The sequence below is a fragment of the Micromonospora sp. C28ISP2-4 genome, from assembly GCF_030519385.1.
GTDB classification, from domain to species: Bacteria; Actinomycetota; Actinomycetes; order Mycobacteriales; family Micromonosporaceae; genus Micromonospora; species Micromonospora tulbaghiae.
The window spans coordinates 55497-110005 of the sequence record NZ_JAUMKG010000002.1 but is presented as its reverse complement, the minus strand read 5'-3'; the positions used below and the strand labels follow the sequence as shown (position 1 = coordinate 110005).

Here is a 54509-nt window from a genome sequence, read left to right as displayed (position 1 = left end):
GTCGCCGGGCGCGTTCGCGACCCGGCGACACCGGCCCGGGGCCGTCCGGGTGGACGGCTGTCGACCGGGCCGACCTGGACAACCTAACCCGTGATCGCAGTGGCCGGGAGTTCAAGCAGGGGCGAAAGTTGGCAAAGTGGCGGAAAGTAATGAGGGGGAGCCGGTGGGTGGATGAGGCGACTCGTCCGATTCGTCGTTCTGGGCGCATGTCGCCAGGTACCGCCAGGCAAAGTCACGACAAAGACGGAAATGGTTCTCTGTTTCGGGCGAGCGCGGCCGGGCCGGTGACCCCCGCGACCGCCCGAACCCCGAGGTCAGGTGGCGCGAGGCCAACACAATGGAGCCCGGACGGGAAATCCCACCACGGGATCCCTGCTCCCGGGAGGCCGCCGTGCAGACCGACCGCTCCGCCACCCAGCCGCCCCGCTCGCCGCGACCGGCCGCACCCAGGCTGCTCTACGCCCGGCCCGGCATCGTCGTCACCGCCGAGCGCTTCACCGTCGGCCGGAACAGCTGGCCGGTGGCCGAGATCACCCAGCTCCGGACCGACCGCGGTCCGCACGACCGGCTCGCGGTCCGGGCGGTCGCCGTGTCCGCCGCGATGATCGCCGCGGTCGGCCTGCTGCTCGGCTTCACCGGCGGCCTGCACCGGCTCACCGCCGGGGCGTACCTCATGCTCGGCGCGGTCGGGCTGGTGCCGCTGCTGCTCGTGCTGATCGGCGACCGCGTGCGGCCACCGGCGCACGAGCTGTGGGGACGGGTGCGCGGCACCGAGGTGCTGCTGTTCAGCAGCGACGACGAGCGGCAGTTCGGCCAGGTCGCCCGCGCGCTGGCGCGGGCCCGGGAGGCGGCCCGGCTGGGCGGCTGGGCCGACCCGCCGGCGGCCGAGCCGTGGCGGCCGGCCCGGTGAGCTGCGGTCAGCCCGCGACCGGCTCCGGCGTACGCGGGCGGCTCTCGGCGGCCACCCAGTGGCTCACCCGCCGCTCGGCGTAGAACGAGACGAACGGCACGGTGCCGGCCAGCATCACCAGCAGCATCCGCTTCAGCGGCCAGTTCGCCCGGCGCGACAGGTCGAACGTGAGCGCCAGATAGAGCATGTACAGCCAGCCGTGCGCCACGCCGACCACGCCCACCACGCTCGGGTTGTCGAAGCCGTACTTCAGCGGCATGCCGATCAGGACCAGCACCACGAGCGCCACGCCCACGATCCAGGCGATCACGCGGTACCGGGTAAAGGCTCCGCCCACCGTCGTCCGTCCTTCCGCACCGGCCTCAGCCGGGATAGTCGCCGGGCCGGGCGCCCGGATTGGCGTTCAACCAGGATAGGTAGCGGTTGTACGCGGCCAGCTCGGCGTCGTCCGCCCCGTCGGCCGGTGCGGCCGGCACCCGCACGACGCGTACCGGCCGGCGTACCGCAGGGGTGGCGGCGACCGGCGCGGCGCCGGCGGTCACCGACGGCGCGGTGTCCTCGGACGGCGCGGGGTCGGCGGCGCGCAGCGTCTGGCGGACCTCACGCCACCAGACGAAGATCACGAAACCGGCGAAGACCGGCCACTCGATCGCGTAACCGAAGCTGATCGCGTTCCCCCCGGCGGCGCGGGTGACCTGCCACCAGCCCATGCCGAGGCAACCTGCCACCAGTACGACCATGGCCACGTGGCGGATGATCCACGCCGGTGTCCAGAGCCGTTCCATGCAACGAGAGTACCGGGGACGCCGGGCGTCTCCGACACGGCGTCGTAGTCCGGGCGGTGGTTTGGTGGCACGCCCGCTGGGCATCCGAACAGGTGCAACCCGAACGAGACGAGGGGGCGACGATGACCGAATCGGTACGCCGGGACGCGAGCCCGGAACAGCGGGTCGCGGAGTGGGACGGCGACCACGCCCGCACCGTCGACGCAGACGGCGAGCAGCTCGGGGTGGACCCCGCGGAGCTGGGCGACGAGGACCTGGTCCGGGAGATGCAGAGCCTGCACCGCACCCGGCTGGACACGCTGCGGCACGCCACCGACTCGGCGCTCGCCAACCACCTGCGGCGCACCGCCGAACTGGAGACGGAGTACCTGGCCCGGCACCCGGGCCGGGAGGTCGACTCGAGCCGGCTGCGGGACGCCTGATGGCCAGCCACGCCGAGCGCGGCATGTCCGCGCCGCCGGAGGTGGTGTTCAACACCGCCACCGATCCGGACCGCTCCTCGGCCTGGCTGCCCGAGCGGCTGCGCAGCTCCGGCGCCTGCCGGGTGGAGGTCGTCGACGCCGACGACATGCGGGCCCGGTGGAGCGCCGCGGACTGGTCCGCCGAGATCGACGTGGAGCCGGCCGACGCGGGCGGCGCCCGGGTGCGGCTGGACCTCGCCGGGCCGGACCACGACCTGGCCGACGAGATCCTGGCCAACCTCGACCGCGAGGTGGCCGACAACCTGACCGCCGGATGAGCCCGGCCCGCACGACGAGCACGAGGAGGCCGGGTTGACCGGGAGTGGCCTGAAGCAGAAGGTGGCGCGCCTGCGCCAGGCGTACGCGCCGCACGAGCATCGGCCGCTGGAGGGCTACCTGAAGGCGATGGGCACGTACGCCGGTGTGACAGCCGGGCTCGTCGGCCTGGTGCGGGCGACCGGCCGGCCGGTGCCCGAGCGGCCCACGCCGGCGGACGTGGTGCTGCTCTCGATCGCCACGCACAAGCTCAGCCGGCTGCTGTCCAAGGACGCGATCACCAGCCCGCTGCGGGCGCCGTTCACCCGCTACGACCACCCGATCGGCAGCGGCGAGGTGATGGAGCAGGTCCGCGACGAGGGCAGCCCGACCCGGCACGCGCTCGGCGAGCTGGTGAGCTGCCCGTTCTGCCTGGCGGTCTGGGTGGCCACCGGGCTCACCGGCGGCCTGGTGCTGGCGCCCCGGCTGACCCGGCTGGTAGCCACCGCGCTGACCGCTGTGGCCGCCTCCGACTTCCTCCAGATGGGGTACGCGGTCGCCCAGCAGGCGGCCGAGGGCGGTCGCCACGAGGGGTGACCCACCGACACGAAAGGGGGCCGGCGCGAGCCGGCCCCCTTTCCCGTGTCTCCCAACCCGTCAGGTGGGTGTGGTGCCGTGGTCCTCGCCGGCCCAGCCGCGCGACGCCTCCGGCTCCCGCTCGTCCTCGTCCTCCCCGGTGATCACTTCCCGGTCCACAGCGGTGCGGTCGTGCTCGTTGGCGAAGTCGGGCTCCGGCAGCGTGTCGACGCCCTCCGGGGGCTGGCCGAGCGCCGCCAGGTGCTCGTGATCGGGGTTGCTGTCGGTCATGTCGCGTCCTCTCGGTCTTCCGGGGGCTCAGGCGACCGTGCCGCCCAGCAGATCGGCCGCCTCGTCCGCCGCGTACTCGCCCTGGGGGAGCGCGGCGATCCGGGTGAGCAGTTCAGCGGGGAGTTCGGCGGCCACCGCCCGGCGGTAGATGTCCGCCTGGGTGATCCGCTCCTGGCCGTGGTAGATGTCGTCCAGCAGGTCGTCGATCGGCCTGGTGTCGGGCTGCTCGGTCACGGGCGCGTCATCGGTCACGCCGACCACCTACCCGGCACCGAACCGGTCAAACTCGCCCCAACCCCGCTCAGGCCGGTGCCGGGAGCGTGGCCCGGCGGGCCCGGACGGCCTGCGCCAGGTGCTCCAGCACCTCGGCCGTGGCGTCCCAGCCGATGCAGGCGTCGGTGACCGACTGGCCGTACGCCAACTCCCGGGTCGGGTCCAGGTCCTGCCGGCCGGGCACCAGGAAGCTCTCCAGCATGATGCCGACGATCCCGCGCTGGCCGGCGGCGAGCTGCGCGGCCACGTCGGCGGCGACCAAGGGCTGGTTGCGGTGGTCCTTGCCGCTGTTGGCGTGGCTGGCGTCGACCACCACCCGCTCCGGCAGGCCCGCCGCCCGCAGCAGCTCCAGCGCCCCGGCCACCGACTCCGCGTCGTAGTTCGGCCGGCCGCCCCCGCCGCGCAGCACCAGGTGCCCGTCCGCGTTGCCCCGGGTGTGCATGATCGCCGGGGTGCCGGAGACGTCGATGCCGGGGAAGACGTGCGGCACCCCGGCCGCCCGGATCGCGTCCACCGCGGTGGCGATGCTGCCGTCCGGGCGGTTCTTCATGCCGATCGGCATGGACAGCCCGGAGGCGAGCTGCCGGTGCACCTGGCTCTCCACCGTCCGCGCGCCGATCGCGCCCCAGGCCACCGTGTCCGCGATGTACTGCGGGGTGATCGGGTCGAGGAACTCGCAGCCCACCGGCAGGCCCAGGCGCAGCACGTCGAGCAGGAGCGCCCGCGCGGTACGCAGGCCGGTGTTCACGTCGCCGGAGCCGTCCAGCGCCGGGTCGTTGATCAGGCCCTTCCAGCCCACAGTCGAGCGCGGCTTCTCGAAGTAGACGCGCATCACCACGAGCAGGTCGTCGGCGACCCGGGCGGCGGCCTCGCGCAGCCGGCCCGCGTACTCCAGGGCGGCGGCCGGGTCGTGCACGGAGCAGGGGCCGACGACGACGAGCAACCGGTCGTCGGCGCGGTCCAGCACCCGGCCGACGGCACGCCGGCCCGCCACGACGGCCTCGGCCAGCGGGGTGTCGAGCGGCAGGTGGTGGTGCAGCAGGGCCGGGGTGGTCAGCGGCACCACACGGTCGATGCGCTGGTCGATGACCCGATGGGCGTCCTGGGACGTGGTCACGGTGGGGATTCCTTCCGCCGACCGTGCCCCCGTGCCGGGTCCGGGGGATCGAGCCGGCTGCTCGCATACGAAAGGGCAGGGAAAGGAATCCCTGCCCGCCGGCTCGAAGAGGTGGTGACGTCAGCTCATGGTCGAGTCACCGGCTCCTCCAGCCGGCTGCCTAAACCATCGATACGACCGCGTCACGTCGGCCAGCGTACCCGACGCGCGCCGGAAGTCCCGCTGTCGTTCCGAAGTGCGGAACGCGGGGTATGTGATCGGCATGACCACGAGCCACGACCCGAGTGACCAGGAACGGATCGAATCCCGAGCGCACCTGCTGCCGGAGGAGGCGGCGGCGGGCAGCGACGACGCGGAGGCCCAGGCCGACGCGATCCTCACCGAGTCCGACATCCGCGAGGCGGACCAGAACGCCGCCCCCGACACGGTGCTGGAGCACCGCACCTCCGAGCAGACAGTCACCCCTGTCGAGCCGCCCGACTGAGCGCGGCGCCCCGGGCCCGGCGGGAACCCCGGTAACTGTCGTCCCGCAGCCGGGCCAGCGGGCCGGTCAGGCGCAACCCCGGCGGCGCGTTGCCGATCGGGTCGAACGCGAGCGCGGCGTCCTCGGCGGCGCCGCGCTCGTCGTCGAGGCGTACCTCGCCGAACGGCCGCCACCGGCCCACCGCCGAGGCCACCGCCAGCACCAGCCGGGGCTCGTCGGCCGCGACCGCCGCGCCCGCCTCGGCCAGGCCGCGACCCAGGTCGGGTGACTCCGGGTCGGCCAGCACGGCCAGGAACAGCCGCCGCCCGCCGGCCCGGAACGGCATGATCGACGTGTACGTCCCGGTGAAGCGCCGCCGGGGCAGCGGCAGGTTCCGCAGCACCGGCGCGGCGCCGCTGGAACTCCACAGCAGGTCCACCGGCGGTTCCGGGTCGCGGTGCAGCCGTACCGCCACGCCCAGCACGTCCGGCCAGCCGCCCGGCGTCGGCACGCCCTTGGACAGGCGGATCGTGGCCGGCCACCGGCCCGGCACGTCGAGCAGCGCAACCCCGGTCGGCGGTCCCGGCGTACCCCAGATCCGGGCCTCCCCGGCGAACGTGCGCCCGGCCGGGTGCAGCAGCCGGGCGTGCCGGAGCCGGGTCAGCGCGGCGGCGGCGCGCTCGACGGCGGAGGGTGTGGTGGCGGCCATGCCCGCACGGGTACCCCGGCGCGCACCGACGATGCTCCGGCGCGCGTGTCACCTTTCCGCCTCCGAGATCGGATAGCGTCGTCTCATGCCCGACAGCGGTTTCCCCTGGCCGATCGAGACGACCCGACTGGACAACGGCCTGCGCGTGGTGGTGAGCGAGGACCGCACCGCCCCGGCCGTGGCGGTCAACCTCTGGTACGACGTGGGCTCACGTCACGAGCCGGCGGGACAGACCGGCTTCGCCCACCTCTTCGAGCACCTCATGTTCGAGGGCTCGTTGAACGTGGCGAAGACCGAGCACATGAAGCTGATCCAGGGCGCGGGCGGCTCGCTCAACGCGACCACCAACCCGGACCGGACCAACTACTTCGAGACGGTCCCGGCCGAGCACCTGGAACTGGCGCTCTGGCTGGAGGCCGACCGGATGGGCGGTCTGGTGCCGGCGCTGACCCAGGAGACGCTTGACAACCAGCGCGACGTGGTGAAGAACGAGCGCCGGCAGCGCTACGAGAACGTGCCGTACGGCGACGCGTGGCTGCGGCTGCTGCCGCTGCTCTACCCGCCCGGCCACCCGTACCACCACGCGACGATCGGGTCGATGGCCGACCTGAACGCCGCCGACCTGGCCACCTTCCAGGAGTTCCACAGCACGTACTACGCGCCGAACAACGCGGTCCTCACGGTGGTCGGCGACACGGAGGCGGCGGAGGTGTTCGCGCTCGCCGACAAGTACTTCGGCGGCCTCGCCGCGCGCGCCGACATCCCGGCCGCGCCGGACGGCCGCACGGTGCCCGCCACCGGCCACCCGGCGGTGGAGACGGTCACCGCCGACGTGCCCGCCCCCCGCGTCTACGTCGCGCACCGCACCCACCCGTTCGGCACCCAGGGGTACGACGTGACAACGGTGCTGGCCACAGTGCTCGGCAGCGGCCGGGGCAGCCGCCTCTACCAGCGCCTCGCCGACGGTGAGCGGATCGCCCAGCCGGACCTGGTCGGCGCGTACGGGGTGGACCTGGCGCACGCCCCCGCCCCGCTGATCGCCACCGCCACGGCCCGCCCGGGGGTGAGCGCCGAGCGGCTGCGCGACGGGCTGGCCGAGGTGGTCGACGAGCTGGCCAGCGTGCCGGTGACCGCCGCCGAGCTGGACCGCGCCAAGGCGCTGCTGAGCACCATGTGGTGGCGGCAGATGTCCACTGTCGACGGGCGGGCGGACACGCTCGGCCGCTACGCCACCCAGTTCGGCGACCCGGCCCGCGCGGCCGACCGGTTGCCGGCCTGGCTCGCGGTGACCGCGGAGCAGATCGCCGAGCAGGCCGCCGAGCTGCTCGGCGCCGCCGACCGGGTGATCCTGACCTACCTGCCCGAGGAGAAGTGATGTCGCTGATCGCCACCCGTCCCGGCCCCGGCGCCGCCCGCGCCTACCGGTTCCCGCAGGTGGTCCGGCGTACGGCGGCCGGCGGCCAGGTGGTCGCCGCGCACCTGCCGGGGCAGAACCTCGCCGTCGCGTTGCTGCTGCTCGACGGCGGCGCGGGCCGGGAGCCGGTCGGCAAGGAGGGGCTCGGCGCGGTGCTGGCCAAGGCGCTGGAGGAGGGCACCGCACAGCGGGACGCCACCGCGTACGCGCTGGCCATCGAGGCGCTCGGCACCGAGCTGGCGACCGGGCTCGACTGGGACTCGTTCCAGGTGAGCGTGCAGGTGCCGGTGGACCGGCTGACCGCCGCAGTGGAGCTGCTGGCCGAGGCGGTCCGTACGCCCCGGCTCGCCCCGGCCGACGTGCTGCGCGTACGCGACGACGAGGCCACGGCGCTGCGGATGGACTGGGCCAACCCCGGCCCGCGTGCCGACGCGGTGCTGCGGGCCGAGCTGTTCGGCGCGCAGCACCGGTGGGGCCGCCCGCTCTACGGCGACCCGGACAGCGTGGCCGCGCTGGAGGTGGACGACGTCACCGTCTTCCACTCGGAGTGGTTCATCCGGCCCGGCACGCTCGTCGTCGCCGGTGACCTGGAGCGGATCGACCTGGACGCGCTGGCCGCGACGGCGTTCGCCGGCGCCGGCGGGGGCCCTGTGGAACGCGGCGGCCCGATCGACGTGCCGCTGGCCGGGCAGCGGCGGATCATCCTGGTCGACCGGCCCGGCTCGGTGCAGTCCACGCTGCGGCTCGGCCACCCGTCCCCGCACCGCGCCCACCCCGACCACGTGCCGATGACGCTCGCCGGCACCGTGCTCGGCGGCGCGTTCACGTCCCGGCTCAACCACCTGATCCGTGAGGTACGCGGCTACACGTACGGCATCCGGGGGGACTTCGCCTCGTCCCGGCGGTTCGGCCGGTTCGCGGTCAGCTCCGGCGTGCAGACCGCTGTGACCGCGCCGGCGCTCGTCGAGTCGGTGGGTGAGATCTCGCGTACCCAGCTGACCGGCGTCAGCGAGGAGGAGCTGGAGGTGGCGCGTTCCTGGCGGGCCGGGCAGCTCTCGGTCGAGCTGCAGAGCCCCCGGGCCATCGCCGCGGCCCTGAGCACGCTGGTCGTGCACGACCTGCCGGACGACTACCACGCGCGGCTGCGGGAGCAACTGCTCGCGGCGACGGTCGAGGACGTCTCCGCGGCCGCCGCGACCTACCTGCACCCCGAGTCGCTGACGATGGTGATCGAGGGGGACGCGGCGGTCATCCGGGACGAGCTGGTCGCCAGCGGTCTCGGCGAGGTGGTCGACCACACGTGACCGGGCGGGGCGGCGGGCCTGTGATTCCCGTCGCCCCGCATCCGCGCGGTGGGAAACGTTTCCCACCCGTGCCGCCCGGCTGGGTAGCCTCGCGGGCATGAGGATCGGCATTGTGGGAGCCACCGGTCAGGTCGGTGGCGTCATGCGGCAGGTGCTGGCGGAGCGCGAGTTCCCGGCGGAGCAGGTGCGCCTGTTCGCCTCGGCCCGGTCGGCCGGGCGCACGCTGCCCTGGCGCGACGGCGAGGTCACCGTGGAGGACGCGGCCACCGCGGACTACCGCGGCCTGGACATCGTGCTCTTCTCGGCGGGCAAGGGCACCGCGAAGGAGCTGGCTTCCCGGGTCGCCGAGGCCGGCGCCGTGGTGATCGACAACTCGTCGGCGTTCCGGATGGACCCGCAGGTGCCGCTGGTGGTCGCCGAGGTCAACCCGCACGCGATCGCGGACCGCCCGAAGGGCATCGTGGCCAACCCGAACTGCACCACGATGGCCGCCATGCCGGTGCTGCGCCCGCTGCACGACGAGGCCGGGCTGGTCAGCCTCGTCGTCTCCACCTACCAGGCGGTCTCCGGCGCCGGCCTGGCCGGGGTGGCGGAACTGGACGAGCAGGTCCGCAAGGTGGCCGAGGACGCCGCCGGGCTCGCCTTCGACGGCGGGGCGGTGGAGTTCCCGGCGCCGCGCTCGTTCGCCCGCCCGATCGCCTTCAACGTGCTCCCGCTCGCCGGTTCGATCGTCGACGACGGCTCCGACGAGACCGACGAGGAGCAGAAGCTGCGCAACGAGAGCCGCAAGATCCTGGAGATCCCCGGGCTGAAGGTCTCCGGCACGTGCGTGCGCGTGCCGGTCTTCACCGGTCACTCGTTGCAGATCAACGCCCGGTTCGCCCGGCCGATCGACCCGGCCCGCGCCCGTGAGCTGCTCGACGGCGCGCCCGGCGTGGCGCTGCGGGACGTGCCGACGCCGCTGGAGGCGGCCGGCCAGGACCCGACGTACGTCGGGCGGATCCGGGCCGACGAGACCGTCGAGCACGGGCTCGCGCTGTTCTGCTCGAACGACAACCTGCGCAAGGGCGCGGCGCTGAACGCCGTGCAGCTCGCCGAGCTGGTCGCCGCCGAGCGCTGACCCCGCGGGCGTCCGTGCCGGGCCACCCGGCACGGACGCCCGCACCTTGGCATGCCCTCCGGGTCGCCGGCCGCCCCGCGCCGGCAGGGCGGGGGTGCCGATGACGGCCGGAGGGGACACCGGGGACGCCGGGACGCGCGCGGACACGGCCCGGGCGATCGGGTTCAGCGACGCCGTGTTCGCGATCGTCATCACTCTGCTGGTGCTCGACCTGCGGGTGCCCGAGACGGCACCGGGCGGCATGCTGCGCGCGCTGCTCGACCAGTGGCCGGTCTACCTCGCCTACGTCACGTCCTACCTGTACGTGGCCGTCAACTGGCTGAACCACAAGGGGACGTTCCACCGGGTCCGCAGCGCCGAGCGGGGGCTGCAGTGGGCAAACCTCGGGGTGCTGTTCAGCGTGGCGCTGCTGCCGTTCGTCACCGGGCTGGTCTCCCGCGCCGTGGAGGAGGGCGACGCCGCCGACGAGCGGGTCGCGGTGTCCGCGTACGCGCTGGTCGGCGTGATCCTGTCGCTCACCTGGCTGTGGCTCTACCACTACCTGAGCCGGCACCGGGAACTGCTTGAGCCGCACGTCACGGCCCGGTTCTTCGAGGCCGAACGCGTCCGGGCGCTGCTCGGCGTCCTCGCGTACGCGATCGCCGGTCTGGTGGGCGTGCTGCTGAGCGTGCCGGCGGCGCTGGTGGTGCTCCTGCTGCTGCCGGTCTTCTACGGGCTGTCCAGCAACGGCTCGTACGACCTGCGCCGGCGCCTGCGCCACCGGGGGTGACGCAGGCGTTACCCCGCCTGCGGCGGCGGGTAGACGGCCGTGCCGACACCGAGAGGGGAGCACCATGACAACGGTCGGAGAGTTCATGACGACCCGGTTGGTGACGATGGACGGCAACGACACGCTCATCGCCGCGGCGCAGGAGATGCGCGACAGCGCCATCGGCGACGTGGTGGTGACCGACGGCGACAACGTGGTCGGCATCGTGACGGACCGGGACATCGCGGTACGGGGCGTCGCCGAGAACATGGACCCCACCGCCACCCGGCTCAACCAGATCACCAGCAAGGACGTGGTGACCGTCAGCCAGAACGACGACGCCGTGGCCGCCGCCGACCTGATGCGCACGTACGCGGTCCGCCGCCTCCCGGTGGTCGACGACGGCCGTCTGGTCGGCCTGATCTCCATGGGTGACCTGGCGGTGGAGCGGGAACCCCAGTCGGTGCTCGCGGACATCAGCGCCGACGACCCCAACAACTGAGGACCTGTCTGCCGCGGTGACGCCGGCCCCCGGTTCGGGGGCCGGCGTCGCGCGTCGTGACGGTGCCGCCGCGCTCACCCGGTTCGGGCGAGGTTGGCCCCGGATGGGGTGGGGACACCGAGCCTGGACAGGTAAGACCGCGGATCGCGGGAGGAGTCGCCCGGATGGTGGACATGACCACGAGATTCTTCGAGGACCTGGACCGGCGGGGGTTCGAGCCGTTGCTGGTCAAGACATCCGGAACGCTCCGCTTCGACCTGCACGAGGGCCCGCACACCACGCACTGGCTGCTGGAGATCGACCGGGGCAACCTGCGGGTCCGGCAGGAGGACGGCGAGGCGGACACGGTGGTCGGCACCGAGCCGCGCCTGTTCGCCGAGCTGGTCGGCGGCGAGGAGAACGCGATCGCGGCGCTGCTGCGCGGTGACATGACTGTCGTCGGCGACCTGCGGCTCGTGCTTCAGGTCGAGCGGGTCTTCCCCGGCCCGCCGGACTCCCGTGGGCCGCACCACACGTTCGGCGGGAGGGGTGCCTGATGCCCGGCAGCAACACCGTCCGGATCCTGGACGGCAACACGTTCGTGGTGTGCGAGGACACCGGCGACATCGAGGCCACACCGAGCGAGCCGACCGGCCTGTTCTCGCTCGACACGCGGTACCTGTCGAAGTGGGTGCTCACCGTCAACGGCGAGCGGCTCAACGCGCTCTCCTACGACGACCTCCAGTACTACGAGGCCCGGTTCTTCCTGGTGCCCGGCATGGCCACGCACTACATCGACGCGAAGCTGTCGGTCATCCGGGAGCGGGCCGTCGGCGGCAGCTTCCGCGAGACGCTGACCATCCTCAACCACGACGAGAAGGCGGTCGACCTGGAGATCCGGATGGACGCCGGGTCCGACTTCGCCGACCTGTTCCAGGTCAAGGACGAGATCCTGAACAAGAAGGGCGAACACTACGCCGAGGCCGAGTCGGACCGGCTGCGCCTGGGCTACCGGCGTGGCAACTTCCGGCGCGAGACGCTCGTCTCCGCCGACCAGCCGGCCCGCTACGACCAGCGCGGCTTCGCCTGGAGCATCCGGCTGGAACCCAACGAGCAGTGGGACGCCGTCATCGACGTGCAGACGTTCGCGATCGGCCCCGGCGGCCGGGACCTGCGGATGGGACTGCGCGCGCACGGCACCGAGCGGCTCGTGCTCCAGCGCGACCTGGAGGAGTGGATCAGCCGGGCCCCGAAGCTGAACAGCGAGCACGAGGAACTCGCCGCGACGTACCGGCGGAGCCTGGTCGACCTCGCTGCGCTGCGCTTCTCACCGCTGTCGCTCGGCGGGCAGACGCTGCCCGCGGCCGGCCTGCCCTGGTTCATGACCATGTTCGGCCGGGACAGCATCCTCACCTGCCTCCAGGTGCTGCCGTTCGCGCCGGAGATGTCGAAGACCACGCTGCGCATCCTCGGCGCGCTCCAGGGCACCCGGTTCGACGACTTCCGGGACGAGGACCCGGGCCGGATCCTGCACGAGATGCGGTACGGCGAGACCGCCGCGTTCGAGGAGCAGCCGCACTCGCCGTACTACGGCTCGGTGGACGCGACCCCGCTGTTCGTGGTGCTGCTGGACGAGTACGAGCGGTGGAGCGGCGACGGCGCGCTGGTCAAGGAGCTGGAACGGGAGTGCCGGGCCGCGCTGAAGTGGATCGACGACTACGCCGACCTGCTTGGCAACGGCTACATCTGGTACGAGCGGCGCAACACCGACACCGGCCTGGAGAACCAGTGCTGGAAGGACTCGTGGGACTCCATCTCGTACGCCGACGGCACGCTGCCGCCGTTCCCCCGGGCCACCTGCGAGGTGCAGGGGTACGCCTACGACGCGAAGATGCGGGCCGCCCGGATGGCGCGGGAGTTCTGGGACGACCCCACGTACGCCGATCAGCTGGAACGCGAGGCGGCGGAGCTGAAGCGGCGCTTCAACAACGACTGGTGGGTCGCCGACCGCGGCTTCTACGCGCTCGCGCTGGACCCGGACGGGCGCCAGTGCGACGTGCTCACCTCCAACATCGGCCACCTGCTGTGGAGCGGGATCGTGGACGACGAGCGGGCGCCGAAGATCGCCGAGCATCTGGTCGGCCCCCGGCTCTGGTCCGGCTGGGGGGTGCGGACGCTGGCCGAGGGCGAGGTCCGCTACAACCCGATCGGCTACCACAACGGGACGATCTGGCCGTTCGACAACTCGTTCGTCGCCTGGGGCCTGCGGCGGTACGGCTTCGCCGAGGAGGCCGCCACTGTGGCGAACGGCATCCTCGACGCGGCCACCTACTTCGACGGCCGGCTGCCGGAGGCGTTCGGCGGCTACCAGCGTGAGCTGACCAAGTTCCCGGTGGAGTACCCGACCGCGTGCAGCCCGCAGGCCTGGTCGACCGGGGCGCCGCTGCTGCTGCTGCGCACCATGCTCGGGTTGGAGCCGCACGACAAGCACCTGGCGGTCGACCCGCGGCTGCCGGTGGGCATGGGACGGATCGAGGTGCTGGACATCCCGGGCCGCTGGGGCCGGGTGGACGCGTTCGCCCGGGGCCGGCTCGACCTCGACCAGCTGGCCGACTGAGCGGGTCGGCCGGGGCCGACTGAGCGGGTCGGCCGGGCGGCGGGTCGGTGCCCGTCGTCGGTGCCTGGACGGCGGGTCAGTGCCCGGGTGGCGGCGCGGTGTGTGCCTCGTTCGGCGGGAGCAGGCAGAACTCGTTGCCCTCCGGGTCGGCGAGCACGGTCCAGCGCGGCAGCTCGCGGACGACTGTCGCGCCCGCCTCCAGCACCGCGGCCCGCTCCTCGGCGTCGCCGACCAGGTCGAGGTGGATCCGGCCGGGTTCCGGCAGCACGTCGGCGGGGCTGATCCACAGGTCCGGACGCCGCCCGTGCGGATCGCGCAGCAGCACCGCCTCGGTCACCCCGAGCGTGCCCTCGGCGAGCTTCACCCGGTCCGCCTCGACCACCGGCAGCCCGGTGACCGCGCTCCAGAACGGGGCGAGCAGGTAGGGGTCGCGGCAGTGGATGACGATCGCGGCGAGGTCCGGCATGCCTCGAACCTAGTCGCCGGCGACGCCGGGCAGGACGCTGTCCAGGAACGCGGCGGCAGCCGCGCGCAGGTCGGGCCGGGCCAGGTCGAGTTCGTGACCGCCGTGCGTGAGCCACAGATGCGCCGGGTGCCCGGCGGCGAGCAGCCGGCCGGTCAGCTCGACCGGCTGGGTGGCCGGCACCGCTTCGTCGTCGCGCCCCTGCACCAGCAGCACCGGTACGCCGGAGCCGAGGTGGGTGGCGACTGTCGCGTCGACGGTGGCCGGATCGCCGGCGGCCGGCGGATGGCCCAGCAGGTCGGTCCACGGGTCGTCGCCGGGAGCGCGCCGACGCCGCTGCTCCGGGTCGAGCGGGTCGACGGGTGCCCAGTACGCGAGCACTCCCGCCACGTCGCCGGGCCGGTCCACCCCGCGCAGGCCGAGTTGAAGGGCCAGCATCCCGCCGGCCGAGTCGCCGCCCAGCAGCAGCGGCAGGCCGCCCGCCCGGGCTCGCGCGGCCCGGGCTGCGGCGCGGACGTCGTCGAGCTGGGCCGGCCAGCGCGCCTGGTGGGAGAACCGGTACGTGGCCGGGACCACGCGCAGCCCGAGGGAGGCGAGCGCCGCCCCGTCCTCCTCGGCGCGGGCCCGCCAGCCTCCGCCGTGGATCCAGAGCAGCACCGCGCGTTCGGTCATGGCGTCATCGTCGCCGGACCCGGGCCGGGGCGCTACCCGGGTCTGCCGAGGGCAGATCGGCCCTACGGTCGCGTAACCTACTCGGGGTAAAGTTTCGACATGTCGGAACTCGTGTACCCCCCTGTGATCACCGCCGCGAAGACGATGTTCCGGCTCCTCGACCTGCGCCTCGACGTGTCCGGCAGCGAGCACGTGCCGCACACCGGCGGCGCCGTGCTCGCGTCCAACCACGTGAGCTACCTCGACTTCATCTTCTGCGGCTACGGCGCGCACCCGGCGAAGCGGCTGGTCCGGTTCATGGCCAAGGACAGCGTCTTCCGGCACCGCGTCTCCGGTCCGCTGATGCGCGGCATGAAGCACATCCCGGTCAACCGGGCCGCCGGCGCAGGCTCGTACGCCGCCGCGGTGGGCGCGCTGCGCCGCGGCGAGGTGGTGGGCGTCTTCCCGGAGGCGACGATCAGCCGCTCCTTCACGGTGAAGGACCTGAAGAACGGCGCGGCCCGGATGTCGCAGGAGGCGGGCGTGCCGCTGCTGCCGGTCGCGCTGTGGGGCACCCAGCGGCTGTGGACGAAGGGCCGCCCGCGCACGCTGACCCGACGGCACACCCCGATCACCATCGTCGTCGGCGAGCCGATGGACCCGTCCGCCTACCCGGACGCCACCGTCATGACAGCCGACCTGCGTACCCGCCTGTCGGCGCTGGTCGACCGGGCCCAGCGGGAGTACCCGGACAAGCCGTCCGGCCCGGACGACACCTGGTGGCAGCCGGCCCACCTGGGCGGCAGCGCGCCGACCCCGGAGGAGGCAGTCGAGCTGGACCGGTCCGAGCGCCGCTCCCGCAGCGCCTCCTGACGCCGGGTTTTCGGACGTGGGGCGTCAGCAGGCGGAGCCGGGCTGGTCGTGGGCGGGAAAGCCGGACCACGCCCACGGTGACGCCTCGGCCTCCGGTGGACGGTAGTAGTCGTCGCGGGACAGGAACTCCACCGGCAGCGAGCCCGGCAGCGTCACGGTGCCGAGCGTCGGGCCGGGGGAGGCGGCCACCCGGACGGCGAGGGCGTCCCGCTCCGGCGGGGACAGGTCCACCAGGTCGGCGTTGGCGAGCCGGAAACCGGCCACCGAGCGGCGTACCTGCCGGGCCAGCCCGGCGACCAGACCGACCGGGCCGGTCAGCGCCAGCGCCGGCTGCCGGATGGTGCGCAGCGCGTCGCAGACGATGCGCAGCTCAGCGATGCCGTCGCCCACCTCGGCCAGCTCCAGGCGGGACGGCCACTGCCAGCGGATCTGGCCGCTGACCAGGCGGGACAGCCGGACCGGACGCCGGTGCCGGGCGCCCGTCCGGCCGTCCCGCCCGGACACCACCGACAGTTCGGAGCCGGTGCAGACGTACGCCAGGCGGCGCTCGGTCACGGTGATCGTCGCCGGGGCGGGCAGGGACCAGCAGCGGACGTCCTCGCTCGGGCCGAGCAGGTGACCGGCGACGCGCAGGACGTGCTGACCGAGCAGGCGTTCGCCCGGCTCGGGCACCAGCCCGTAGCGCCGGTCGAGCACGGGACGGGCGGGGTCGTCGTCGGCGTCGAACCGGTGCGGTCCGACGAAGAAGGGTGTGGCGTCCTCCGGCACGGTACGACCTCCCGATGACGGTTGGCGGTACCGGTGAGCCTGCCCGATTCCTGGGGTGACTGTCATGACACCTGTTAGGGGGTCGGCCGGTCGGCCGACGCCTGGGACCGGTAGATGCCGATATCTTCCGGTCGGACGAGCCCGTCCTCGATCGCCCGGGCGAGTAGAGCCGCCTTCGTGGCGGCCGGACGCCCCGCTCGGGTGTACTTGATCCGCGCACGGTCGACGTACTGCTTCACCGTGTGCTCACTGATCTGCATCCGGCGCGCCACCGACGCCTTCGACATCGACTGGAACCACAGCAGCAGCGCCTCACGCTCCTTGTCCGACAGGGACGGACGATCGGGGCGCGCGTCACCGACCATCGCGCCGGCCAGCGCCGGCGGCACGTACGGCCGGTCGCTCGCCGCCGCCAGCACGGTGGCCACGCAGTGCTCGCGCCCCTCGTGCTTGGCCAGGAACGCGACCGCCCCGGCATCGAGCGCGGCGAGCATGGTCTGCGGGTCGCTGTGCTCGGAGTAGACCACCACCCGGCGCCCGGCCGTGCTCAGCTCGGCCAGCTTGTCCAGCACCATCCGGCCGTGCAGACGCAGGTCGAGCAACACCACCTCGGCGTCCGGAGCGGCCCGCAACACCTCGTCCGGGTCGTCGCCGGTGGCCAGCACCCGCAACCGGGGCTCGCCGGCCAGCCAGGCGCGCACCCCGTCGATCACCACCGGATGGTCGTCCACTATCGCCACCCCGATCGGGGTTCCGGCGTTCACGTCCGCCGCCAGCGGGTCTGCGTCCATCTGATCTCCCCGTCCCGCTCGTGCAGGTGTTCCACCGGCCCGTCCCCGCCGGTCGCCGGCTCGTCCGGGCCGTCGTGATCCGGTGTCACCAGGCTGACCACCACCTCGTCCGGGCCCGCCACCACCGTGAGCCGGGCCCAGCCCTCGGCGGCGGCGAGCGCCGCGGTGAGCGGGTCGGCCAGCCCGCGCCGGATCTCCACCGGAAGCTCCGGTGGCGTGCCGACCGACACCAGGTCGATCGGCAGTCCGTTGCGCTCGGCCAGGTCGGCCGCCGCGCGCAGTTCGTGCAGCAGCGCGTCCGGCACGTCGTCCGACTCGGCGATCAGCCGGCGCAGCCGGGCCGCCGCCAGGACCGCGCGCCGCCGTACCGCCGGGTCGGCCGGGTCGGCGTCGCCCGCCGCCAGTTCGGCCAGCACCTCCTCGGCGGTGCCGCTGACCAGGGCCAGCCGCGCCTGCCGCTCGGTGCGGGCCCGCTCGGCCGCCTCCTGCTCGGCCGCCACGGCGAGCGTCGCCGCGGCGGTGGCCGCCCGGTCCCGGGCCTGCGCGGTGAGCGCCGCCGCGCCGACGAAGACCGCCACCGGCAGGGTGGAGGTGCCGTAGACGTACATCGCGGCCCGGCTCAGGTCGGCCGGTGCGGTCGCGCCGTACAGCACCACCGCCGCCAGCGCGATCGTGCCGTGCGCGGCGAGCATGACCAGCAGCCAGCGCACCGGCCGCTGCCAGAGCACCAGCAGGAGGAACCAGGCCAGACCGCCCCACACCCAGTTGGCGGTGCTGAACAGGAACGGCTCGCCCGCCCCCGCGACCACCGTGGCGTCGACCACCAGCAGCACCGCGGCCAGCGGCCCGGCCGCCGGCAGTCCGCCGCGCAGCAGCCGTACGCCGGCCCCGACCCCGACCAGCGCGGTCACCAGCCAGCCCGTCGCCACCACGGCCGGGAAGGCCATCCCTGATCCGGCGCGCAACACGGCCGGTAGCGCCACCGCCAGGTGCCAGGCCGCCGCGATGACGATCACGGCGATCCGCGCGCCGCCGTCGGACGCGTCGGCCACCGCGTGCGCCTCCGGCGGGGTCGTGGCCGCTGCGGAGCGCGTCGCCACCCGCGGCCGGGGCAGCGGGCGCAGCGCGGAGCCGGCCGCCACGGCCGTACCCGACTCACTCGCCATCGGACCACTCCAGCCGGATCCGGGTGCCGGCGCCAGGGGCGGAAGTCACCACCGCCCGGCCGCCCGCAGTGCTCATCCTCCCGTGGATCGACTCGCGCAGCCCGTACCGGTGGGCCGGGACCGTGGACGGGTCGAAACCGGGACCGTCGTCGACCACCTCGACCACGACGGTGCCACCCTCGCGGGCCAGGCGCAGCGACGTCGCAGCGCCCGGCGCGTGCCGCGCCACGTTCGCCAGCGCGGCGGCGGCGCTGTCGGCGAGCGCGGTGGCGACCTCCGCCGGCAGCCGGCACGGCGCGAGCGTCGCGCTCACCGCCGGCCCGGGCGTCCCGGCCAGCACCTCGCGCAGCAGTTCGTCCAGGTCGGCCTCGCCGGCCGCGGTCGCGGTCCGCGCGCCCGCCAGGGCGGTGAGGGTACGCAGATCGTCCGCGCACCGCTCGCGCAACGTCGCCGAGTCGGGCACCGCGCCGAGGCCGACCATGGTGAGCGTGCCCAGGACGGTGTCGTGCAGGTCGCGGTTGTGCCGCCGTTCGGCCTCGCGGGCGGCGCGCGCCACCACCGCCTCGTGCGACAACCGCTGGTAGTCGGCGAACGCGGCGTCGGCGCGGCCGATCCGGCGGCGCATCACCGCCGTCATCACCGCCGTGCTGCCGGTCTGCACCAGCAGCGTCGCGGCGTGCGCCCGCGCCTCGGCCGGGTTGCCGGCCAGCGTGGCGCCGGTGACGTACGCGGCGGCGACCAGCAGACCGGCCGGCACGGACCAGCGGGCCGGTGCGGTGGCCTGGGCGTTGATGACGGTCGAGCTGGCCAGCACCGCGACCCAGCTCGCCTCGCCCGGCAGCACCTCCGGTGCGACGAGCCACGGGACGGCGAGCGCGGCGGCGGTGGTCAGTGCCACGTCACCGGCGACCAGCGCGCCACCGATCCCGTGCCGGAAGGCGCGGAACGCGTACCAGACCGACCAGGCGGTGAGCACGACGACCGCGGGGATCAGCAGCGCCGCCCGCACCGGCGGCGTACGCACCGACAGCGCGACCGCAGCGCCGACCAGGCCGCAGGTGAGCCGCAGCAGCGCCGGCGTGGTCGTGAAGATCAGGCCGAACGCGTCACCCGCCGGGCGGGCCGGCGAGGGCCGTGACAGGGGCATGGCGGCAGCGACCGGCATCGGGGGGATGTCCTTCCGGCAGCGACCCGGCCGGGTCCGCGCGGCATAGATTGACGCTGGAGAATAACATGGTTTGTCGCAACTGGTCACCCTTGGTGCTTGACGAGTTTCGCTCCGGCGTAAAGCGGACGGCGGTCCGGCCCGGCGTCAGCAGCGCGCGGCGGCGAGCAGGTGGGCGCTGGCACCGAGGATCGCGGCGTCCCGCTCGAACGTCTCGGCGCAGGCCACCGCGTCGGCGAACAACCGCTCCTGCGGCCCGGTGCCGAGCGCGTTCAGCAGCGGCCACAGCGGACCCTCCACCCCGTACACCTCGGGGACGGGCAGTCCGGCCGCGACGAAGTCGGCGGCCAGTTCCTCCGGGCGGTGGAAGAACGCGATGGTGAAGCCGGTCCGCGGGTCGTTCACGCCGGTCTCGTACCCGGCGCGCAGCAACTGCCGGTTGTGCTCGTCCACGCGGCCCTGCGCGCTCAGGTCGATCAACGCGGCGTGGCGGCTGATCGCCGCCGCCACGACCGTCCCGCCGGGCCGGGTCACCCGTGCCGCCTCGCGCAGCGCTGCCACCCGATCGGCCTGCCGCGGCAGGTGGTAGAGCGGGCCGAGCAGCAGCGTCGCGTCCGCCGCCGCGTCGGGCGACGGCAACGCGCGGGCGTCACCCACCGACGCGGTCACCAGCGGGTACGCGGACCGCGCCGCCGCCACGTGCGCGGGCACCAGGTCGACCAGGTGCACCCGGTAACCGGCTGCGGCGAGCGGACCCGCGTAGGCCCCGGGACCGCCGCCGACGTCCAGCACGTCCGCCGGTGCGGCGGGCAGCAGCCGGGCGAGCAGATCGCGGGTACGCCGTGCCTCCAGCCGACCCTGCGGTGACCCGTCCAGCCGGTCGGCCTCGGCGTAGACCTCCGTGTAGTAGCGGCTGATGTCCGGTTCGGCCGGGCGGTGTGCGGGCATCGATCGATGGTCGCCGAGAAGCGGAGCCGCAGCATCCGGTTTACGGTTGCCGGTGTTTCCTACCCTGCGGGGTATGGCATACCAGCCGGCCATGGTGCCGCCGAAGAAGTCCAAGCGAACCTTGTTCATCGTGCTCGGCGTGGTGCTGGCGATCTGTTGCTCCGGCGGTGTGCTCGCCGGCTTCTTCCTCTTCCGGGCCGTGCAGGAAGCCACCGGCCCGGCCCGGTCCACAGCGGAGACCTACGCCGAGGCGATTGTCGACCGCGACTATCCCGCCGCGTACCGGCAGTTCTGCTCCTCGGTGCGCGACCGGGTCAGCGAGGCGGACTTCACCCGGCAGCAGTCCTCCCAGCCGGAGTTCACCGGCTACGAGATCACCGGGCTGAACGTGTCGAACAACAACGGGCGGGTGAGCGGGTCGACGACCATCCGCTTCACGCCGTCGGTCGGCACGAACGTGACCCAGTCGTTCCCGATGGTCAAGGAAGACGGCGAGTGGCGGATCTGCGAGTGAGCCGGTAGCGGGGCGGTAGGGCGGGCGCCGGGCGGGCATACTCCGCGGGATGACTGCGGAGTCCCCGCCGGTCCTGCGGCCCGGCCCCTTCCTCGTGGTGCTGCTCGGCGCGGTCGTGATCGCGTTGTTGCTGTTCATGCCGATCCGGATCGGCTTCGGTGACCACACGGCGGGCACCAGCTGCGGCAACGCGGTCGCCATGGATCTCGGGCACTGGCGCAACCAGCCCTACTCTCAGGAGAGGGACATCTACCTGGACCTGGCATTCCGGAGGTGTATCAGCGAGCGCGTCGACCGGACCGCGCAGTCAGTCGGCGTGCTCACGTTGACGCTGCTCATCATCATGGGGATGCGGGTGTGGCACGCGGCTCGCCAGGAGCGATCCCGCCCGTCCGGAGGCGAACCTCTTCAGTCGCCGCGTGACACCTGATCCACTTGTCGCATGGCCTCATCTCCCGCCACACCACTTCCGCCGGCCGTCGAGGACCGGCTCGCCCGCGAGCGCAACGTCTGGCTCTGCACGCTGCGCCGGGACGGCTCCCCGCACGTCACGCCGGTGTGGTTCGTCCACGCCGATGACGTCTGGTGGATCGGCTGCGACGGGCGCAGCGTCAAGGCCCGCAACGTGGCGGCCGACCCCCGCGTCTCGCTCGCCCTGGAGGACGGCGTCCACCCGGTCGTCGCGGAGGGCGACGCTCGCGTGCACCGCGCCGACTTCCCGCCCGCGATCGTGGCGGCGTTCGCGGAGAAGTACGGCGGATGGGACATCCGGCAGCTGGTCACACCGGACAGTGAACGGGTGCTGCTGGAGGTGCCCGTCCGGCGATGGCTGCTCGCCGGAACGGCACGCTGACCCCCAGGGCGGGTCCCGAAAGGACCGCTGGGCCGAGGCGACGGTCCACACAGCCGGATCCCGGCCCACCGGCACGGGGCATCGCGGCCCGGATTCCTGTGCCACTCTCTCCGCCATGCGTCTGTCGTCGGGCCTGGGAGTCGCCGCGGTCGTGGCCGGCCTGCTGTCGGTCGGAGCGGCGCTGCTCGCCATGCGGGACGCGTCGCTTCTGTGGGCGGTGGTCACGCTCGCGGCGCTGTGCGGCCACGCGCTCACCGCCTCAGGGGCTCCCCGGGTGCGGTGGGGCGTCGCCGCCGGTGCCGGGCTGTTCGCCCTGGTGACGGTGGCGAACCTGCTCTGGTACCGGGAGCAGGCGGCGGACGCGGTCGAGTTGAGACGCGGCCAGGCGGCGGCGCGGGCGTACCTGCTGGAGCGCTGGCAGGACGGCATGGACCGGCAGCGGCTCATCGCCGGGGGCCTGGCTCTCGGCGTACTCCTGCTCGGCGTTGCCGTGTCGGCGTTGCCGGCACGCGGCGGGCTTCGGGGTGTGGTGACGACGGTCCTGGCGGTGGCAGCGCTCGTCTGGTGCGTGTCGAGCGTGGCGCTGACGCCCGGCGAACCGCCGCTGCCCGACCTGTTCGCGGCGGTGTGGCCGGGGTTGCTCGCCGTGCTCGTCACCGCCGGCGTGCTCGCGTGGTCCGGACGGCGGGGCGACCGGCGCGCGCTTCTCCCGGCGGGCATGGTCCTGCTGTCGCTGGTCGCCGTGCGGGCCTGCGCGGATCTCGCCTCCACGTGGGCGAGCTGGTGGACGTTTGTCGAGCCCGCCAGGGACGCCTTCCTGCAACCGGGATTCATGGTGAGCGTCGGTGCTTCGCCGGGAAGTGCCCTGGAGGTGTCCTCGGCCGTGGAGAGGGCTGCCGCCCTCGGTGGCGCGGGGCTGGCGGTCATCGGGGCACTGCGCGCCCACCGCGAGGCCGAGGGCCGCTGAGAACCCGCCGCGTCCGGCGGGCCGCGCCTACGGGTGCGTGTCGGTGATCGCGATGACCTCGTCGAGACGGTCAAGCGCGGCCCGCAGGTCGTCGACCTTGGCCTGGATGCGCTCGCGCTCGGCGCGCAGCATGGCCCGCTGCGTGGGGTCGGTGTGCCCGGAGTCCCAGCACGGCAGGAGTTCGGCGATCCGGCTGCTGGTCAGGCCCGCCGCGTACATCTGCTGGATGAAGCGCACCAGCGTGACCGTGTCCGGCCGGTAGAGGCGCTGGCCGGACGCGCTGCGCCGGGGGAAGAGAAGACCCTGTTCCTCGTAGTAGCGCACGGCGCGCACCGAGACACCGGCGTCGCGCGCCACCTCACCGATGCGGATCAGCCGCTCGGCTGCGGTCGTGGTCATGGTGACCCCTCTCACCCCGGTCTCGGCGATCAACACTTGCCTCTGACGTCAACGTCAGGTTTTAGCGTACCGGGCATGGACATCAACGACTCGATCGCCCTCGTCACCGGAGCCAACCGCGGCCTGGGCCGCGCCTTCGCCCAGCGGCTGCGCGAACGCGGCGCCCGCAAGGTCTACGCGACCGCCCGTCGGCCGGAAACCGTCGACCTGCCCGGGGTCGAGGTGCTGGCTCTCGACATCACCAGTCCCGCATCGGTGCGTGCCGTCGCCGCTGCCGCCCCGGACGTCACGCTGCTCGTCAACAACGCCGGGATCCAGACCGGAACCGACCTGGTGGCCGGTTCGCTGGACGCGGTGCGGCACGAGGTGGAGACGAACGTACTCGGACACCTGGAGATGATCCGGGCGTTCGCTCCGGCGCTCGCCCGCAACGGCGGGGGCGCGATCGTGAACGTGCTCTCCGCCATGTCGTGGTTCGGAACCCGGGGTGCCGGCGCGTACCACTTGACCAAGGCCGCCGCGTGGGCGATGACGAACGGCGTACGCCTGGAACTCGCCGACCAGGGCACGCTCGTGACGGCGGTCCACCTCGGTCTGGCCGACACCGACATGTCAGCGGGCTGGCCCGTGGACAAGCTCGCGCCGTCCGACCTGGCCGACGCGGCGCTCGACGGCGTCGAGGCCGGCGCCGCCGAAGTCCTCGCCGACCAGTGGAGCCGCGACGTCAAGTCCCGGCTGACGTTGACGCCGGAGGAGTTCAACGCCGCGATGGACCGCGCACTGGCAGCGCTGGCGGCGGCCTGAGCGAATTCGGCAGTGTTCGTGATTGCGTCATGTCCTCCGTCTACCGATGCGCGACACGCGCGCCAGGTGACCTGCGCACTCGCCGCGCTGGCCTCGGCATGTGAGGGCGTTGACCCGCGGATGAGGTCACGCCAGGTCCGTTCCCCACATGGGGTCGTGTTCTCGCACCTGAGCGACGACGAGGTCGCGAATCACTCGCGACGCCGAAGCGCTCTCGACGTCCCCCAGCCGTTCGGACACCTTTGCCCATCGGGTCAGGGAGGAACAAACCAGAGCCCACTGGTCGCGCAACAGCGTGACGGAGACGACCTGTCCGTCCGGCGGCCAGTTCCCTGAACCCGGGACGCCTGGCGTCCAATGTGCCACCTGATCCCAGCCGGCAATCCGGATCTGCTGACCGAGTTCGACAACGCCCCTCGGGTCTCCGTTCTCCGCCTCGACGCTTACCTCGCTGTCCACCGTCCCATCGATGATTTGCCACTGCCTCGTGGTCAGCTCCACGGGGTAGGAGCGAGGGGTAGCGTCGTCCGACGTCATGTTCCGCATCGTGGTGGGGAACCGCGATGCTGTCAACCGAACGCCGGACGGCGTGGCCCACACCCTGTCAGCGACCGTTATCGGACGTTAATCGACGACTGACCGCCACCCCTGGGTCGCTGCAGATGTCGCACATCAGGCGGCGGACGGATGTCGCACCCCAATTGTCGGATGACAAACGCGGCCGCGCCCGGTTGTCTAGCTTCCGGAGGTCGTCGGCTGCGCGCACGATCGGCCTCCGAGCTTCTTCTCCGGTCACGGCTTCATTCCAGAGGCGTCGATGGCCCCGGCGTATGCGGCGGCTTCGTCGTCGCGGTGGGTGGTCTCGCCGACGAAGGTCTCCACGATGGCGACGTCGTCCACGTGCTACGGGGTCATCGCCTTGAAACGCTCGTCTGTGCTCTGACGGTCGGGCTTCGTCGCGGGGAGCTGCTCGGGCTGGCCTGGTCGGACATCGACTTCGACGCCGGCACCTGACCGTTCGGCAAACCGTTCAGCGCGTACGTGGCGGGCTGGAGCTCCTGGCACCCAAGACGGAGCGGTCCCGAGGGACGGTGCCGGCGCAGACGCTCGCGCTGTTCCGACCTGCCGGAGACCGAGCGGGCCGGCAACGACAAGCCGTTGAAACCGGGTCGGGATGGGTGCGCCCGGCAGGATTCGAACCTGCGGCCTTGGGATTAGAAGTCCCCTGCTCTATCCGCTGAGCTACGGGCGCGCGCCGACGATCGTCGCGCCAAGAGGGTACCGCCGCTCCCCGCGTGCCCGGGGGTACGGGTCGGCGCGTCCGTTCCGCCCCTCAGCGTCCCACGCCGGGACCCGGACCGGCACCACAGTTGCGGCGGGTCCGGCGCGGGCCGGGCGGGACGCGATCCGTACCCTCGTCGGATGCTGCTCGACCAGGAAACCGAGAACGAGATCGTCTTCGAGCTGTGTCAGCTCCTCGGGCGGGCCATCCTGCCCCTCACCGGCTCGGACGGACCGGGCACACCGCCCGGCGTCCTCGGCACCGCCTTCTTCTACAGCGAGCTGGTCGGCGCCACCGACGACGGCGAGATCGCGCACGAGTGGCTGCTCACCGCCGACGCGCTGACCGACCGGGCGTACGGCGAGATCGGGCTGCGGCCGAGCGTCACCGACCCGGCGGAGGGGGCGGACGAGCCGATCGACCTGCCCGGGTTCGCGGACCACTGGCTGCACCTGCCGGAACTGGGGGTCGCCGCGATGCCGACCGGCGGCCTGCACGGCTGGGCCGACGACCGGGGCTGGCGCTGGCGTACCCAGCATGTCACCGAGGCGGTGGCCGCGCCGGCCGACTCGGTCGCCCGGATCGGCGCGGCGCCCGCCTCGGCGTTCGTGCTGGCCCTCGGTGTCGGCGACGGCGGGTCGCGGCCGTTGGAGGCGGTGGTCGAGCGGGTCGCCCGGGACGGCGACGAGGTGCGGGTCACCACCGAGCTGCCCGCGGGCTACGTGGGCGCGCCGGTGTTCGCGGTCGAGGCCGGGCCGGACGGCGGACCGGCGCTGCGCTGCCTGGGCGTGGTGCTGCCGTCGCGCGCGGGCGGTCACCCGATCGCCACGTTCGACCGGATCCGTGCCGCGCTCGCGGCGGTCGTCGCCGACTGAGCAGGCCACCCGGCGCCGGTCTTCGGAGATCAGGCCGTCGGCCGGAGTCCGCCAACCCTGAGCGGCCAGGCCGCCGACCGGGAGGCGACCGGGGAGCCCGATCGAATCAGCCCTCGGCGGTCGCGTCGGCCGACCGGCGCGGTGACGGCGGCGTCGTCGGCTCCGGCTCGGTCGGCCCGGCGCGGAGGAACCCCTCCGCCCACCGGCCGACCTCCGCGAAGACCTTCTCGCGTACGCCGGGACTGGACAGCGTGAGGTCGTGCAGCCCGCCGTCGAAGCGGGCGAGCGTGACGTGCCGGCCGAGGCGGGGCGCCCAGCGCACCATGTGCTCGACGTCGAGCACGGCGTCGGCGCCGGTGGCGCTGTCGTGCCACTTGGTGCCCCGGAAGCTGCGCGTGGAGCAGGCGAGCAGCACCGGCACCGGGATGTCCAGCCCGGCCCGCAGTCGCCGCTGACCGGCGCGGATCGCGTTGATCCAGCCGGCCCGCACGGGGAACCCGGCGAGCGGCTTCCAGGCCAGGTCGTACCGCCACTCGCCCCGGTGGTCGGCGTGCAGGCTCTCGCCGTACACCGTGCCCAGGCCGAACGGCAGTACACGGCGCGGCGCCCTGCGGCCCAGGCGGGAGACGGCGGCCGCGAGGGGCCGGCGGACCATCCAGGGCGCGTTGATGTCGAAGAAGGGGCTGTTGAGCACGATGCCGTCGACCAGGCCGGCGTCGCGGCGGTCGTTCGCCCAGAGGGAGATGATCAGGCCGCCGGTCGAGTGGCCCATGGCGAGGAGGGTGTCGTGGCCCTCCTCGGTGCGGATGATCTCCGCGGCGGCGTCCAGTTCGGGGAAGTAGTCGCTCAGGTCGCGGCAGAAGTTCGGGGTCTGGTGCGGGAGCAGGCTGCGGCCGTACTTGCGCAGGTCGAGCGCGTAGAAGTCCCAGCCGCGCTCGGCGAAGAAGTCGGCCACGTGGGTCTGGAAGAAGTAGTCGACGAAGCCGTGCACGTAGAGCACGGCGCGGCCGGTCGGGCGGTCGGCCCGCCGACGCACCAGGGTCGCCACCACCGGCCCCTCGTCGTCGGTGCCCAGCTCGATCGTGCGCCGCTCGTAGGGGGCGCCCAGCACGTCCGGTTCCACGACCGCGACGGTACGCCGCCGCGCTACCCGGCGGTAGGGGTGTGTAAGGAGGGGGCCCTTGTTAACGCCTCCGGTAGAGGAAGGGGCCCTTGTTGACAACGACGGGCAACGCCTCAGCGCAGGGACGGCCCGCCCGCCGACACCGTGCGGGCGGGCCGTGCCGGAATTCAGGCGGTCTCGGCGTCCTCGCGCTCGGCGGCCTGTGCCGGGATGCCCTCGGGCTGGTCGACGGCGCGCAGGTGCTTGTTGTTGCGCGGCTCCTGCCGGGTCTTCGCGTCGTTGAGCTTGCGGCGCAGGTCGTCCCGGACGTCGTTGAGCGCGGCGTGCAGATCCTCCTCGGTCGAGGTGGTGACGATCTTCTGGCGGCCGGCGATCCAGCACTCCAGGGTCACCTTCTGGCCCCGCGCCTCGCGGTCCTTGACGGACACCTCCAGCTCGGTGGCGTCGGCGTGGAAGCCGGCGAGCCGGGCGTCCAGGGTCGCGAACTGCTCGGCGATCCAGTTGCGGTCGCCCTGGGAGAACCCGGCACCGACCCGCAGGCACTCGGCCACGGTCGCGGGGTTCGCAACGGCGCTCATCGCGCTGCCTCGCGGACGTCTCGGAGAAGCATGGGAGCTCCCTTTCTCTCGGTTGATCAATCACTTACCCAACCGGCGTGATTCCGGAACGCCTGCCTGCCGGCTCCTTTCGATCATGCGTCGCCCCAGGTCAGGCCCGTAGGGCCGGTCGGCCTAGCAGATCGGGACCTTGATCAGGTGGTTGTCCACAGGACGGCCCGTCATCCACAGGTTCGGACCGGCGGGTGGCCCGGGCGGCGCGGTCGGCCGACGCTCACCGGGACAAGTCGATCCCTGGGAGGGGCGATGTTCGATACGTACGTGACGATCGTCGGCAACGTGCTGACCGCGCCGGAGTGGCGCCGTACCACGCAGAGCGGAACGCTGGTGGCCAACTTCAAGGTCGCCTCGACCGCCCGCAGGCTCGACCGCGACAGCGGCCGCTGGGTCGACGGCAACAGCCTTCGAGTACGCGTGAACTGCTGGCGCCGCCTCGCCGAGGGGGTGGCCGCCTCGGTGGCGGTCGGCGATCCGGTGATCGTCGCCGGCCGCCTCTACACGCGGGACTGGACCGACGAGGCGGGCACCCACCGCACGCTCTACGAGCTGGAGGCGGTCGCCGTCGGGCACGACCTGTCCCGGGGCCGGGCCCGTTTCCTGCGCAACCAGCCCCGCGCGGCCACCAGCACGGTCGAGGACGCGGAGGCCGAGCAGCGGGTGCACGGCGAGGCGACCGAGCCGGTTCCCGACGCCCAGGCGCCGGCGACGTTCGACGACCGGCCCTTCGACGACGACTTCCCGCCGCCGGAGTACGGGGGCGGCCGGGTCGGGCTGGCCGGCACCGTCGAGCGGGTGGGCGAGCCCGACCCGTTCGACGACCGGCCCGGTGAGCCCGTTCCCGGCGGGGACGCCCGGTTCGGCGGCCCGTCCGGCGGTCTGCCGGGTGGCCGAGGCGGCCCGTCGGGCATGCGGGCGGGCGGTCCGTCCGACGCCGGCCCGGGCCTGCCGGCCGAGGACGACGAGCTGTCCCCCGAGGAGGGCGACGAGCCGGTCCCGCTCGGGGACGACGAGCTGGGTGAGGTCACGGCCCCGGGCGTCGGCGGACCGGGTGGGGACGAGCCGGGCGGGGGCGAGCCGGGCGGCGCGATTCCGGGCGGCGCGGCCGGGACCACCTCCGGGCGCCGCAGCCGGCGGCGTACCCCGGTGCCCGCCTGACCGTCCGACTCCGTCCACGGGGGCGCGGGGTGGTGACATCGGCGTCACCACCCCGCGGTACGACTAGGCTGGCCGGCCGGAGGTGGTGACGGGTGCGGCAGGCGACCGCCATGGCGAACGCGACCGGGTTGGTGGCGGGCTACGCGCTCGACGCCCTGCTCGGCGACCCCCGCCGGTGGCATCCGGTGGCCGGCTTCGGCACGGCGGCCGGCGCGCTGGAACGGCGGATCTACCGTCCCGACCGGGCGGCCGGCACCGCGTTCACGGCGCTGGCGGTCGGTACGCCGGTCCTGCTCGGCGCCGCCGCCGCGCTGGCGACCCGCCGTCATCCGGTGGCCCGGGCCGCGCTGGTGGCCGCCGGCACCTGGACCGTGCTGGGCGGGCGCACGCTGCGGCACGAGTCCCGGGTGATGGCACGGGCGCTGGGCCGGGCCGACCTGCCCGCCGCCCGGGCCCGCCTGGGCAACCTCTGCGGGCGCGATCCGTCCGCGCTCGACGAGCCCGAACTCGCCCGCGCCACAGTCGAATCGGTCGCCGAGAACACCTCGGACGCCGTGGTCGCCCCGCTGGTCTGGGGCGCGGTCGCGGGCCTGCCCGGCCTGCTCGGATACCGGGCGGCGAACACGCTCGACGCGATGGTCGGCCACCGCTCACCCCGGTACGCCCGCTTCGGCACCCCGGCCGCCCGGCTGGACGACGCGCTGAACCTGGTGCCGTCCCGGCTCACCGGGCTGCTCACGGTGGCCGTCGCGCCGGTGGCACACGGGGACCGCGCCGCCGCCTGGCACGTGTGGCGGCGGGACCGGGCCGACCATCCGAGCCCGAACGCCGGTCAGTGCGAGGCGGCGATGGCGGGCGCGCTCGGCGTCCGGCTCGGCGGGCGCAACGTCTACTTCGGCCGCGCCGAGACCCGGCCGTTCCTCGGCGACGGACCCCGCCCCGAGGCGCGGCACCTGAAGCGGGCCGCCCGGATCTCCGGCGCGGTCGGTGTGGCAGCGCTCGGCCTTGCCGCGCTCTACCCGGTGACGGTCGGTCGCGTGGCCGGGGCCGCCGGGCGGGCGGCGTTGGGCCTCCTCGGCCGCAGGGCTCGCGACCTCGGCAGCACGGCCGAGGCGGGCAGCGGGCGCCGGGGGAGCGGGCGGTGAGCGGCGGGCTGCTCGTCGCCGGCACCACCTCCGACGCCGGCAAGAGCGTGCTCACCGCCGGCATCTGCCGCTGGCTGCGCCGCCGGGGCGTCCGGGTCGCCCCGTTCAAGGCGCAGAACATGTCGAACAACTCCGCCGTGGTGGTCGGCCCGGACGGTCGCGGCGGCGAACTGGGCCGCGCGCAGGCGATGCAGGCCGCCGCCTGCGGGCTGGACGCCGACCTGCGCTTCAACCCGGTGCTGCTCAAGCCGGGCAGCGACCACGCCAGCCAGGTGGTGCTGCTCGGTGAGGCGGTCGACACGGTCACCGCCGGCAACTACCACGAGGTGCGGTCCCGGCTCGCCACCACGGCGTACGCGGCGCTGGCCGAGCTGCGATCCGAGTACGACGTGGTGATCTGCGAGGGCGCGGGCAGCCCCGCCGAGATCAACCTGCGCGACGGCGACTACGTCAACATGGGGCTGGCGCGGCACGCCGGGCTGCCCACGATCGTGGTCGGCGACATCGACAGGGGCGGCGTGTTCGCCTCGATGTTCGGCACCGTCGCCCTGCTCGACGCGGCCGACCAGGCGCTGGTGGCCGGGTTCGTGGTGAACAAGTTCCGGGGCGACCGCGGCCTCCTCCAGCCGGGGCTGGACATGCTGCGCCGGGTCACCGGCCGCCCCACGTACGGGGTGGTGCCGTGGGCGCTGGACCTGTGGCTGGACGCGGAGGACTCGCTCGCGTACGGGCGGGTGCTCGGCCGCCCGGCCGCGCCCCGGGGCACCGACTGGCTCGACGTCGCAGTGGTGCGGCTGCCTCGGATCAGCAACGCCACCGACGTGGAGGCCCTCGCCACCGAGCCGGGTGTGCGGGTACGCCTCACCGTCGAGCCGGCCGAACTGGCCGCCGCCGACCTGGTGGTGCTGCCCGGCACCAAATCGACGGTCGCCGACCTGGCCTGGCTGCGGGAGACCGGGCTGGCCGACGCGGTCCGGGCGCACGCCGCCGCCGGACGGCCACTGCTCGGCATCTGCGGCGGCTTCCAGATGCTGGGCCGGTCCATCCACGATGCGGTGGAGAGCGGCCGGGGCACGGTACCCGGCCTCGGGCTGCTGCCCGTCGAGATCACCTTCGAGCCGCGCAAGACCGTCCGCCGGGCCGAGGGCACCGCCGCCGGCGACGTGCCTGTGCACGGGTACGAGATCCACCACGGCCAGGTGTCGGCCGCCGACCCGGGCCTCGCGCCGCTGCTGCGTTACGCCGACGGCACCGGCGAGGGCGCGCGTCTCGGCACCGTGTACGGCACGCACTGGCACGGTGCCTTCTCCTCCGACGCGTTCCGCCGCCGGTTCCTGACCGAGGTCGCGGAGGCGGCCGGGCGGACCGGCTTCAAGGTCGCGCCGGACACGTCCTTCGCGGCCGCCCGGGAGCGGACGCTGGACCTGCTCGGCGACCTGGTGGAGGAGCACCTGGACACGGACGCGCTCTGGCGGCTGATCGAGTCCGGCCCGCCGCCGGGACTGCCGTTCGTGCCACCCGGCGCGCCACCGGCGTAGAAGGCCGCTCCGCCGGCACTCGCCGGCCGTGCGACCTGCTCGGACCGCGAGCCTCAGCGCCGACCGCGAGGGTTCAGTAGCGCACGTCGGCCGGGCGGTCGGACATCGGCAGCCCGGCCTCCCGCCAGCCCTGCACGCCGCCGATCATGTCGGTGGCCTGCCGCAGCCCCAGCGTCTGAAGGCTGGCGGCGGCCAGGCTGGAGCTGTATCCCTCCCGGCACACCACGATGATCTCGCGGTCGTACCCGGTGGCCTCCGGTATGCGCCACGCGCTGGCCGGGTCGAGCCGCCACTCCAGCACCGTGCGGTCGATGACGATCGCGCCGGGCAGCTCACCCTCCTCGCGGCGCTGCGCCTCGGTACGCGTGTCGATAAGCAGCGCACCGCCACGGACCGCCTCGACGGTCTCGTGCGGAGTGAGCCGGCGGAGACCGGCGCGGGCCTGTTCCAGGAGGGCGTCGACGCCCGGACACATCACGTCATGGAGCACCCCCCGATGATGCCCAGCGCGCCGGGCCCCCGCTCGGCGAAACGGTCCGCCCGGGTCGCAGTTTCCAGCGGACGGGGGAACGTTAGCGTCGGTCGGGTGAACGTCGCAGTGATCGAGGCGTACGCCGGGTTGGCCCGTCGGGTGCTGGCCGGTCCGCCGCGGTTGGGGCGTACCCGCCTGGTCGCTGTCGACGGGCCCAGCGGCGCGGGCAAGAGCCGGTTCGCGACGCGCCTCGCGGACGCCCTCGCGGCACGGGCGGGCGGCGTCCGCCCGCCGCTCGTGCGCACCGACGACCTGCTCGACGGCTGGGACGACCAGCTCACCTTCTGGACCCGGCTGGAGGAGCAGGTGCTCGGCCCGCTGCGGGCCGGGCGGGCGGGCGGTTACCGCCGCTACAGCTGGGTGCGCCGCCGCTTCCTGGACCGGGTGGTGCCGGTGCCGGCCGGATCGGTGCTGATCGTCGAGGGGGTGAGCGCCGCCCGCGCCGCGGTACGCCCCGAGCTGACGCTGTCGGTGCTCGTCACCGCGCCGGCCGAGCTGCGGTTGCGCCGCGCGCTGGCCCGCGACGGCGAGCAGATCCTGCCGGAGCTGCGCCGCTGGCACGCGGGGGAGCGGGCGCACTTCACCGCCGACGGTACGGCGACTGCGGTGGACCTGGTCGTGGACGGCGCCCCGGACCTGCCACACGACGGCGACCGCTACTACGTGCGAGTGGGGCGGCGATCGGGCTCGGGCGACGTGGAGGGGTAAGGCCAGCATACGATTCCGGTCATGACCACTCCGATCCTCTCCGAGTCCGAGGTGCGGGCCGCCGTCGAGCGGGAACTCCCCGGCGTCCGTGCCGACCTCGAGCGACTCGTCCGCATCCCGGGCATCGCCTTCGAGGGTTTCGACCACTCGCACGTGGAGCGTTCCGCCGAGGCGGTGGCGGAGCTGCTGCGCGGCTGCGGCCTCGACACGCGGATCGTCCGGTCCGGCGGCCAGCCGGCCGTGATCGGCACGAAGGCGGCCCCGCCCGGCGCCCCCACAGTGCTCATGTACGCGCACCACGACGTGCAGCCGGTCGGTGACCTGTCGCTGTGGGAGTCGGACCCGTTCGAGCCGGTGGAGCGCGACGGCCGCCTGTACGGGCGCGGCGCCGCCGACGACAAGGCCGGCATCATGGCGCACGTCGCCGCGCTGCGCGCGTTCGGCGACCGGCTCCCGGTCGGCGTGGTGCTGTTCATCGAGGGCGAGGAGGAGTACGGCTCGGACTCGCTGGAGCGTCTGCTCGCCGAGCACCGCGAGGATCTGACCTCGGACGTCATCGTGATCGCCGACTCCACCAACTGGGACGTCGGCGTGCCGGCGCTGACCACCTCGCTGCGCGGCATCGTCAACTGCTTCGTGGAGGTGCGCACGCTCGACCACGCGGTGCACAGCGGCATGTTCGGCGGCGCCGTGCCGGACGCGCTCACCGCGCTGGTGAAGCTGCTCGGCACGCTGCACGACGAGGCCGGTGACGTGGCGGTGGACGGGCTGGCCGCCCGCGAGGGCGCCAGCGTCGACTACCCGGAGGACCGGTTCCGCGCCGAGGCCGGCCTGGTCGACGGCGCGAAGCTGTTCGGCACCGGCCGGATCACCGACCGGCTCTGGACCAAGCCGGCGCTGGCGATCCTCGGCGTGGACGCGCCGGCGACCGGCGAGGCCCCGAACGCGCTGGTGCCGTCCGCGAAGGCGAAGCTGAGCGTACGGCTGGCGCCGGGCGACGACCCGAAGAAGGCGTACGCGGCCCTGACCGCGCACCTGGAGCGGCACGCGCCGTGGGGCGCGCAGGTGTCGGTGACGTTCGAGCACGACGGCGCGCCCTGCGTCATCGACGCCTCCGGGCCGATGTTCGACGCGGCCCGGTCGGCGTTCCGGACGGCCTGGGACGGCACCGACCCGGTCGACATCGGGGTCGGCGGGTCGATCCCGTTCATCGCCACGTTCCAGGAGATGTTCCCGCAGGCCGCGATCCTGGTGACCGGCGTGGAGGACCCGCACGCGCGGGCGCACGGGCCGAACGAGAGCCTGCACCTGGGCGAGTTCGCGCGGGTGTGCCTGGCCGAGGCGCTGCTGCTGGCCCGGGTGGCGGAGGCCGGAAACCGCGCCTGAGGTGTCGAAACCGTAACTTCGGGGCCGATGTCGGAGTTTGTGGTGTGTCGGCGGGCGGGGTGTTATAGCCTTTCGAACATGCGTACGAACGACGAGATGGAGCGGCTTCAGGCCGCCGTCCGTGCTCTGGGGGACGTCGACGTCTCCGCGTGGTCCGAGGACACGCTCAACGAACAGATCGGCGAGCTCTCCGCCGCCCTGGTCACGCTCGACGCGCTGCTCACCCGGGTCGCCGAGAGCGTGCGCGGGCGCGGCCTGCGCATCGAGGAACCCGTCTCGGCCTGACCGGCGGCCCGGCGCCCCGGCGCACCCGTGTGGTGTGCCGGGCCGCCGGATCCACCCCGATGTCGCAGGCGGCTGGCAGGATGTGGGCGTGCGTTTCGCGGAGCTGGCGGCCACCTCGGCCGCGGTCGGAGCCACCAGCGGCCGGCGGGCCAAGGTGGAGCTGCTGGCCGCCGCGCTCCGCGGGCTGGATCCGGGCGAGATCCCGGCCGGTGCCGGCTACCTCGCCGGTGAGCTGCGCCAGCGTCAGACCGGTGTCGGCTGGGCGGGCCTGCGTGACCTGCCGCCGCCGGCCGCCGAGCCGACGCTCACCGTTGCCGCCGTCGACGCGGCGATCGAGGAGATCTCCCGCGTCGCCGGGGCCGGTTCGCAGGCCCGTCGACGGGAACTGGTCGGCCGTCTCTTCGCCGCCGCCACCGCCGACGAGCAGCGCCTGCTGACCGGCCTGTTCCGGGGTGAGCTGCGCCAGGGCGCGCAGGCCGGGCTGCTGGCGGACGCGGTCGCGCGCGCCGCCGACGTCCCGGTCACGGCCGTCCGGCGGGCCCTGCTGCTCGCCGGTGACCTGCGGGCGGTGGCGGTCGCGGCGCTCACCGGGGGTGCCGCCGCGCTGGCCGGTTTCGGGCTTCAGGTGGGCCGGCCGCTCGCGCCGATGCTGGCGCAGAGCGCGCCCTCGGTCGACGAGGCGCTGACCGCCACCGGCGTGCCGGCGGTGGTCGACGTCAAGCTCGACGGCATCCGCATCCAGGTGCACCGCTCCGGCCCGGACATCGCCGTCTTCACCCGGAGCCTCGACGAGATCACCGGCCGGCTGCCCCAGGTGGTGGCCGCCGTCCGCGCGCTGCCCGCCCGCGAGCTGGTGCTCGACGGTGAGGCGATCGGGCTGGACGCCGCCGGCCGTCCGCTGCCGTTCCAGGAGACGTCCAGCCGCGCGGCCCGGCGCACCACGCCCAGCACCACCGGGCCGACACAGGTCGCGCCCGCCGTGCTGGCCGCCGCCGAGCGCACCGGCGAGCCGGTGCTCACGCCGTACTTCTTCGACCTGCTGCACCTCGACGGCACCGACCTGATCGACGCGCCCGGGCGGGAGCGGTGGGCGGCCCTGGCCGGCGCGGTCGACGCCTCGCTGCTCGTCGACCGGGTCGAGGTGGACGACGTGGACCAGGCGGCCACGGCGTTCGCCGCGGCTGTCGACGCCGGCCAGGAAGGCGTGGTGGTCAAGGATCCGGCCGCGCCCTACGATGCCGGCCGGCGCGGCTCGGCCTGGGTCAAGGTCAAGCCGCGGCACACGCTCGACCTCGTCGTCCTCGCGGTCGAATGGGGCAGCGGCCGGCGGGAGGGCTGGCTGTCCAACCTGCACCTGGGCGCCCGCGATCCGCGCACCGGCGAGTTCGTCATGCTCGGCAAGACCTTCAAGGGGCTCACCGACGAGCTGCTGCGCTGGCAGACCGAGCGGTTCCTGTCACTCGCCGTGGAGAAGGGCGACTGGGTGGTGCGGGTACGGCCGGAGCAGGTGGTCGAAATCGCGTTCGACGGGGTGCAGACCAGCAGCCGGTACCCGGGCGGCATGGCGTTGCGCTTCGCGCGCGTGCTGCGCTACCGCGACGACAAGACCGCCGCCGAGGCGGACACCATCGACGCGGTCCGCGCCATCCACGCCGGCCGGGTCACCGGCTGACGGGTCAGCCGGCCGACAACGGCCGGGCGTAGTCGACCTGGTTGTCGAGCTGCCGCACCTGGAACTGGTCGGTCACCGGGATCCGCGGGCTCAGGCGGAGGTGGGCGTGGCCGGCTCGGCGGCGCGGTCCACCGGCTCACCCGGGGCGTCCAGCCCGGCCCGGCGGCGGGCCTCCCGGCGCGCCACCCAGCCGTAGCCGAAGAGGCTCATCACCGCGAAGATCCACCACTGCCAGACGTAGCCGAAGTTCTGCCAGTTGTTCGTGTGCCCGATCTGGACCGCCTGGAAGGCCGGGTCGGCCGCCGGCGTCTGCCCGTCGAGCAGCACGTAGCCGCCGGTCACCGGGTAGGGGAGCTGCGCGGCCAGGCGGGGGATGTCGATGCGCCGGGCCTCCAGCTTGCCGTCGCGCCGGCTGACCGCGCCGCCACCGCTCTCGCTGCCGACCACCCGGCCGGTGACAGTCACCTCGCCGGTCGGCGCCGCCGGCACCTGCGGCTGGACTGTCGCGCCGGCGCCGGGCACGGGCGGGATCCAGCCCCGGTCGACGAGCACCGCTGTGCCGTCGGCCAGCACCAGCGGGGTGAGCACCTCGAAACCGACCTTGCGGTCGAGCGTACGGCCGCGGACCAGGACGGTGTTCGCGCCGTCGTACCGGCCGGTCGCGGTGACCCGGCTCCAGGTGAGCTCCTCGGACGGCGCGGGACCGACGTCGCCGCCGCTCGGCGCCGGCAGCGCGTCGCGCAGCGGCGCGGGCGTCATGGTGGCGCCGGCGTCGATCCGCTCGTTGACGGCCGTCCGGCCCCGGTAGCGGTCCAGCTGCCAGTTGCCCAGGAACACCATCACCGTGGCGGCGGCGAGCGTGAGCGCGAGGTAGCCGAGCCAGCGCGGGGTCAGCAGGAACCGGTACACGTTGGCCAAGGCTACCCGTATGAGCGATGCCACTCGCCGCTGCCAGGGAGAAACGGCGGAGTGCGTGGCCCCTCGCGCGCCGGGCCGGACGGGTATGGTCACGCGGGCGGAAACCACCCACATCAGGAGTCGATGATGACCGACGTGCCGCGCGTCGTGCTGAGTGCGCCCTCCTCGGGGCACGGCACCGGCGCCGTCTCCCTCGGCCTGCTCGCGGCGCTCACCGACCGGGGGATCCCGGTCGCCGGGTTCAAGGTCGGGCCGGACCAGGTGGACGCGGCGTATCTGGGGCTCGCCGCCGGGCGCGCCGGGCGCACACTGGACCCGAGACTGGTCGGCCCGGAGCGGATCGCCCCCCTCTTCGCGCACGGCGCGGCCGGCGCCGGCTTCGCGCTGGTGCAGGGCACGATGGGCCTCTACGACTCGGTCGCCGGGCGACCGGAGAGCGAGTCCACGGCAGCAGTCGCGACGGCGCTGCGCAGCCCGGTGGTGCTCGTGGTGGACGTGGCCGCGATGGGCCAGTCGGTGGCCGCGCTGGTGCACGGCTTCCGGGCGTACGACGACGAGCTGTGGCTGGGCGGCGTGATCCTCAACCGGGTGGCCTCGCCCCGGCACGAGACGCTGCTGCGCGAGGCACTCGACGACGTGGGCGTGCCGGTCTACGGGGCGCTGCGCCGGCACGAGCTTCCCCCGGTGCTGCCCGCCCGCCGGTTCGGCACCGGGCCCGTGGTGCGTGCCGACGCGGACGCCGAACGTGGCGTACGCCGGCTCGGTGAGGCGGTGGCCGCCACCGTCGACCTCGACCGGCTGCTGGCGCTTGCCCGCTCCGCCCCCGCGCTCACCGTCGAGCCGTGGTCGCCGGAGCCGGCCGACGCCCCGCAGCCGTCGGGGGAGCGGCCGGTGGTGGCGCTCGCCGGCGGACCGGCCGGCGCCTACAGCCACCCCGAGACCGCCGAGCTGCTGCGCGCGGCAGGCGCCGAGGTGGTCACGCTCGATCCGCTGCGCGACGAGGCGCTGCCCGCCGGGGCCCGCGCGCTTGTCGTCGGGGGCGGGTTGCCCGAGACGTACGCGGAGCAGCTCTCCGCCAACCGCCGCCTCTGCATCGCGGTGGCCGAGCTGGCCCGCTCCGGCCGCCCGGTGGTCGCCGAGGGGGCCGGCCTGCTCTGGCTGGCCCGGGAGCTGGACGGCCTGCCCATGTGCGGGGTGCTCGACGCGGTCGGCACGGTCAGGGACGGCCTGGTGGTCGGCTACCGCACTGCCACGGCGGTCACCGACAGCTTGGTGGCAGCGGCCGGCGCCACGGTGACCGGGCACAAGCAGCACGCCGCCGTGCTCACTCCGCGTGCCGGTGACCGGCCGGCCTGGCGCTGGGAGGGTGGCAACCCGGAGGGCTTCGTCCGGCAGGCGGTACACGCCTCGCAGCTCGTGCCGCACTGGGCCGCGCACCCGGACGTCGCGGCCCGGCTGGTCGCCGCCGCGCTGGCGCCGGTGGGGGCGTCGGCGTGATCGGGCAGGTGGCGGTACGCCGGTTCCCGGCGCTCACCGTCTCCACCCCGCGCATCGAGGTCCGGCACCTCGTCGCTGCGGACGCGGAGGCGGTGGACGAGGTGTTCGCCGACCGGCAGACGCAGCGCTGGCTGCCGCTGGCCGAGCCGTCCGGGCAGATCGACGGGCGGGCGTGGTGCACCGAGCTGGCCCGGCAGCGGCGCGACAGCGGCGACGGTGACCACTGGGCGGTGGTCCGCCGGGAGGACCAGCGGGTGGTCGGCTCGCTGTGGGCCCGCCGCACCGACTGGGGTGCCCGGCTCACCGAGCTGTCGTACGCGATCGCGCCGCACGCCCGGGGCTTCGGCCTCGCGGTCGAGGCGGTGGACGCGGTGGCCATCGCGCTGATCCTGGAGCACGGGTTCCAGCGGGTGGAGCTGCGGGTGGCGGCCGGCAACGTGGCGTCGCGGCGGGTCGCCGAGAAGGCCGGGTTCAGCTACGAGGGACTGCTGCGCAACGCCGGTTTCGTCAGGGGCGCCCGGGTCGACCTGGAGCTGTGGTCCTTCGTGGCCGCCGACCTCCGCTGACCGTCCCTGCACCCACCCGCCTCCCAACGTCGATCAAGGAGTTCGCGTCGGTGGATCAGGCGATCCGGGGACGCAAACTCCTTGATCAACTACCCGGGCGCACCCCCGGGCGGATCAGAGGGTCAGCCGACTATCTGGTCCGAGGGTGGGGTGAACTGGCGGGTGGGCTGGCCCTTGAGTGAGTCCCGCAGGGTCTGCGCCACCGCGTTCACCGGGATCTGCGACTGCCCGTCGCCCACCGCGTTGAACGGATTGTCCGGGTCGGCGATGAAGCTCGCCGCCGCCAGCTCCGGCGTGTAGCCGACGAACCACGCCGACCGGGTGCTGTCGGTCGTACCCGTCTTGCCGGCGACCGGGCGGCCGACCGTACCCCGCACGCTGTCGGCGGTCGACCAGCCGCCGCAGCTCCCCCGGGCCGGGGTGTCGCCGGTCGGGCAGCGCGCCGCGTCGGTGGCGGCCCGGGCCGCGTCGGCGTTCACCACCTGCCGGCATCGGGGCTTTGCCACCTCCCGCTGCACCCCGCCCGGCGTGGTGTACGTGGCGGGCGTGCCGTCCCGGTTCATGATCGCGTTGACCGGGATGGCCTCGCAGTAGCGTCCGTCAGCGGCGATGGCGGCGTACGCGTTCGCCATTTCCAGCGGGGTGGCGTCGGAGACGCCGAGCGTGAACGCGCCCCACTTCTTCGCCTTCCCCGGCGACGCCTGCTCCCGGTCCACGTCGGTACGCCAGCGCAGCCCCAGCTGCTCGGCCAGGCGCACCCCGGCGTCCGCGCCGATCTTCTCCTCCAGCTGGACGAAGTAGGTGTTCACCGACTTGCCGAAGCCGGACCACATGGTCTGCCGGCCGGTCATCGCGCCGCTGGCGTTCGATGGTGCCCACCCGTCGTAGACGGCCGACCTGTACGTGTGCGGCGAGTCGTACGCGGTGGACAGCGGCATCCCGGCGTTGAGCGCCGCGAGCATCGGGAACATCTTGAACGTCGAACCGGCCTGGTAGCCCGGTAGCGTCCCGCCGCCGAGCAGCGGCGCCACCGTGTTCGGGTAGTTCGCCTTGACCTTGGGGCCGGCCTCCGGGTTCGAGCTGTTCGGGTTCTCGGCCAGGTCGAGCGAGTAGTTCCGGTTCACCGCCATCGCCTTGATCCGCCCGGTGCCGGGCTCGGCGACCACGATCCCGTTGGCGAACGGGCTGCCGGTGTTGTCCTTGGCCCCGACGTTCTTCTCCGCCGCCGCCTGGGTCTTCGGGTCGAGCGCGAGCACGATCCGGTAGCCGCCGCGGCGCAGCTTGTCCATCCGTTCCAGCCGGTTCTCGCCGAACGCGGGCTGGGAGCTCCACCAGTTCTTCAGGTAGTCGCAGTAGAAGCCCCAGCTGCGGTGCCCGCCGTCGATCGCGGCGCAGTCGTTCGGCGGGTCGGTCAGCTTCAGCTTGATCGGCTGTCCCTTCGCCGCGGCGGCGGCATCGGGCGACAGGTAGCCGAGGCGGGCCATGTTGTCCAGCACGTAGTTGCGGCGGCCGGTGGCGTCCTTCTGGTCCGAGGTGATCGGGTCGTACTCCGACGGCGACTTCACCAGACCGGCCAGCGTGGCCGCCTCGACCGGGGTGAGCGTGGCCGGCGTCTTGGAGAAGAAGATCTGCGAGGCGGCGTAGATCCCGTACGCACGGTGACCGAAGTAGGCCGAGTTGAGGTAGCGCTCCAGGATCTGCTCCTTGCTCACGTGCTTCTCGATGTCCAGTGCCATGCGCATCTCCTTGACCTTGCGCAGGCTGGTCTGCTGGGTCGCCTCCTGGACCTCCTTGGGCGTGGTCGCGCTGTCCCGCAGCGCCATCCGCACGTACTGCATGGTGATCGTCGAGGCGCCCTGGGAGACACCGCCGGACCGGGCGTTGGAGACGAAGGCGCGCGCCACGCCCTTCGGGTCGACGCCGTGGTGCTGGTAGAAGCGGTTGTCCTCGGCGGCGACGATCGCCTGCTGGATGTTCGGCGACATGTTCTCGATCTTGGTGTACTGCCGGTACTCCTCGTAGAACATGGTCAGCACGGTCTTGCCGTCCGGCGCGTAGACGTACGAGGTCTCGGCCGGCAGCGCGGTCTTGAGGATGTTCGTCTTCTGTTCGATCGCGTGTGCCGTGGCCTTGGCCCCGATGCCGGTGACGGCGACAAGCGGGTACAGGGCGGCGGCGACCACGATGCCGGCGATCAGCCCGGCGCGGAGAAGGGGAACGAGACGGCCAGCGGAAGCAAGGGGACGACTGCTCACGGGGTCAAGCTATGACATTTCCGATTCGGAAATGAGAAGAACTCATAAACTGGCGGACCGTGACGCGACCCACGCCGGGATGCGCTGTCCCGCGCGGCGGCTACCCGGCAGGATCGCGGACATGCCCGCAGCACCGACCGGTAGCGCCGCCGCGCTCGACGAGCCCGACCTGGGCCACCACGGGGACGCCGAGGCCACTCCCGGCCTGGTGGACCTGGCGGTGAACGTGCGCCGCGCCCCGATGCCGGACTGGCTGGCCGACCCGGTCACCGCCGCGCTGGGCGACTTGGCCGCGTACCCGGACCCGGCGCCGGCCCGCGCCGCAGTCGCTCACCGGCACGGGCGACCCCCGGAGGAGGTACTCCTCACCGCCGGGGCCGCCGAGGGTTTCGTCCTGATCGCCCGCGCGCTGTCCGGCGTCCGCCGCCCCGTTGTGGTGCACCCGCAGTTCACCGAGCCGGAGGCCGCGCTGCTCGCCGCCGGGCACCGGGTGGACCGGGTGCTGCTCGACCCGGCCGACGGTTTCCGCCTCGACCCGGCCCGCGTCCCGGACGACGCCGACCTGGTCATGATCGGCAACCCCACGAACCCGACCTCGGTGCTGCACCCGGCGGGCACGATCGCCGCGCTGGCCCGTCCCGGCCGGGTGCTCGTGGTCGACGAGGCGTTCGCCGACACCACAGCCGCCCCCGGCGTCGACGGCGAGCCCGAGTCGCTCGCCGCCCGCCGCGATCTGCCCGGCCTCGTGGTGGTGCGCAGCCTCACCAAGACCTGGGGCCTCGCCGGGCTGCGGATCGGCTACCTGCTCGGCGACGCCGCGCTGCTGGCCCGGTTCGCCGCCGCGCAGCCGCTCTGGGCGGTCTCCACCCCGGCGCTCGCCGCCGCCACCGCCTGCGCCACGCCGGACGCCGTCGCTGCCGAACGCGCCATCGCCGCCGAACTCGCCGCCGACCGCGGCCACCTGGTGGCCCGCCTGTCCGGCCTGCCGGGGGTACGCGTGGCGGGGCGCCCGGCCGCCGCCTTCGTCCTGATCCACGTGGCCGGCGCCGCCGACGTACGCGAGCGGCTGCGCGCGCACGGCTGGGCGGTACGCCGGGGCGACACGTTCCCCGGGCTCGGCCCGGACTGGCTCCGGATCGCCGTACGCGACCGGCGCACCACCGACGCGTTCATCGAGACGCTGGCACGGATCCTGGAGGCATGATGCTGGAGTCCACAGTCGCGGCGATCCGGCCGCTGGACGAGGCCGCCATGGCGGCGGCCCGCGAGTTGCAGGGACGGCTGACCAAGCCCGCCGGCTCGCTCGGCGCTCTGGAACCGCTCTCGGTACGCCTCGCCGGGCTGGCCGGCGCCTGCCCGCCGCCGCTGCCCGAGCCGGCCGCTGTGGCGATCTTCGCCGGTGACCACGGCGTGCACGCCCAGGGCGTGACCCCGTGGCCGCAGGAGGTCACCGCCCAGATGATCGCCAACTTCCTCGCCGGCGGCGCGGTCGTCAACGCGTTCGCCCGCCAGGCCGGCGCCTCGGTCACGGTCGTGGACGTCGGCGTGGCCACCCCGATCCCCGGCGCCGAGTCCGCCGATCCGGCCGGGCCGCGTCTGGTGTCCGCGAACGTACGCCCCGGCACCCGCGACATGACAGTCACCGCCGCGCTGACCCGGGACGAGGCCCGGGCGGCTGTCGAGACCGGCATCCGGGTCGCCGGCGAGCTGATCGACGCCGGGGCGGGCATCCTGCTCACCGGCGACATGGGCATCGGCAACACCACCCCGTCCGCCACGCTCATCGCCGCGTTCTCCGGCGTCGACGCGGAGGCGGCCACCGGCCGGGGCACCGGGGTCGACGACGAGACGTACGCCCGCAAGGTGGCCGTGGTGCGAGCCGCGCTGGCCCGGCACGAGCCCGACCCGGCCGACCCGCTGGGCGTGCTGGCGACCGTCGGCGGGCTGGAGCACGCCGCGCTGACCGGCCTGATCCTCGGCGCCGCCGCGCGACGGGTGCCGGTGCTGCTCGACGGCGTGATCGCGGTCAGCGCCGCGGTCGCCGCCGCCGCGTTCGCGCCGGACGCGGTGGGCGCCATGGTCGCCGGGCACCGCAGCGCCGAGCCGGGCGCCACGGCGGCGCTGCGGCACCTCGGCCTGGAGCCGCTGATCGACCTGGGACTGCGGCTCGGCGAGGGCACCGGGGCGCTGCTCGCCCTGCCCGTGGTCACCGGCGCGGTCCGGGTACTGCACGAGGTGGCCACGTTCGACTCCGCCGGGGTGGCGGAGAAGTGACCGGGCCGACGCCGCCGAGCCCGTACCCGCTGGGGTTGCGGCTGGGCGGGCGGCGCGTGGTCGTCGTCGGCGGGGGAGCGGTCGCCACCCGGCGGGTGCCCGCGCTGCTCGACGCGGGCGCGGACGTGCTGCTGGTGTCGCCCGAACTGACCCCGGCGCTGCGCGCGCACGTCGACGCCGGGCGGCTGCACTGGGAGCCACGTCGGTTCGCTCCCGGCGACCTGGACGGCGCGTGGCTCGTGCAGGTGGCTGTGGACGACCGGGCCGCCGCCGCAGCCGTGAGTGCCGCCGCGGCCGAGCGGCGGATCTTCTGCGTCCGCGCCGACGACCGGACGGCCGCCAGCGCGTGGACCCCGGCGGTGACCCGGCACGGCCCGGTGACCGTGGCGGTCCTCGGCGGCGGCGACCCGCGCCGCGCCATGACCGTCCGCGACGCCGTCCGCGACCTGCTGAGCGCAAGGAAGGGCCCCTTGTTAACGCCTCAGGTAGAGGAAGGGCCCCCTCTTAACACCGGCGGGCGCGTCGCGCTCGTCGGCGCCGGGCCGGGCGACCCGGAGCTGATCACCGTGAAGGGGTGGCGGCTGCTCACCGAGGCGGAGGTGGTCGTCGCCGACCGGCTCGTGCCCGGCCTGCTCCTGGACGAGCTGCGCCCGGACGTGGAGCTGGTGGACGCGTCCAAGATCCCGTACGGGCCGTCGCGTGCCCAGGAGGAAATCAACCGGATCCTGGTGGACCGCGCCCGGGCCGGCAAGACGGTGGTACGGCTCAAGGGCGGCGACCCGTACGTCTTCGGCCGCGGGGGTGAGGAACTGCTGGCCTGTGCCGAGGCGGGCGTGCCGGTGACTGTGGTGCCGGGCGTGACGAGCGCGATCGCGGTGCCGGAGGTGGCCGGGGTGCCGGTGACCCACCGGGGTGTGGCGCACGAGTTCACTGTGGTCTCCGGGCACCTCGCGCCCGACGCGCCCGCGTCGCTCGTACGCTGGGACGCCCTGGCCGGACTGCGCGGCACGCTGGTGATCCTGATGGGCCTGAAGAACCTCGCCGCGATCAGCACCACCCTGATGGCGCACGGCAAGCCGGCTGACACTCCCGCCGCGGTGATCCAGGAGGGCACGACGGCTGCCCAGCGCACGCTCCGCTCCACACTGGGCACGGTCGCCGCCGACGTGGAGACCGCCGCCCTACGCCCACCCGCGATCGTGGTGGTAGGCGACGTGGTCCACGCCCTGAGTCCCGACGCCCCCGCCTGACCCGCCGCCCTCGCGCCCTCGCCCGACGCCGCCCCGCCCGATCGCGCCGATCTTGCACTTGGTGCCCAACAAATGCCCGTTATAGCCCCTTCGCCCGGGCAGCAAGTGCAAGATCGCCGGGCCGGGCGGGCGGGCGGGTGGGTGGGACGTGGACGGGGGCGGGGGAGCGGGAGGTCTCCCGCCCCCGTCGGGGCGCTTCGGTCAGGTCACTGCTTGAGCATGTTGTCCAGCAGCAGGGCACACCGGATCAGGCCCAGGTGGCTGTACGCCTGCGGGTGGTTGCCCAGCCCGCGCTCGGCCAGCGGGTCGTACTGCTCCGGCAGCAGCCCGGTCGGCCCGGCCGTGTCGACCATCTGGGTGAACAGCTCCTCGGCGTCGCTGCGGCGGCCGGTGCGCAGGTACGCCTCGATCAGCCACGACGTGCAGATGTGGAAGCCGCCCTCCCGGCCGGGCAGGCCGTCGTCCCAGTGGTACCGGTAGACGACCGGACCGCTCCGCAGTTCCGCCTCGATCTTGAGCACGGTGGAGAGGAAGCGCGGGTCGTCGCCGGCGAGCAGCCCGGAGATGCCGATCCACAGCGACGAGGCGTCCATCTCCTCGTAGCCGTAGGCGACGCTGTACGCCTCGGCCTCCGGGTGCCAGCCGTGCTCCAGCACGTTGGCGGCGATCCGGTCGCGCAGCTCGACCCACTCCGGCCGGTCCTCGCCGCCGTGCCGGCGTACCACGTGCAGCGCCCGGTCCACCGTCATCCAGAGCATGACCTTGGAGAAGACGTGGTGCCGCGGGGGGAGGCGGGCCTCCCAGATGCCGTGGTCGGGCTCGTGCCAGCGGCGGCGTACCGCCTCGACCATGTTCTCCAGCACCCGCCACTCGTCGTCGCGGATCGAGCCCCTGGCGTCGGCCACCGCCGCGATCAGGTCCGCGACCGGGCCGAAGACGTCGAGCTGGAGCTGGTGGTTGGCGAGGTTGCCGACCCGTACCGGCCGGGAGCCGGCGTAGCCGGGAAGCGTGTCGATGACCGCCTCGGCGCCCAGCTCGAAGCCGTCCACCGTGTAGAGCGGGTGCAGCCGTTCCGGGTGCCCGCCGGTGCGCTCGACCACGCCGTCGATCCAGCGCAGCAGCCCTTCGGCCTCCTCGGTCGAGCCGAGGTCGACCAGCGCGCGGGCGGTCATGGCGGCGTCCCGCAGCCAGCAGTAGCGGTAGTCCCAGTTGCGGACACCGCCCAGCTCCTCCGGCAGCGACGTGGTGGCCGCGGCGAGGATCGAGCCGGTGGGCTCGTGGCAGAGGCCGCGCAGCGTCAGCGCGCTGCGGGCGACCAGGTCCCGGGCGGTGGCGGGCAGCCGCAGCGAGGCCACCCAGTCCTTCCACGGCTGTTCCGCGGCGGCCTGCCGCTCGTGCAGCGGCAGCCGGTGCGGCTCCAGGCTCTGCGTGCCGAAACGCAGCTCCAGCACCACCTGGCCGCCGGCCGCCGACAGGTCGACCACCGCCTTCGCGGTCTCGTACCCGGCGTCGTTTGTGACCTCCCAATCGACGCCGGGGGAGTGCAGCGCGACCGGCTCGTTGGAGCCGAGCACCAGCAGGCCGTCGTCGAGCGGCTGGAGCTGCACCGCGACCTGACCGAACTCGGGGCGCGGCGCGAACTCGACCCGGGCCCGCCCGGTGCCGCTGAGCACCCGGACCAGCGTCGAGTCGCCGCTGACCACGGCCGGGTCGTCCGGCGTGGTCTCCCGTACCGGCAGGTCGAGCCAGTCGGTCACGGTCAGGCCGGACCAGCGGGTCTCGACCGTCATCGTGTTGCTGCGGTAGCGCTGGCCCAGCGGGATGCCGCCCCGCTCGGGGCCGACCGTGAAGTGCCCGGCCGGGCTGCCGCCGACCAGGTCGGCGAAGATCGCCGCCGAGTCCGGCTTCGGGTGGCACAGCCAGGTGATCTTCGCTTCCGGTGTGACGAGCGCTACCGTACGGCCGTTGGCGAGCATCGAGTGCCGCTCGATCGGCACCGCCCGCTCGCCGAACAGCCAGTGCCGCCGCGTCTCCAGCAGCAGCCCGAGCGCGCGGGCCGCCTCGATCGGCTCGGCCACCCGGTAGTCGGCCCGGGTCTCCCCGGGGCCGATCTTGATGCCGACGTCCGGTCCGGTCAGGTTGCCGAAGGCGTTCTCGTCGGTGACGTCGTCGCCGATGAACAGCACCGCGCTGGCGGCGAGCTGCGTGCGGAGCTGGTCGACGGCGGTGCCCTTGTTGGTCACGACCACCGACAGCTCGATGACCTCCTTGCCCTGGGTGACTGTCACGCCCTCCCAGGTCGCGGGGCCGTTGCGGACCGCCTCGACGGCCCGGGCGGCGACGTGCGGGTCGACGCCGCGGGTGTGCACGGCCACACTGGCCGGCTTGCGTTCCAGGCGGATGCCCGGGTGCTCGGCGGCGATCTCGCGCAGCGCCTCACGGAGCCGGTGCCGGACCGCGATCAGCTCGGGGGTGAGCCGCTCGACGAAGCCGATGTCGAACTCCGAGCCGTGGCTGCCGACGAGGTGCACCTCGCTGGGCAGCCGGGAGAGCGTGGCCAGGTCGCGCAGCGCGCGGCCGGACACGACGGCGACGCTCGTCTGCGGCAGCGCGGCGAGCGCGCGTACGGCCGCCACCGACTCGGGCAGCGGCACGGCCTTGCTGGGGTCCTCGACGATCGGCGCCAGTGTGCCGTCGTAGTCGCAGGCGACCAGGAGTTGCGGAACCCGGGCGATACGGCCGATGGCGGCACGCAGTTCGGGATCCAGCACGCCGCCGTGGGCGGCGGCGGGGGCGGACGAGGTCACGCAGCCTCCGTATCTCCGACGCCGAGCTCGCTGAGGAACGACTTGGCCCAGTGGCCCACGTCGTGGCTGCGCAGATGGCGTTGCATGACGCGCATCCGGCGGCGGGCTTCGGGCTTTTCGACATGCACGGCCCGCAGCAACGCGTCCTTCACCGCGTCCGGGTCGTGCGGATTACACAGGAACGCCTGGCGCAGCTCTGTCGCGGCGCCGGCGAACTCACTGAGCACGAGCGCGCCGCCCTGGTCGGCGCGCGATGCGACGTACTCCTTGGCCACCAGATTCATTCCGTCTCGCAGCGGGGTCACCATCATCACGTCGGCCGCGACGTACATCGCGGCCAGTTCGGAGCGACTGTACGACTGATGCAGGTAATGCACTGCAGGCACGCCGACCCGGCCGAATTCACCATTGATCCGGCCAACCTCGCGTTCCACCTTCACCCGAAGTGCCTGGTAGTGCTCCACGCGCTCGCGGCTGGGCGTGGCGACCTGCACCATAACCGCGTCGGGAACTGTCAACTTTCCGTCAGCGAGGAGTTCCCGGAAGGCCTTCAGCCGGAGTTCGATGCCCTTGGTGTAGTCGAGCCGGTCGACCCCCAGGATGATCGTCTTCGGGTTGCCCAGCTCCTCCCGGATCTGCTTGGCCCGGGCCTGGATCGCCGGGTCCTCGGCCAGCCGCTCCATCTCCTTGGTGTCGATCGAGATGGGGAACGCGCCCGCCTTCACCTGCCGGCCGTCGACCTGGATCATCTGGCCCTCGTAGCGCAGGCCGAGCAGGTGCCGGGCCAGGCGGACGAAGTTCTGCGCCGCCAGCCGCTGCTGGAAGCCGACCAGGTCCGCGCCGAGCAGCCCGCGCAGGATCTCGGTGCGGAACGGCATCTGCATGAACAGCTCGATCGGCGGGAACGGGATGTGCAGGAAGAAGCCGATGCGCAGGTCCGGCCGCAGCTCGCGGAGCATCGCCGGCACCAGCTGGAGCTGGTAGTCCTGGACCCAGACCGTCGCGCCCTCGGCGGCGACGTCGGCCGCGGCCTCCGCGAACCGGGCGTTGACCAACCGGTACGCCTCGCGCCAGCGCCGCTTGTAGGCGGGCGTCTCCACCGCGTCGTGGTAGAGCGGCCAGATCGTCGCGTTCGACTGGCCCTCGTAGTAGCGCTCCAGTTCCTCGGCGCTCAGTGGCACGGGGTGCAGGCGGATGCCCTCCAGGTCGAACGGCTCGGGCGCGGCACCGGTGCCGCCGGCCCACCCCACCCAGGTGCCCTGGTGCTCGGCCAGCACCGGGTGCAGCGCGGTCACCAGCCCTCCGGGGCTGCGCCGCCACTGCCGTCCCTCGGGTGTGCTCACCTCGTCGACCGGCAGACGGTTGGCCACTACGACAAAGGAGCTACGGACGGTCACGATCGGCCACCTCCGGGTACTGACGGGTCCACCGCGATGAGCGTACTGAGCGTAGCTGCGGCGTCTGATCCCCCGTGCCGGAGTTACCTACCCGTCCCAGAACCGCCGAACCCACCGCGTGATCTTGTCGACACCGGTGGCTCAGAGGTCGATGATCGGCCACTCCTTCGGCAGTACCTCACCGAGCAGTTCCCGTCGATCGCCCATGATCGGCGTGGTGGCCCGTGCGGCCTCCAGCGCCACCTGTGCGAGGTCCATGCTCAGGAGCGTGCGCGACCAGCCGCCGAGGAGCATGCACATGTCCTGCGCCACGGGGGTGACGACCACGTGGTCGAGATCGGCGAGGATGTCGAGCAGACGCCAGCCGTCGACGGCCACCTGCCGGTACGCCTCGGCGAGACACAGCGCCGGCACGATCACCGACTGCCCCCGGTCCGCGACCGACGCGATCTGCTCCCCGACCGCCTCGGTGCCGTCCGAGTGGGCCAGCAGGCAGGCGGTGTCGAGCACCAGTCCGGCGTCAGTCACGGGTCAGCCGTCCACGTGACGACTCGCTCAGCAACGACGGTAACGAGTAGTACCGGTGTCGGCAACGAGGCTCGTCGCCGTACCCCTGGGGTGGGGTGATGTGGGCGTGGCGGTCCGTACCTGTCAGGATTGACGGCGGCGTGCGTGCGGCCGGCTCCCGGCCGGCGGCGGCAGGCGGAGATCGACGCCGGCCCCCGCACCCGACAAGCCCGCGATCGCAACCGACGGAGGTAGCCCGCACCGTGGCCCAGTTCATCTACGTCCTGGACAAGGCGCGCAAGGCGCACGGCGACAAGGTCGTGCTCGACAACGTGACGCTGAACTTCCTGCCGGGTGTCAAGATCGGGGTGGTCGGTCCGAACGGCGCCGGTAAGTCCAGCCTCCTCAAGATCATGGCAGGGCTGGACCGGCCGAGCAACGGCGAGGCCCGGCTCATGCCCGGCTACTCCGTCGGCATGCTCGCGCAGGAGCCGCCGCTCAACGAGGAGAAGACGGTCCTCGGCAACGTCGAGGAGGCGGTCGCCGAGACCAAGGCCAAGCTGGAGCGGTTCAACGCCATCGCCGAGCAGATGGCCACCGACTACTCCGACGAGCTGATGGAGGAGATGGGCAGGCTCCAGGAGGATCTGGACGCCGCCGACGCGTGGGACATCGACTCCAAGCTCGAACTGGCCATGGACGCGCTGCGCTGCCCGCCGCCGGACGCCGACGTCACCACGCTCTCCGGTGGTGAGCGCCGCCGGGTGGCGCTGTGCAAGCTGCTGCTGGAGGCGCCGGACCTGCTGCTGCTCGACGAGCCCACCAACCACCTGGACGCGGAGAGCGTGCAGTGGCTGGAGCAGCACCTGGCCAAGTACGCCGGTACCGTCCTGGCGATCACCCACGACCGGTACTTCCTGGACAACGTGGCCAACTGGATCCTGGAGCTGGACCGCGGCCGGGCCTACCCGTACGAGGGCAACTACTCCACCTACCTGGAGAAGAAGGCCGCCCGGCTCTCCGTCGAGGGACGCCGCGACGCCAAGATGAAGAAGCGCCTCTCCGAGGAACTGGAGTGGGTCCGCTCGAACGCCAAGGCGCGGCAGACCAAGTCCAAGGCCCGTCTGGACCGCTACGACGAGATGGCCGCCGAGGCGGAGAAGACCCGGAAGCTGGACTTCGAGGAGATCCAGATCCCGCCGGGCCCGCGCCTGGGCAACACGGTCATCGAGGCGCAGAACCTCACCAAGGCGTTCGGTGACCGGGTGCTGATCGACGACCTGTCGTTCTCGCTGCCCCGCAACGGCATCGTCGGCATCATCGGCCCGAACGGCGTCGGCAAGACCACGCTGTTCAAGACCATCGTCGGGCTGGAGCAGTCGACCAGCGGCTCGGTCCGGGTCGGCGAGACCGTCTCGCTGTCGTACGTCGACCAGAACCGGCAGGGCCTCGACGGCGACAAGACCGTCTGGGAGGTCGTCTCCGACGGGCTGGACCACCTCATGGTGGGCAAGGTCGAGATGCCGTCCCGGGCGTACATCGCCGCGTTCGGCTTCAAGGGGCCGGACCAGCAGAAGCCGACCAAGGTGCTCTCCGGCGGCGAGCGCAACCGGCTCAACCTGGCGCTGACGCTGAAGATCGGCGGCAACGTGATCCTGCTCGACGAGCCGACGAACGACCTGGACGTGGAGACGCTGTCCAGCCTGGAGAACGCGCTGCTGGAGTTCCCCGGCTGCGCCGTGGTGATCTCCCACGACCGGATGTTCCTGGACCGGGTCGCCACGCACATCCTGGCCTGGGAGGGCGACGACCAGAACCCGGCCAAGTGGTTCTGGTTCGAGGGCAACTTCGAGGCGTACGAGAAGAACAAGGTCGACCGCCTCGGCGCCGAGGCGGCCCGGCCGCACCGGGTGACCTACCGCAAGCTCACCCGTGACTGACCGCTTCGTCTACCACTGCGCGCTGCGCTGGTCCGACCTGGACGCGTACGGCCACGTCAACAACGCCCGCTTCCTCACGCTCTACGAGGAGGCCCGGGTGGCGATGATGTTCGCCGGCGGCCGGGCGTGGGGAGTGGGCTCGTTCGCCGACGGTGTGGTCATCCGCCGGCACGAGGTCGACTACCTGCGCCCGGTCGACTACGCGCTCGGCCGGGCCAGCGCGGAGGCCGCCCCGACGGTACGGATCGAGCTGTGGGTGGACCAGATCAAGGCCGCCTCCTTCTCGGTCGCGTACGAGCTGTACGACGGCGACACGCTGGCCGGCACCGCCCGGTCGCTGCTGGTGCCGTTCGACCTGGCGGAGCAGCGCCCGCGCCGGATCTCGCCGGAGGAGCGGGCGTTCCTGCTCCGCTACGCGCCGGGGCTGAGCGGATGACCGGGCACGGGTTGACCGGGACGGCCGACGCCGGGGCCTTCCTGGCCCGGCTGGTCCGGTTCGACCCGGCCGTCCTGGTCCGGCTGCGGCCGGTGCCGGGCGCGGGCCGTACCGCCCTCTGGGCGCGGCTGCCGTGGGGCGTGCTCGTGGTCCGTACCGTACCGGGCACCGCTCCCGGGGACGTCACGGTCGCCGCGGGGGAGTTGCTGGCCGCGCTCTCCGCCGGAGGCGAGGCGCTTCCGGTACGCCGGGACGACGGCTGGCGGTGGCAGCTCCCACCGGCGGCGAGCCGGGCGGTGGAGGCGCTGCCCGGCGCCGAGCTGCGCCGGATCGCGGAGGCGGCGGCCGGGACACTGCGCGAGGCGGCCACGCACGGCGTGGCGGGTCGCGCGGTCGGGCAGCGGGTGCTGCGGGACGCTCTGCTGGACCACGTCGCGGTGGTGGTGACCCCGGACGAGGCGCCGCGCACACCCGTGGAGGTGTCGCAGCGGCTGGTGCAGGGGCTGGTCCGGATGGGTTTCCTCGGCACCGGCGCGGACGACGTTCAGGTGCGGACGGCAGGCCGATGGGTCGGACTCGTCGGACCGTTCGGGGCGGCCTGGTCGCGTACCGTTGCCGATCTTGCACTCAGGCCGACGCTGGCTCATCCGAACGGATGACCCCGCTTCGTCCTTCCGGTTTGGGGCGGTCGTTGGGGGGATGCCTCAGGCCGTCTGTCCGGGTACCGTCCATCCTCGGATCCAACGCACCGTAGGCGTCCGGATCCGCTGGGGAGTGAGGTGCGCGAGCGATGCCGTGGTGGTCATGGCGCCCTGGTCCCGCCGCTGGCGGGGAGCCGGAGACTCGAAGCGGGACCACAGTGGATGACACCATCCGGGTCGGCCCACCGACCCCTCGCCAGCCGGGGGACGACGTGGCGCCACCCGAGCGGCCGGCCCTCGCGGACATGCCGGCCACCGTCGCGCCGGTCACGCTGAGCCGGGTCTGCGACGCGCTCGACCTGCTCGACGTCCGCTACCTGGCCGACGGCGACGGCAACCTGCTGGCCATGTGGGAGCGGCACGCCGTGCTGGTCGCGCTGGAGGGTCCGGAGGACGAGATCCTGGTGATGCGGGCCCGCCCGCACGCGACAGTCCCGCCGGACTGGGCCGACCGGGCCTACCGCGTGGTGAACGAGTGGAACCACACCCGGCGCTTCTGCAAGGCGTACATCGGCGACCCGACCGAGCGCGGTCAGCTCCCGATCTACGCCGAGTTGCAGGTCCCGCTCGGCGCCGGCGCCCACGACGCGCTGCTCGTCGAGATGCTCGACTGCGGTGCCGCCGTCGCCGTGACGTTCGTCGACTGGCTGCACGACGAGGGCGCCCTGCTCTGAGCCGGGCTCAGCCGGCGGCCGGATCCTCCATCACGTTCACCATGAAGTAGGCGGCCCGCTCCAGGTAGTCCCAGAGCGCGGCGGCGAGCTGCGGCGGCAGATCGAGCGTGTCCACCGCCCGGCGCATGTGGTGCAGCCAGGCGTCCCGCTCGGCGGCACCGATCCGGTACGGGGCGTGCCGCATCCGCAGTCGCGGGTGGCCGCGCTGCTCCGAGTAGGTGTGCGGGCCACCCCAGTACTGGATGAGGAACAGGGTCAGCCGGTCCGCCGCAGGGCCCAGGTCCTTCTCCGGGTACATCGGCCGCAGCAGCGGGTCGTCGGCGACACCGGCGTAGAACTCGTCCACCAGCTTGCGGAAGGCCGGTTCACCGCCGATCGCCTCGAAGAGGGTCATCGACTCGCCTGGGGAAGTCACGCTTCCATCCTGCCAGGTGCGGCCCGGCGCCCGCGCCCGCCCGCCGGGCGGCGCGGATCACGTCACCGCGTGCCGGCGGCGGCCGTGCTCGCGGTTCCGGTCACCTGACGCGGGCCCGCGCGAGTGCGCGTGCGCGGCTCCGGCGCCGGCCGGCGACTCGGCGCGGGCCGTCTCGATGGCTTCGTGGATCACCTGCGGCCGGGGCCAGGCGAGCGCCGCCACCGTCATGATCAGCACCCCGGCGGCGCTCCACACGCCGACCACTGACGGGACCGAGAAGCGCTCGGCGAGCGCGCCCGTGGCCAGCACCGCGGCGCCCTGGATGATCTGTGTGCCGCTGGCCATGACGCCGAACGCCCGGGCCCGGAATCCGTCCGGCAGCGCCTGCACGAACAGGCCGTTGGCGACCGGGACGAGCCCGGCGACGGCGAAGCCGCACCCGGCGGCCAGCAGCGCCACCACAGCCGGCGGCGGATTGAACAGCGCGGGCACGAGCGTCGCCGGCGCGATGATCATCAACGGCCGCATCAGCGTCAGCCGCCGGTCCGGGCCGACGAGCCGGCTGATGGTCAGCCCGCCGAGGATGTACCCGACCGGGACGGCGGCCATGATCAGTCCTTGGGCGGTGCCGGCGTCCATCCGGCCGTCGGTCCGGTCGGCGGCCCAGC

At 73.7% G+C, this 54509-nt stretch carries 59 protein-coding genes, 1 tRNA gene and 1 pseudogene (1 of these 61 only partly in view); 35 read left to right on the top strand and 26 right to left on the bottom strand.

Translation table 11 applies throughout. The annotated features are described in order from the left end of the window. Positions 1-391 precede the first annotated feature (391 nt). Positions 392-910 (top strand): DUF6232 family protein, encoded by a 519-nt coding sequence (locus Q3W68_RS09295; protein ID WP_302905079.1) that lies wholly within the window; start codon positions 392-394, stop codon positions 908-910. Between the two features lie 7 nt (positions 911-917). On the opposite strand, the gene Q3W68_RS09290 is transcribed toward Q3W68_RS09295, so the two are convergent. Together Q3W68_RS09290 and Q3W68_RS09285 are read right to left on the bottom strand one after the other, a co-directional pair. Next, the gene (locus Q3W68_RS09290; protein ID WP_252450311.1) at positions 918-1247 is read right to left on the bottom strand and encodes a DUF3817 domain-containing protein; all 330 of its coding nucleotides are present in this window, start codon (positions 1245-1247) and stop codon (positions 918-920) included. Positions 1248-1272: 25 nt separating this feature from the next. Then, a complete protein-coding gene (locus tag Q3W68_RS09285) occupies positions 1273-1695 on the bottom strand; it encodes a hypothetical protein (protein WP_302905078.1) in 423 nt (140 codons plus the stop codon). 122 nt (positions 1696-1817) lie between these two features. Between Q3W68_RS09285 and Q3W68_RS09280 the strand changes: the two genes are divergently transcribed. From Q3W68_RS09280 to Q3W68_RS09270, 3 genes are read left to right on the top strand one after another with little or no spacing between them, the layout of a single operon-like run. Next, the gene (locus Q3W68_RS09280; RefSeq protein WP_302905077.1) at positions 1818-2117 is read left to right on the top strand and encodes a DUF6158 family protein; all 300 of its coding nucleotides are present in this window, start codon (positions 1818-1820) and stop codon (positions 2115-2117) included. Further along, positions 2117-2434 carry a hypothetical protein gene (locus Q3W68_RS09275; RefSeq protein WP_120573496.1) on the top strand — a complete coding sequence of 106 codons (318 nt, stop codon included), beginning with the start codon at positions 2117-2119 and terminating at the stop codon, positions 2432-2434. Before Q3W68_RS09280 ends, Q3W68_RS09275 begins: the two co-directional genes overlap by 1 nt. 34 nt (positions 2435-2468) lie before the next feature. Next, on the top strand, positions 2469-3008 hold the full coding sequence (locus Q3W68_RS09270; RefSeq protein WP_302905076.1) for a DUF1360 domain-containing protein: 540 nt from the start codon (positions 2469-2471) through the stop codon (positions 3006-3008). Positions 3009-3068: 60 nt separating this feature from the next. Here Q3W68_RS09270 and Q3W68_RS09265 read toward each other — a convergent pair whose 3' ends face one another. The 3 genes from Q3W68_RS09265 to Q3W68_RS09255 are packed head-to-tail and all read right to left on the bottom strand — an operon-like array spanning position 3069 to position 4677. Then, the gene (locus tag Q3W68_RS09265; protein WP_302905075.1) at positions 3069-3278 is read right to left on the bottom strand and encodes a hypothetical protein; all 210 of its coding nucleotides are present in this window, start codon (positions 3276-3278) and stop codon (positions 3069-3071) included. A 27-nt stretch (positions 3279-3305) separates the two neighbouring features. Then, the gene (locus Q3W68_RS09260) at positions 3306-3530 is read right to left on the bottom strand and encodes a hypothetical protein (RefSeq protein WP_302905074.1); all 225 of its coding nucleotides are present in this window, start codon (positions 3528-3530) and stop codon (positions 3306-3308) included. A 49-nt stretch (positions 3531-3579) separates the two neighbouring features. Continuing rightward, positions 3580-4677: a 3-deoxy-7-phosphoheptulonate synthase gene (locus Q3W68_RS09255; protein ID WP_302905666.1), complete on the bottom strand. Its 1098-nt coding sequence runs from the start codon at positions 4675-4677 to the stop codon at positions 3580-3582. A 253-nt stretch (positions 4678-4930) separates the two neighbouring features. Here Q3W68_RS09255 and Q3W68_RS09250 point away from each other — a divergent pair, with 253 nt between their 5' ends. Then, positions 4931-5152 (top strand): hypothetical protein, encoded by a 222-nt coding sequence (locus Q3W68_RS09250; RefSeq protein ID WP_013288141.1) that lies wholly within the window; start codon positions 4931-4933, stop codon positions 5150-5152. On the opposite strand, the gene Q3W68_RS09245 is transcribed toward Q3W68_RS09250, so the two are convergent. Continuing rightward, complete coding sequence (locus tag Q3W68_RS09245; protein ID WP_302905073.1) at positions 5127-5840, bottom strand: phosphodiesterase; 714 nt, start codon at positions 5838-5840, stop codon at positions 5127-5129. The genes Q3W68_RS09250 and Q3W68_RS09245 overlap by 26 nt on opposite strands. An 85-nt stretch (positions 5841-5925) precedes the next feature. On the opposite strand from Q3W68_RS09245, the gene Q3W68_RS09240 reads away from it, so the two are divergent. The 7 genes from Q3W68_RS09240 to Q3W68_RS09210 all read left to right on the top strand — a co-directional run bounded on the left by Q3W68_RS09240 (position 5926) and on the right by Q3W68_RS09210 (position 13524). After that, the gene (locus Q3W68_RS09240; RefSeq protein WP_302905072.1) at positions 5926-7215 is read left to right on the top strand and encodes a pitrilysin family protein; all 1290 of its coding nucleotides are present in this window, start codon (positions 5926-5928) and stop codon (positions 7213-7215) included. Beyond that, positions 7215-8558: a pitrilysin family protein gene (locus Q3W68_RS09235; protein ID WP_302905071.1), complete on the top strand. Its 1344-nt coding sequence runs from the start codon at positions 7215-7217 to the stop codon at positions 8556-8558. The genes Q3W68_RS09240 and Q3W68_RS09235 overlap by 1 nt, the downstream gene beginning before the upstream one ends. Positions 8559-8655: 97 nt before the next feature. Continuing rightward, on the top strand, positions 8656-9678 hold the full coding sequence (locus tag Q3W68_RS09230) for an aspartate-semialdehyde dehydrogenase (protein ID WP_302905070.1): 1023 nt from the start codon (positions 8656-8658) through the stop codon (positions 9676-9678). A gap of 100 nt (positions 9679-9778) precedes the next feature. Further along, complete coding sequence (locus tag Q3W68_RS09225) at positions 9779-10447, top strand: TMEM175 family protein (RefSeq protein ID WP_302905069.1); 669 nt, start codon at positions 9779-9781, stop codon at positions 10445-10447. Positions 10448-10511: 64 nt separating this feature from the next. Continuing rightward, a complete protein-coding gene (locus Q3W68_RS09220; protein WP_013475429.1) occupies positions 10512-10928 on the top strand; it encodes a CBS domain-containing protein in 417 nt (138 codons plus the stop codon). A 164-nt stretch (positions 10929-11092) separates the two neighbouring features. After that, the gene (locus Q3W68_RS09215) at positions 11093-11464 is read left to right on the top strand and encodes an SCP2 sterol-binding domain-containing protein (RefSeq protein WP_302905068.1); all 372 of its coding nucleotides are present in this window, start codon (positions 11093-11095) and stop codon (positions 11462-11464) included. Beyond that, entirely contained in the window at positions 11464-13524 is a 2061-nt protein-coding gene (locus tag Q3W68_RS09210) for a glycogen debranching N-terminal domain-containing protein (RefSeq protein WP_302905067.1), read from the top strand. The genes Q3W68_RS09215 and Q3W68_RS09210 overlap by 1 nt, the downstream gene beginning before the upstream one ends. Before the next feature lie 76 nt (positions 13525-13600). Here Q3W68_RS09210 and Q3W68_RS09205 read toward each other — a convergent pair whose 3' ends face one another. Next, positions 13601-13990, bottom strand: coding sequence for a VOC family protein (locus Q3W68_RS09205; protein ID WP_302905066.1), 390 nt, complete (start codon positions 13988-13990; stop codon positions 13601-13603). A gap of 9 nt (positions 13991-13999) precedes the next feature. Next, positions 14000-14659 (bottom strand): alpha/beta hydrolase, encoded by a 660-nt coding sequence (locus Q3W68_RS09200; protein ID WP_302905065.1) that lies wholly within the window; start codon positions 14657-14659, stop codon positions 14000-14002. Between the two features lie 99 nt (positions 14660-14758). Between Q3W68_RS09200 and Q3W68_RS09195 the strand changes: the two genes are divergently transcribed. Beyond that, the gene (locus Q3W68_RS09195; protein WP_302905064.1) at positions 14759-15511 is read left to right on the top strand and encodes a 1-acyl-sn-glycerol-3-phosphate acyltransferase; all 753 of its coding nucleotides are present in this window, start codon (positions 14759-14761) and stop codon (positions 15509-15511) included. Between the two features lie 24 nt (positions 15512-15535). On the opposite strand, the gene Q3W68_RS09190 is transcribed toward Q3W68_RS09195, so the two are convergent. The 5 genes from Q3W68_RS09190 to Q3W68_RS09170 form a co-directional block, all read right to left on the bottom strand. Beyond that, entirely contained in the window at positions 15536-16279 is a 744-nt protein-coding gene (locus Q3W68_RS09190; RefSeq protein ID WP_302905063.1) for a hypothetical protein, read from the bottom strand. 74 nt (positions 16280-16353) lie between these two features. Then, the gene (locus tag Q3W68_RS09185; RefSeq protein WP_269704467.1) at positions 16354-17070 is read right to left on the bottom strand and encodes a response regulator transcription factor; all 717 of its coding nucleotides are present in this window, start codon (positions 17068-17070) and stop codon (positions 16354-16356) included. Next, positions 17040-18236, bottom strand: a complete 1197-nt coding sequence (locus tag Q3W68_RS09180) for a hypothetical protein (RefSeq protein WP_302905062.1) — start codon at positions 18234-18236, stop codon at positions 17040-17042. The genes Q3W68_RS09185 and Q3W68_RS09180 overlap by 31 nt, the downstream gene beginning before the upstream one ends. Next, positions 18226-19401 (bottom strand): ATP-binding protein, encoded by a 1176-nt coding sequence (locus tag Q3W68_RS09175; RefSeq protein WP_368045729.1) that lies wholly within the window; start codon positions 19399-19401, stop codon positions 18226-18228. Before Q3W68_RS09175 ends, Q3W68_RS09180 begins: the two co-directional genes overlap by 11 nt. Before the next feature lie 147 nt (positions 19402-19548). Further along, a complete protein-coding gene (locus Q3W68_RS09170; protein WP_302905060.1) occupies positions 19549-20349 on the bottom strand; it encodes a class I SAM-dependent methyltransferase in 801 nt (266 codons plus the stop codon). A gap of 73 nt (positions 20350-20422) precedes the next feature. Between Q3W68_RS09170 and Q3W68_RS09165 the strand changes: the two genes are divergently transcribed. The 4 genes from Q3W68_RS09165 to Q3W68_RS09150 all read left to right on the top strand — a co-directional run bounded on the left by Q3W68_RS09165 (position 20423) and on the right by Q3W68_RS09150 (position 22683). Beyond that, the gene (locus tag Q3W68_RS09165) at positions 20423-20863 is read left to right on the top strand and encodes a hypothetical protein (protein WP_013475439.1); all 441 of its coding nucleotides are present in this window, start codon (positions 20423-20425) and stop codon (positions 20861-20863) included. 49 nt (positions 20864-20912) lie between these two features. Beyond that, on the top strand, positions 20913-21293 hold the full coding sequence (locus Q3W68_RS09160) for a hypothetical protein (RefSeq protein WP_302905059.1): 381 nt from the start codon (positions 20913-20915) through the stop codon (positions 21291-21293). Between the two features lie 12 nt (positions 21294-21305). After that, entirely contained in the window at positions 21306-21716 is a 411-nt protein-coding gene (locus tag Q3W68_RS09155; protein WP_302905058.1) for a pyridoxamine 5'-phosphate oxidase family protein, read from the top strand. 115 nt (positions 21717-21831) lie between these two features. Further along, positions 21832-22683: an aminopeptidase gene (locus Q3W68_RS09150; protein WP_302905057.1), complete on the top strand. Its 852-nt coding sequence runs from the start codon at positions 21832-21834 to the stop codon at positions 22681-22683. Between the two features lie 27 nt (positions 22684-22710). Here the strand turns inward: Q3W68_RS09150 and Q3W68_RS09145 are convergent, their stop codons facing one another. After that, positions 22711-23082 carry a MerR family transcriptional regulator gene (locus Q3W68_RS09145; protein ID WP_302905056.1) on the bottom strand — a complete coding sequence of 124 codons (372 nt, stop codon included), beginning with the start codon at positions 23080-23082 and terminating at the stop codon, positions 22711-22713. A gap of 75 nt (positions 23083-23157) precedes the next feature. Between Q3W68_RS09145 and Q3W68_RS09140 the strand changes: the two genes are divergently transcribed. Continuing rightward, a complete protein-coding gene (locus Q3W68_RS09140) occupies positions 23158-23886 on the top strand; it encodes an SDR family oxidoreductase (RefSeq protein WP_302905055.1) in 729 nt (242 codons plus the stop codon). A 126-nt stretch (positions 23887-24012) separates the two neighbouring features. Here Q3W68_RS09140 and Q3W68_RS09135 read toward each other — a convergent pair whose 3' ends face one another. Next, the gene (locus tag Q3W68_RS09135) at positions 24013-24423 is read right to left on the bottom strand and encodes a hypothetical protein (RefSeq protein WP_302905054.1); all 411 of its coding nucleotides are present in this window, start codon (positions 24421-24423) and stop codon (positions 24013-24015) included. A 642-nt stretch (positions 24424-25065) separates the two neighbouring features. Continuing rightward, positions 25066-25138: transfer RNA gene (locus Q3W68_RS09130), tRNA-Arg, on the bottom strand. 170 nt (positions 25139-25308) lie between these two features. Between Q3W68_RS09130 and Q3W68_RS09125 the strand changes: the two genes are divergently transcribed. Further along, complete coding sequence (locus Q3W68_RS09125; protein ID WP_302905053.1) at positions 25309-26043, top strand: hypothetical protein; 735 nt, start codon at positions 25309-25311, stop codon at positions 26041-26043. A gap of 106 nt (positions 26044-26149) precedes the next feature. Here the strand turns inward: Q3W68_RS09125 and Q3W68_RS09120 are convergent, their stop codons facing one another. Continuing rightward, positions 26150-27166 carry an alpha/beta hydrolase gene (locus Q3W68_RS09120; protein WP_302905052.1) on the bottom strand — a complete coding sequence of 339 codons (1017 nt, stop codon included), beginning with the start codon at positions 27164-27166 and terminating at the stop codon, positions 26150-26152. 167 nt (positions 27167-27333) lie between these two features. Next, positions 27334-27744 (bottom strand): HPF/RaiA family ribosome-associated protein, encoded by a 411-nt coding sequence (locus tag Q3W68_RS09115; RefSeq protein ID WP_302905051.1) that lies wholly within the window; start codon positions 27742-27744, stop codon positions 27334-27336. A gap of 285 nt (positions 27745-28029) precedes the next feature. On the opposite strand from Q3W68_RS09115, the pseudogene ssb reads away from it, so the two are divergent. From ssb to Q3W68_RS09100, 3 genes and pseudogenes are all read left to right on the top strand, one after another. Continuing rightward, positions 28030-28470 (top strand): annotated as a pseudogene (gene ssb, locus Q3W68_RS28295) (single-stranded DNA-binding protein); the annotation flags it as partial. A 578-nt stretch (positions 28471-29048) separates the two neighbouring features. Then, entirely contained in the window at positions 29049-30083 is a 1035-nt protein-coding gene (locus tag Q3W68_RS09105; RefSeq protein WP_302905665.1) for a cobalamin biosynthesis protein, read from the top strand. Beyond that, a complete protein-coding gene (locus Q3W68_RS09100) occupies positions 30080-31621 on the top strand; it encodes a cobyric acid synthase (RefSeq protein WP_302905049.1) in 1542 nt (513 codons plus the stop codon). Before Q3W68_RS09105 ends, Q3W68_RS09100 begins: the two co-directional genes overlap by 4 nt. A 73-nt stretch (positions 31622-31694) precedes the next feature. On the opposite strand, the gene Q3W68_RS09095 is transcribed toward Q3W68_RS09100, so the two are convergent. Then, a complete protein-coding gene (locus Q3W68_RS09095) occupies positions 31695-32096 on the bottom strand; it encodes a rhodanese-like domain-containing protein (protein WP_281606520.1) in 402 nt (133 codons plus the stop codon). A gap of 111 nt (positions 32097-32207) precedes the next feature. Between Q3W68_RS09095 and Q3W68_RS09090 the strand changes: the two genes are divergently transcribed. From Q3W68_RS09090 to Q3W68_RS09075, 4 genes are all read left to right on the top strand, one after another. Then, positions 32208-32861, top strand: coding sequence for a uridine kinase (locus Q3W68_RS09090; protein ID WP_302905048.1), 654 nt, complete (start codon positions 32208-32210; stop codon positions 32859-32861). A 21-nt stretch (positions 32862-32882) separates the two neighbouring features. Next, positions 32883-34247, top strand: a complete 1365-nt coding sequence (locus tag Q3W68_RS09085; RefSeq protein WP_302905047.1) for a dipeptidase — start codon at positions 32883-32885, stop codon at positions 34245-34247. 78 nt (positions 34248-34325) lie between these two features. Continuing rightward, positions 34326-34532: a hypothetical protein gene (locus tag Q3W68_RS09080; RefSeq protein ID WP_302905046.1), complete on the top strand. Its 207-nt coding sequence runs from the start codon at positions 34326-34328 to the stop codon at positions 34530-34532. A gap of 88 nt (positions 34533-34620) precedes the next feature. After that, the gene (locus tag Q3W68_RS09075; protein WP_302905045.1) at positions 34621-36204 is read left to right on the top strand and encodes an ATP-dependent DNA ligase; all 1584 of its coding nucleotides are present in this window, start codon (positions 34621-34623) and stop codon (positions 36202-36204) included. Between the two features lie 90 nt (positions 36205-36294). On the opposite strand, the gene Q3W68_RS09070 is transcribed toward Q3W68_RS09075, so the two are convergent. Continuing rightward, the gene (locus tag Q3W68_RS09070) at positions 36295-37113 is read right to left on the bottom strand and encodes an SURF1 family protein (protein WP_302905044.1); all 819 of its coding nucleotides are present in this window, start codon (positions 37111-37113) and stop codon (positions 36295-36297) included. 135 nt (positions 37114-37248) lie between these two features. On the opposite strand from Q3W68_RS09070, the gene Q3W68_RS09065 reads away from it, so the two are divergent. Continuing rightward, positions 37249-38619: a cobyrinate a,c-diamide synthase gene (locus Q3W68_RS09065; protein WP_302905043.1), complete on the top strand. Its 1371-nt coding sequence runs from the start codon at positions 37249-37251 to the stop codon at positions 38617-38619. Continuing rightward, positions 38616-39185: a GNAT family N-acetyltransferase gene (locus Q3W68_RS09060; RefSeq protein ID WP_302905042.1), complete on the top strand. Its 570-nt coding sequence runs from the start codon at positions 38616-38618 to the stop codon at positions 39183-39185. Before Q3W68_RS09065 ends, Q3W68_RS09060 begins: the two co-directional genes overlap by 4 nt. Before the next feature lie 122 nt (positions 39186-39307). Here the strand turns inward: Q3W68_RS09060 and Q3W68_RS09055 are convergent, their stop codons facing one another. After that, positions 39308-41440, bottom strand: a complete 2133-nt coding sequence (locus tag Q3W68_RS09055; RefSeq protein ID WP_302905041.1) for a transglycosylase domain-containing protein — start codon at positions 41438-41440, stop codon at positions 39308-39310. A 121-nt stretch (positions 41441-41561) separates the two neighbouring features. On the opposite strand from Q3W68_RS09055, the gene cobC reads away from it, so the two are divergent. From cobC to cobA, 3 genes are read left to right on the top strand one after another with little or no spacing between them, the layout of a single operon-like run. Continuing rightward, positions 41562-42644, top strand: coding sequence for an Rv2231c family pyridoxal phosphate-dependent protein CobC (gene cobC, locus Q3W68_RS09050; RefSeq protein WP_302905040.1), 1083 nt, complete (start codon positions 41562-41564; stop codon positions 42642-42644). Beyond that, on the top strand, positions 42644-43714 hold the full coding sequence (cobT, locus tag Q3W68_RS09045) for a nicotinate-nucleotide--dimethylbenzimidazole phosphoribosyltransferase (protein WP_302905664.1): 1071 nt from the start codon (positions 42644-42646) through the stop codon (positions 43712-43714). Before cobC ends, cobT begins: the two co-directional genes overlap by 1 nt. After that, positions 43711-44964: a uroporphyrinogen-III C-methyltransferase gene (cobA, locus tag Q3W68_RS09040; RefSeq protein WP_302905039.1), complete on the top strand. Its 1254-nt coding sequence runs from the start codon at positions 43711-43713 to the stop codon at positions 44962-44964. The genes cobT and cobA overlap by 4 nt, the downstream gene beginning before the upstream one ends. Positions 44965-45170: 206 nt before the next feature. Here cobA and otsB read toward each other — a convergent pair whose 3' ends face one another. The 3 genes from otsB to Q3W68_RS09025 all read right to left on the bottom strand — a co-directional run bounded on the left by otsB (position 45171) and on the right by Q3W68_RS09025 (position 49696). Continuing rightward, positions 45171-47771: a trehalose-phosphatase gene (gene otsB, locus Q3W68_RS09035; RefSeq protein ID WP_302905038.1), complete on the bottom strand. Its 2601-nt coding sequence runs from the start codon at positions 47769-47771 to the stop codon at positions 45171-45173. Beyond that, positions 47768-49168 carry a trehalose-6-phosphate synthase gene (locus tag Q3W68_RS09030; protein WP_043328887.1) on the bottom strand — a complete coding sequence of 467 codons (1401 nt, stop codon included), beginning with the start codon at positions 49166-49168 and terminating at the stop codon, positions 47768-47770. The genes otsB and Q3W68_RS09030 overlap by 4 nt, the downstream gene beginning before the upstream one ends. A 141-nt stretch (positions 49169-49309) precedes the next feature. Next, a complete protein-coding gene (locus Q3W68_RS09025) occupies positions 49310-49696 on the bottom strand; it encodes a hypothetical protein (RefSeq protein ID WP_302905037.1) in 387 nt (128 codons plus the stop codon). A 242-nt stretch (positions 49697-49938) separates the two neighbouring features. Here Q3W68_RS09025 and ettA point away from each other — a divergent pair, with 242 nt between their 5' ends. From ettA to Q3W68_RS09005, 4 genes are all read left to right on the top strand, one after another. Next, entirely contained in the window at positions 49939-51615 is a 1677-nt protein-coding gene (gene ettA / locus Q3W68_RS09020; RefSeq protein ID WP_302905036.1) for an energy-dependent translational throttle protein EttA, read from the top strand. After that, entirely contained in the window at positions 51608-52051 is a 444-nt protein-coding gene (locus Q3W68_RS09015; protein WP_252450200.1) for a thioesterase family protein, read from the top strand. Before ettA ends, Q3W68_RS09015 begins: the two co-directional genes overlap by 8 nt. After that, the gene (locus Q3W68_RS09010; protein ID WP_302905035.1) at positions 52048-52710 is read left to right on the top strand and encodes a hypothetical protein; all 663 of its coding nucleotides are present in this window, start codon (positions 52048-52050) and stop codon (positions 52708-52710) included. Before Q3W68_RS09015 ends, Q3W68_RS09010 begins: the two co-directional genes overlap by 4 nt. A 131-nt stretch (positions 52711-52841) precedes the next feature. Beyond that, positions 52842-53426 (top strand): YbjN domain-containing protein, encoded by a 585-nt coding sequence (locus Q3W68_RS09005; protein ID WP_252450198.1) that lies wholly within the window; start codon positions 52842-52844, stop codon positions 53424-53426. Between the two features lie 7 nt (positions 53427-53433). Here the strand turns inward: Q3W68_RS09005 and Q3W68_RS09000 are convergent, their stop codons facing one another. Both Q3W68_RS09000 and Q3W68_RS08995 read right to left on the bottom strand, forming a co-directional pair. Next, positions 53434-53820 (bottom strand): globin, encoded by a 387-nt coding sequence (locus Q3W68_RS09000; protein WP_302905663.1) that lies wholly within the window; start codon positions 53818-53820, stop codon positions 53434-53436. A 78-nt stretch (positions 53821-53898) separates the two neighbouring features. Beyond that, positions 53899-54509 carry the 3' portion of an MFS transporter gene (locus Q3W68_RS08995; protein WP_302905034.1) on the bottom strand. The gene runs 763 nt beyond the window's last position, so the window shows 611 of its 1374 coding nt (coding positions 764-1374); the start codon falls outside the window, past its right edge; the stop codon is at positions 53899-53901.

Coding starts and splice junctions, on each gene's coding strand:
- Q3W68_RS09205 (WP_302905066.1), bottom strand. CDS start 13,990: ATGCCGGACCTCGCCGCGATCGTCATCCACTGCCGCGACCCCTACCTG.
- cobT (WP_302905664.1), top strand. CDS start 42,644: ATGCTGGAGTCCACAGTCGCGGCGATCCGGCCGCTGGACGAGGCCGCC.
- Q3W68_RS09210 (WP_302905067.1), top strand. CDS start 11,464: ATGCCCGGCAGCAACACCGTCCGGATCCTGGACGGCAACACGTTCGTG.
- Q3W68_RS09085 (WP_302905047.1), top strand. CDS start 32,883: ATGACCACTCCGATCCTCTCCGAGTCCGAGGTGCGGGCCGCCGTCGAG.
- Q3W68_RS09005 (WP_252450198.1), top strand. CDS start 52,842: ATGCCGTGGTGGTCATGGCGCCCTGGTCCCGCCGCTGGCGGGGAGCCG.
- Q3W68_RS09105 (WP_302905665.1), top strand. CDS start 29,049: ATGGCGAACGCGACCGGGTTGGTGGCGGGCTACGCGCTCGACGCCCTG.
- Q3W68_RS09230 (WP_302905070.1), top strand. CDS start 8,656: ATGAGGATCGGCATTGTGGGAGCCACCGGTCAGGTCGGTGGCGTCATG.
- Q3W68_RS09150 (WP_302905057.1), top strand. CDS start 21,832: ATGCGTCTGTCGTCGGGCCTGGGAGTCGCCGCGGTCGTGGCCGGCCTG.
- Q3W68_RS09200 (WP_302905065.1), bottom strand. CDS start 14,659: ATGACCGAACGCGCGGTGCTGCTCTGGATCCACGGCGGAGGCTGGCGG.
- Q3W68_RS09285 (WP_302905078.1), bottom strand. CDS start 1,695: ATGGAACGGCTCTGGACACCGGCGTGGATCATCCGCCACGTGGCCATG.
- Q3W68_RS09065 (WP_302905043.1), top strand. CDS start 37,249: ATGACCGACGTGCCGCGCGTCGTGCTGAGTGCGCCCTCCTCGGGGCAC.
- Q3W68_RS09235 (WP_302905071.1), top strand. CDS start 7,215: ATGTCGCTGATCGCCACCCGTCCCGGCCCCGGCGCCGCCCGCGCCTAC.
- Q3W68_RS09080 (WP_302905046.1), top strand. CDS start 34,326: ATGCGTACGAACGACGAGATGGAGCGGCTTCAGGCCGCCGTCCGTGCT.
- Q3W68_RS09165 (WP_013475439.1), top strand. CDS start 20,423: ATGGCATACCAGCCGGCCATGGTGCCGCCGAAGAAGTCCAAGCGAACC.
- Q3W68_RS09220 (WP_013475429.1), top strand. CDS start 10,512: ATGACAACGGTCGGAGAGTTCATGACGACCCGGTTGGTGACGATGGAC.
- Q3W68_RS09240 (WP_302905072.1), top strand. CDS start 5,926: ATGCCCGACAGCGGTTTCCCCTGGCCGATCGAGACGACCCGACTGGAC.
- Q3W68_RS09250 (WP_013288141.1), top strand. CDS start 4,931: ATGACCACGAGCCACGACCCGAGTGACCAGGAACGGATCGAATCCCGA.
- Q3W68_RS09265 (WP_302905075.1), bottom strand. CDS start 3,278: ATGACCGACAGCAACCCCGATCACGAGCACCTGGCGGCGCTCGGCCAG.
- Q3W68_RS09215 (WP_302905068.1), top strand. CDS start 11,093: ATGGTGGACATGACCACGAGATTCTTCGAGGACCTGGACCGGCGGGGG.
- Q3W68_RS09115 (WP_302905051.1), bottom strand. CDS start 27,744: ATGAGCGCCGTTGCGAACCCCGCGACCGTGGCCGAGTGCCTGCGGGTC.
- Q3W68_RS09095 (WP_281606520.1), bottom strand. CDS start 32,096: ATGTGTCCGGGCGTCGACGCCCTCCTGGAACAGGCCCGCGCCGGTCTC.
- Q3W68_RS09275 (WP_120573496.1), top strand. CDS start 2,117: ATGGCCAGCCACGCCGAGCGCGGCATGTCCGCGCCGCCGGAGGTGGTG.
- Q3W68_RS09175 (WP_368045729.1), bottom strand. CDS start 19,401: ATGCCGGTCGCTGCCGCCATGCCCCTGTCACGGCCCTCGCCGGCCCGC.
- Q3W68_RS09160 (WP_302905059.1), top strand. CDS start 20,913: ATGACTGCGGAGTCCCCGCCGGTCCTGCGGCCCGGCCCCTTCCTCGTG.
- Q3W68_RS09145 (WP_302905056.1), bottom strand. CDS start 23,082: ATGACCACGACCGCAGCCGAGCGGCTGATCCGCATCGGTGAGGTGGCG.
- Q3W68_RS09180 (WP_302905062.1), bottom strand. CDS start 18,236: ATGGCGAGTGAGTCGGGTACGGCCGTGGCGGCCGGCTCCGCGCTGCGC.
- Q3W68_RS09280 (WP_302905077.1), top strand. CDS start 1,818: ATGACCGAATCGGTACGCCGGGACGCGAGCCCGGAACAGCGGGTCGCG.
- Q3W68_RS09195 (WP_302905064.1), top strand. CDS start 14,759: ATGTCGGAACTCGTGTACCCCCCTGTGATCACCGCCGCGAAGACGATG.
- Q3W68_RS09170 (WP_302905060.1), bottom strand. CDS start 20,349: ATGCCCGCACACCGCCCGGCCGAACCGGACATCAGCCGCTACTACACG.
- Q3W68_RS09010 (WP_302905035.1), top strand. CDS start 52,048: ATGACCGGGCACGGGTTGACCGGGACGGCCGACGCCGGGGCCTTCCTG.
- Q3W68_RS09140 (WP_302905055.1), top strand. CDS start 23,158: ATGGACATCAACGACTCGATCGCCCTCGTCACCGGAGCCAACCGCGGC.
- Q3W68_RS09225 (WP_302905069.1), top strand. CDS start 9,779: ATGACGGCCGGAGGGGACACCGGGGACGCCGGGACGCGCGCGGACACG.
- Q3W68_RS09135 (WP_302905054.1), bottom strand. CDS start 24,423: ATGACGTCGGACGACGCTACCCCTCGCTCCTACCCCGTGGAGCTGACC.
- Q3W68_RS09155 (WP_302905058.1), top strand. CDS start 21,306: ATGGCCTCATCTCCCGCCACACCACTTCCGCCGGCCGTCGAGGACCGG.
- Q3W68_RS09185 (WP_269704467.1), bottom strand. CDS start 17,070: ATGGACGCAGACCCGCTGGCGGCGGACGTGAACGCCGGAACCCCGATC.
- Q3W68_RS09245 (WP_302905073.1), bottom strand. CDS start 5,840: ATGGCCGCCACCACACCCTCCGCCGTCGAGCGCGCCGCCGCCGCGCTG.
- Q3W68_RS09000 (WP_302905663.1), bottom strand. CDS start 53,820: ATGACCCTCTTCGAGGCGATCGGCGGTGAACCGGCCTTCCGCAAGCTG.
- cobC (WP_302905040.1), top strand. CDS start 41,562: ATGCCCGCAGCACCGACCGGTAGCGCCGCCGCGCTCGACGAGCCCGAC.
- Q3W68_RS09125 (WP_302905053.1), top strand. CDS start 25,309: ATGCTGCTCGACCAGGAAACCGAGAACGAGATCGTCTTCGAGCTGTGT.